Origin of the sequence: Clostridium transplantifaecale, assembly GCF_900626075.1 — a bacterium.
GTDB classification, from domain to species: Bacteria; Bacillota; Clostridia; order Lachnospirales; family Lachnospiraceae; genus Otoolea; species Otoolea transplantifaecalis.
Window position 1 is genome coordinate 1,211,099 of the sequence record NZ_UYZY01000001.1, and the last position, 57,671, is coordinate 1,268,769.

Genomic DNA, 57,671 nt, shown 5'->3' on the forward strand with positions numbered 1-57,671 from the left:
AACAGCTATAAGGTTATAGTCAATTAGCATTATACTTTTTGCACAAATAAGTATATAATATTATTAAAAATATAGCAAAAAAACACAAACAGCAAAGGAGATGTCTTATGAGAACAAGTATTGATGTACGTAATATGTGCGAAGAGCACCAGATTAAGATGATTGATTTCAAGATGATTGACATCAACGGAAGATGGCATCACGTAACGATTCCCGTTGCCCGTTTTACCGAGGATACCTTCACCTATGGAATTGGATTTGACGGTTCTAATTACGGCTTTGCTCCTATTGAAAAAAGTGATATGGTATTTATTCCGGATCCGGATACTGCCGCTGTCGATCCTTTCGCTGAAATTCCTACTCTCACCATGAGTGGTGATGTATGTGTCATTGGCAAGGATAAGAATATTCCTTTTGATCAGTACCCCAAGAATGTATGTAAGAAATCCGTGGAGTATATGAAGGAACAGGGAATAGCCGACGAGATGTTAATTGGCCCGGAATTTGAATTCTATCTTTTTGATCATGTAAGCTATCAGGTTACTCCGCAGAAGAGCTCCTATACGGTAGATACAAAACAGGCCGAGTGGAACAGCGGACGCGATGATATCCCCAACAACGGCTATGAAGTCGGATACAAAGGCGGTTATCACGCAACTGCCCCGCAGGATATCGGTTTTGACATAAGAAATAAGATGTGTCTGGCGCTGGAGGACTGGGGCGTGAAGGTGAAATACCACCATCACGAAGTCGGCGGCCCCGGCCAGATGGAGATCGAAGTCGAACTTGGCGATCTCGTTACTATGGCCGATAACACGATGATTATCAAATATGTGATTCAAAATACAGCGGCAAAAGAAGGAAAGACGGCTACTTTCATGCCGAAACCCATTTATAAAGAAGCCGGTAACGGCATGCATGTACATATGCTGCTGAAGAAAGACGGCCAGCCCATTTTCTATGATGAAAACGGCTACTCCTGTCTCAGTGAAACTGCCCATTATTTTATGGGAGGACTGCTGAAGCATATTGCTTCCCTGTGCGCCTTTACCAACCCATCCACCAACTCCTTTAAGCGTCTGGTTCCCGGATATGAGGCGCCGGTAACTATTGGATATGCAACCTCCAACCGAAGCGCCGTAATCCGTATCCCGGCTTACGCAAAGTCTCCTGATACAAAACGCTTCGAGATCAGAAACCCGGATGGCACGGCAAACCCATATTATGCCTATGCCGCCCTTCTGATGGCTGGACTGGATGGAATTAAGAATAAGATTGATCCTCATGAAAATGGCTGGGGACCGTATGACTTTAACCTGTATCATCTGACCGAGGAGGAGAAGAAAAAAATCAAAGGACTGCCGAAATCCTTGGGTGAGGCACTGGATGCGCTGGAAACCGACCATGAGTACCTGACAGCCGGAGGCGTATTCCCCGAAAGGCTGATTGAGATTTGGCTGGAGCAGAAAAGGAAAGAACTGGCGGAGATGGAGCAGATTCCGAATCCGGCGGAGTTTAAGATGTATTATGATTTGTAGGATTTGCTGTGAGTGATAATTCTCACAGACTATATAAGGTGTGGAGTAAAACAGTCGGTAGCCCGCAGGAATATAGCGTTCCCCTGTGGGCTGCCGGCTACAAAGCAGGCTATTATCAAACAGACTAACTTAAGTATACTTCTCTATGCTTTTGTAAATGAATACTTTCTAAATTATATATTATTTTTTTCTTTATCTTATGCCCATATCTGGAAGATTCTGATAAACTCATAAGTATTAGTTAACAAAGCAAATGCACCTTTATTATCAAAGTCTTAATTATTGAGGCATTTACTAATACACTTCCTAATTTCTTCCATTAACACATTTCTTTTAATCAATAAAAATAGCACCATTATAATTATAACCAAATATCTTAGTAAGGGATGCTTATATAACAGCAAAAACAATGCACTAACAAACGTAAAAATAGCTGTAATTTTGAAAAGAATAATATTATTGTAAGGTTGTTTCCCCGCACATTGTTCGCAACAAATTTTACGCATAAAAACGTAGTGAATTACCGCATATACTAAATAACACATTAAAGTTGTATATCCGGCCGCGTAGTATCCATATTTCCCAATAAAAAAGTAATTTAAAATAATATTTAGAATTGCCCCCATTACTGTTGCTATTGCAATTAACTTTGTCTTTTCATAATAAAATTCAAATTTCGCGAATAAATCATAGGCAAACATAAAATAGACACTTAAAGCAATCGGAGGAATCACCCATATTGCATCAAGATATGACTTTGGTGCAAACATTGCTACCACCTCCGGCGCAAACGCAATTAGAATAAGATTTACAGTGCCAATGAAAATAAGAGCTGGATAAGCAATATTTGAGATATCTTCTATTTCATTATCTCTGATTTTTCTATATAGCCAAGGACTGATGGTTTGCATTAGTGCTGTATTAAACAGTGTCATTATAAGCGAAATTGAGTAAGCTAGGCTGTATATACCTGCGGTTTCAGCATTTACCATGCGTTCTATCATAATTCTATCTGCACTGTTTAGAACTGTCTGTGAGAGATAATGCGGTATCAATGGAATATTAAAAGCCAATGCATGGCTCCAGTATTTTTTAGAATATAACTTTTTTCTTCTTCGGATTTGCTTTATGAACAAACCAGTATATACAACAATACCAGTTATTGCCAAACTCATTATTCGAGCAGTCGCTTTGTCCTTTAAAGTCATAACGAGAACGATGCCGGATATCGGCGCAAAAACAGAGGCTATCAGAGTTATCGTTACTAATTTCAAATATTTCAATTCGGCACGCTGTTCCGATGCCCAAAATTCAAAACTGGCCGTTGTCCATATAATTACGAGCATAGCAAGCATTTGCTCTGTATTCAATGATAACAAAGAATTCCAAAATTCGCGAGTCACCAAGTAGAATACTGTCCATACAGTTATTAATAGCAGTGTGAGTCCATTCATCGATGATGAAAAAACTTTTCGATCTGCTTCATATTTTACTAATCCTTGATTATAAACTCCCCATGACAGATTCAATGACACAAAAATTGTAATTATTCCCTGCCAAGCTGTAAAAACATTAAATCTACCATATTCCGCTGCTGACATCAGACGAGTAAAAATCGGTGTCGTTATTATAGAGATAGCTTTTTGCATGAAGGAACAGATTAAGAACCACATAGATGCTTTCATCGCAAGCGGAAAACATCTGTATTTTTCTATAATTTTTTGTACCATAAATTGATATCCTTTTCAAAAACAATCACTTTGCTGTGTCATAAATGTTTAAGAATTGTTCCAAACAATAAAGCTGCCATTTTTGATTTCCACTTAATCTGTCCATTTCAATGTCATCTCTAAATTCAATCCTTGACGGCCCTTTCCAAGTTTTGAAATATTCATCAACAGGTCGAGGCATTGGCACTTTATTAGGAACTGGAATCTCGGGATATTTTTTCGCCATCAATTCTCGAATTAGATACTTAGGTTCTCCGTTGCGCACACGGTTGAGGTCTAACTCATCAGCCATCTTAAGCCTAGCATATGGATCATAATAAGGCATTTTGGCAACTCCAAACGCATTTAAATAAGAGCTGGACGATTCAATTGAAAAAACCTCATCCATAAATTTCAAAAAATCTATCTTATCTCCGTACACTCGGTATCGCTCAAACAAGTATTGCATGCTTATCGGTTCAATAAGAGCATCTTCGGGTTTCATAAATATATAGCGCTCCATAAATTCATTAAAAGTCCAATCTTTGGCTAAAAGGCCATCCATACCACCAAAAATCAAATCGCTACTCTCTCCCACAAACATCATCTCAATACCGTCGGCCTTAGCCTGTAACGCGGCCTGTAATATCTGAGGTTCAATTGAATGTACAGGAGCACACTTTGCCTTCATTACAGGTCCAAGATAAGCAACAACTGTATCCCAAGATATATCAACATAATGAAGTTTCAACCCATAATATTTTGCATAATACTCAGCCCTACTGAGTTCTTCTCTCTGAAACTCTCCATCAAGAAAACGAAATGTATAGGCATCCGAACCGGTAAGATAAGACGCAACAATTGCAGAATCCATTCCTCCCGAAAGAAGAATGCCTTTTTTCTTATCCTTAAATTGTATAATTTGCTTTTCAATCTCATTCCCAATATCATCAGCTGTTTTTACAATAATCCTTTCTTCTTTTGGAAAAGGGATAATATTCTTGTGATGCCCTCCTTCATAAAACTCCTTATCATTATCCACAATATAACGAAAAGCTAGATACGAACTCATGCAATACTTCTTATCAACCATTATTATCTCCTAATTTACTATTATCTGTTTCTATATTTTTATTACTTTCTTCATTTATCAGGTTCTTAGAAAAATCGCTAGTCCATCCCCGAATCCCATTAAGTGTCTGTGTTATTTTTGTAGATGAAATCCCTTTGGTATATGGAAAATATATTATTTTAATGCCTTCTTCTCTAAATTCCTTCTCATATTCCTTCCATTTTTCTGTGCCATACCAGTCATCACCTACAAATAATACAGTAGCACCCAATTTTTTACACATTGTTATTTTATCCATATTATCTTGTGGGACAACTGCATCTACATACTTTATACTCCTCACAATTTCCAGTCTGTCTTCAAAAGGAATAAGTGCATGTTTTCCCTTATATGTAACCAAATCATCTGTTGTAATGCCTACAATAAGCTTATCACACATTCCCTTTGCGTTTTTTAACAAATTTAAATGACCAATATGGAATAAATCATAAACGCCAGCCGTATATCCAATAATCATATTAAGTCTCCTTTTCATAATATTGTTTATAGGAGTTTTCTAAATTCACCAATCCTTCGTGACCTCCATATCGTTCATTCTCATTTGGAAGTCTCATATAGTCTCCAAACATTTTTTCCAAAAATTTTTCTGGCTGTTTAGGACATTGCATTAAGAATCCCTCAAAGTCTCTATAACATCCCTCAGCAAAATAGTAGGTTGGAAAAGTTAGCCTATAAACACCTTCTGACCAAACATACCCCACATAGTTTGACTGGTTCATAGGTTTCTCTTTTAATAGGCTTAGCCATTTATCTGAATAATAATAATAAGGATGTACACGAATAAAAGGGTATAATAAAATCCACATAAATTTACTAATAAAGCTCCGCTTATCTCTCATCCTGTATGGAAAACGTCTCTTATCATTCACAAATCGATACCATTGAATTTTAAAACAGTATATTCTTTTGCTAATTTTCATTTCAGGTACACCTGCAAGTGGCATAACATCTATAAATACACCATGAAATGAATCCATAAAATCTCGTCCCCAATCTTCAATGTGGGCAGTTCTCTCATCTGATATTTTTATAAAGATATTTCCGTAATGCTGCCTTTCACGGGCAGTATAGACCTTATAGTATTCTGGTAATTCTTTATTCATAATAGAAACAAACTCTTCAAACCATTCTACTGGTACTGCAATATCTAAATCATCATCCCATGGTATGAACCCGTGATGCCGGATTGCTCCAAGGCATGTCCCACCAATAGAATAGTAAGGAATATCATGTTTCTTACATATAATAGCAACTTCTTTATAAATTTCAAAAATACGTTTTTGTAAATCAGTCATTGTTCTCCTAATTTCTTTCTATAAATTGATAAAATTTCGACAGATAAACAAGACAATAATATTTTTCTTTTTTATATAGATAAAAGAAAATCTGGCAGGCAAGTGGAATTCCTCTATAAGTTCCTTTTTCAAATGTTTCCGAGACCGATTTAAAATGACGAAAAATTTTTATATTAGAAATAATCTGCCTTGTTCTCTCTCTCGAGTTTAATTCGTTTCCAATACACCACTTAATTAGCATAAAATAATAGAACTGCTTTTGTTTAAGAAATGACTTATCCTCATTTTCAAATATTTGATCAAAATATGTCATTAATTCCATTACATTTTTTGATAGTTTCCTATTAAACTTGTGCACCATAGAATCCGGCGTTTGCCGATAATGATATCCGTGATTTTCATTAATGATGTACACCTTCTGACATTCTTTCAACATTAATGGATAAAAAACTGCAGCATCTTCTCCTAATGTGATATTCTGTGGTACCATCATCTGCCATTTTACCAAATACTCTCTCTTTATTATTTTACTCCATAGACTTGGATAAATTCCAAAAGAATAGAATGGACTCATGTACATCATATTTTGTTTTAACTTATCCAATTTTTTTCCAGAATAATATCCGCTTGCGTGTTGATCCGGAACTTCCAACTCATTTTTCTCATTGCTTTCGAGATACTTGCTGCAAACAACATCTAAAGAGTACTCTTGAGCAACTTTGAGCATTCTCTGAAAATATTTCTTATCTATCCAATCATCAGCATCAACAAAACCTATGTACTGTCCTTTAGCAGCTTTAATTCCAGCTATCCTTGCATTAACTACTCCGGCATTCTCCTGGCAAATATATATGATATTGCTATATTGCTTCCTATATTTCTCACAAATGTCGCCCGAATTATCACTTGATCCGTCATTAACTAATATTAACTCATAATCAGTAAGCTCTTGCGACAAGATACTTTCTATACATTGGCTAAGAAATTGTGAGGCATTATATATTGGAACAATAATGCTCAGGCAGTTTGTATAATTAGGTAAATAAACGCTCCCACACATAAATCCTCCATACACATAATTACAATTTATTTGTAATTTTTTTTGTTATAGCTCATACTCGAACAAAGAGCTAAATTAAACCAGTAGTATTGTGCATTTTGTGCCGATATAATTAAAGTAGCAAAAAGCATTCCCACCATAATCGACTTTATAAAAGATTGTTTGTTTTTTACAGCCTTGATTAAAATTTTATATGCTGGATAACAAAATAATAAAAAACCGACACAACCGAATTCAACTAAAATTTCTATAAAAGTATTATGTGCCATCATTGGTAAAGGAGCCCCATAATCTAATGAATAAGTAATCATGGCATTTTGTCCCGCACCGAACCAGACATGATCCAAAAATATTTCCAAACCTGCTTTCCATAAGCGAAGCCTAAGATGATTACTATCATCTTTCAAGGAGTTAACCATGTTAAATCTTGAAGCCATATCATTTGGTAGTAAAATAAAAATCACTATAGATGCAGCGACCATAACAGCTATTGCTTTTTTTAAAATGTCAATTCTGCCAATTTTACACAAAAACAAAGTTGATATAGATATTACTACTCCTAAAAATGCCGCCCTTGAACCAGTCAAGAGAATTCCCAAACAAACTACCAAAAATTCTAAAGCACCTTTTCTAGACTTATGAACAAGATAATTATAAAAAGAATAAATTGCGGGGAATAAAAGATACGCTGCCATAAAATTTGGATCTTTATTATGTCCTAGCACATTCAGGGTAAATCTATTTGTATACGTTACGACATTTACTCTTTCTATCAAAATTAAAAATGTTGTTGCCATTCCCATATATGTATACATCTTGATGATAAATGCAATCTCCTTTTCATTCATTCTTGCATCTACAAGGACAATAAAAAAGATTGTTGCAATCATATAGCATAACATTAAAAGTAAAACACGAGACCTTTGAATATATATAATACCCTCAAAAATATTTAATGCCATCCATAACAATAATGGCCAAAATTCACTAATGATTTTTGACTTTATACTAAGTCCTCTTACTCCTCCTTTTTCAGAGAAACGCAATAAAACATAAATGATCCAGAACGGAATCGCAAAAGTAACAGAATCCCAACCTGTAAAATTGATAAAAAATGTAAATAATTGAATTCCCAAAAAACGAGTTGAAAAGCGAATTTTTCTATCATCAATATTCATCTCAACACTTTTTTGTCTCATGATTGTCCCCTATTTTCAAAAAAATATATTTGTTCTCCAACAGTTTGGTTGCATATTCTATATTATACATATCAGGAATCTGAGCACTCCAATATTTTTGTTTAGATAATTCTAAATTTATCTTATATGCCCACTTTTTTTCTTCTCCTTTAACTATGGAAATAAAAGTAGATAATTTTGACACATCAATCTCAGAAGAAATTCTATCAGAAAAAAAACATGGCAATCCAGAAGCTTGTGCTTCCAGCCCAACCATTGGAAATCCTTCAAAAAAACTTGGTAATAGAAAGGCATCCATAGCCTGATACCAAATACTTGCATTACTTTGTGTCCCTGCAAAATAGACATTTTTCTCTAATTTTCTCCTATATACTTCTTTTTGAAACTCACTATAAACTTCACCGGCGCCTACAGTAAGTAATTTATAGTTATCTGAGAAACCTAGTAATTCTACAAGTACTTTAATTAGAAACAATGTATTTTTTTCATCTCCGAATCTTCCCACAAATCCTATTACTCGGTCGTCCGGCTTGAAGCCACATCTTTCTCGAATTTTTTTTCTAATACATTTATTCGGCATAAATGATTCCGTCTTAATTGCGTTAGCAATTACATTTTTATTCTCAAAGGCGTCCGACCACATCCATTTACCGGCCCGTTCCCCACACGCCCACTTTTCTACATTCATTCTTCTTAAGATCGTAACATTTATACAATGTAATATCTTTCTTACCACGCCTCTGGGAGTTGAACTGGAGTGGCAATGTGCAATTACCTTCTCTTTTTTGTGGTACAATGCAACTAAAATAGGCATTAAATTAGCCGCCGACTGCATATGTATATGAACTATGTCATAATCATTGTCATCTAATATGCAACACATTTTTTTTGCTGCTTTCATTGGATGCCTTTTATAATTAGGTAATCTGTATATTTTTCCTCCCAGTGCACTTATTTCATCCTCAAAGGCTATACCTGCACCATAGATATCCAGAAAATCAAACTGAAATTTACTTTTATCGATATGGCGGTAATAATTCATAACTAAACTTTCGACACCACCAAAATTTATACTAAAACCAACATGTAATATTTTAATCATATATTTTCTCGTACGATTCTTTTTTTGCATTTCTTTCATCCATTTTTTAGTCACCCAGTTCAATCTCTCAATATTTTAGTATATATAATTTTACGTAGGCCATTTGGTACAATTGCAACTAAAAATTGAACTGCCAATGTATAAATATAATCAACTTTAGAAATATATCCAGTTTGATAAATTGCTCTCCTCCCCGAATAGTACTTTCTAAAGTAATCCCATCCCCCTCTACGTTCAAACATATCCTCTCCCGTTCTCACATAGACAAGATAATCATCAACATTAGCACAGACTGCATCGTTCTTCATCATATTTACCCAGAGCAGACTATCTTCCATGAGTAAAGCATGTCGATAGTTACCCGCTTTTAACACTGCTACTTTTTTAAACATAACCGTCATGTGATTAAAGCTATCTCGACGTTTCTGATATTGTTTAATAGCTCTGTCATCAAGAGGGACCCGTCTTAATGACAGCACATTATCTGGTGTTGAATCAAATTCTTTTATATGACTTCCACAGATATCTAAATCAGGGTTATTTCTGAACATATTTATTTGTTTTTCAAACCGCTCCGGCACACAGATATCATCTGTGTCCATTCTTGCTATCAACTCATATTTGCATGCAATTACACCATGTGATAATGCTAACCCCAAACCAAGATTTTTTTTCAGGAGAACTATTTTTATTAATGAAGGAAATTTAGCCACATAATCATTAATTGCTTTTTGCAGTTCCTCAGTAATAGGACCATCTTCAACAATTACTATTTCATTAGGCATTAATGTTTGATTTAAAACACTTTCCATACATTGTCTAAAATATTCTTCCTTTTCTTTTATGTAAACAGACATTAAAACGCTAAACTCGTAATTCATATTTCCCCCATATTACTTCATGACCGCTATTACTGTTTTTACTAAAATATGCAATTCTTCAAATAAGGAAAAAGTTTCAATCATACATAGATTCCACCTCATCTTCTCCCTCAACACATCCTCCACATACGCCTCATCCACGCTCTTCCCTTCCGCCGTCTTTTCCACCAAAATCCTATCCTCATCCTTAAACTCAATACTGGCCTCCGAAGTCACCCCCGCAGGTAAAAGCAATGTCGCATACATCTCTTTCGTATACTTTTTCACATATTTCGCCACTTCCGGGCGGGTTCCAACAAAGGTCATCTCACCTTTCCAGACATTGATAAGCTGTGGGATTTCATCCAGGCGGCAGCCGCGGAGCTTTTGCCCGACTTTTGTAATCCGTGAATCGCCTCCTACGGTTACCAGGCTCCCTATTTTGTCGGCATTTTGAACCATAGTTCGGAATTTATAGATTCGAAAGGTTCTGCCGTATTGGGTGATCCGCTCCTGACGGTAAAAAACCGGTCCCGGAGAATCGAGACGAATCCAAATAGACAGAATAAGAAAGAGAGGCGATAAAAGCACCAGTAATAGACTGGACATTACAAAATCAAAAGTTCGTTTAACCATCAGGCTGATTTTGCGATGCCTAAGAATTTCATAATATGGCCTGACTTCCTCTGTCCGCATAAAATGGGGAAGTTTATTCCAACTGCAGAGCATTTTCCCTTCTCCTTCCAGCTTTTCCTTTGCTGATTCGCATATTATTGATGCATATCTAAGTGGGAAGCTTCATTCCCTCTTTGCCGTCGTTCATCTCTATTTTCTGCCGCTCATTCATCTGTTTCCTGCCGCATCCAATACCAGATAACACCGTTTAAAGATCTCCGCCACATAATCCACCTGCTCATCCGTCAGACAAGTATGGAGCGGTAATGTAATTTCATTTTCAAACTGCCTGTAGGCATTGGGATAATCTGCAATATCAAATCCCAGCTTCTTATACGCCGTATGCATTGGCAGTGGTTTATAATGAACATTGGCAGCCACACCGGCCTCCGCCATATCAATGATTAACTGATTCCTGAATTCCAGGCTCTTTCCGGTCAGGCGGACAAGACAGAGATGACGGCTGGAATGAAATTCATTACCATTCGCATCAACACCGTCGTGGGAAATAAGCTCCACCGGCAGCCCGTCAAAACTTTTTTTGTACCTGTATAATATTTCTTTTCTCCGCTCTAAAAGCTCCGGATACCGCTTCATCTGAGCCAGGCCAATCCCTGCCATAATATCGGTCATATTGCATTTATAGGCAGGCATGACAATGTCATATTCCCAGGCCCCCAGTTTTGTCTTTGCTAAAGCATCTTTACTCTGTCCGTGAAGAGACAGCAGCATAAACTGATGGTAAATCCACTCGTCATCAGTACCTGGAATCGCTTTCCAAACCAATGCGCCGCCTTCGGCAGTCGTCAGATTTTTCACAGCATGAAAAGAGAAGCTTGTAAAATCAGCTACTTCTCCACACATTTTTCCATTCCTGGATGCACCGAATGCGTGCGCCGAATCGGCCATCACAATTACGCGGCCAAATTTCTCCTGAATCTCATTAGCGGGATGAAACAAGGCTCTTTTTTCTTCCACAATCTGAAAAATCCGGGTATAATCACAGAGCACCCCTGCTATGTCTACGGGTATAAACACCTTGGTTTTTTCAGTGATCGCACTCGATAGTTTATCGTAATCCATCTCATAGGAATCCGGTTCCGTGTCCACCAAAACCAGTTTAGCGCCCACATGGCAAGCCACGCTGGCACTGGCAGTATATGTATAAGCGCTGGTGATTACCTCGTCCCCTGGCCCCACTCCGAGAAAGTGAAGCGCCAGTTCCATACAGGCCGTAGCTGAGTTCAGGCAAACCGCTTTCGGAGCATGGACGAAAGCGGCAATCTGCCTTTCAAATTCTTTCGTCTTCGGCCCTGTGGTAATCCATCCTGACTTCAGTGCATCGATAACCTCATTTATCTCCTCGTCTGTGATATCCGGCGGTGAAAATGGTACCTTCAGCATAATATTTCTCCTCCCTTGCATTGCTGTAACAATTGATTACTATCATTTTGGGATAGAACAAAGAATCCCGATTGCGTAATTTTTGCGCTGCCGTTCGGTTACTTCAGCAACTGTCTGACTCTGCGCGGCATATGCATCCTTGCGGAGCGTTTTTTGATTCATAGGACGCAATTTGCTATGAATCAAAAAAAGGACCTTATCAGCCCTTTCTTCTATAACTATATCTATTTATAATCAATCTTTATTGCTTCTGTTCTTGTTCTCCAGATGTCTTTCTCTTTCCACCTTAACCCCAATCTCAATCCGTCTCATCTCGTCTAAAAACGGAATCTCTATCACAACGATCCGTTTCCTCAGCCTTTTTTTCACGACCTTTTCGAGATTATCTTTTAAAACGCCTCCTGCCGCAACAATCTCACCTTCTTCATTCACCCATATCGGCGAACGGCGAATGATGTATTCCGGATCATTCCCAATCAGCTTTCGAAGCAGTTTTTCCTCTTCTTCCCGAACCGTCCTGAATACCCCATCGGCGCCCAAAAGCTTTGTCAGTTTGGGAATTTGCTTCAGATCATAAAAAAACTTATCAGGCGTATTGGTTTCGACGAATACATAAGAAGGGAACAGCGGCTCTATATGCGGACGAAAACTGCCCTCTATCCGCCAGACGTATTCACGTCTGATTACAAAACATGTTACATAGCTTTTGTCATCGCTTCCCTCATACTTTTCTCCGAGCACTTTCTCGATCACACTAACCAGCTCCATTTCTTTTCCAGTTAATGTCTGAATTACATACCACATTCTATTAACCTCATTTGGGTATGCTTCGCCATTCCGGAATTAATTTCCGAACTGTGATCAAATCGGTAATGCAGGGTGTCAATTTCAATACCACTTGACACCCTGCCTCCGCTTTATGCTCCATCTTCGTCCTTCCATGACATAGATCACAGAAGCACCCCAATTTCTTTCCTGCTATTTTTAATAATAATAACACTGCCTGATTGCCATTATCCGGCCTGATCCTGTTCCAATCTCACGCCGAATAGAACCGCCTGTCTCCGATTAAACAACTCGAGCTCTACAATAGCAAACCGCTTGTGTAAGTTTAATTTCACAATTTGATTCCGATAGTGTTCCAGAATCCCATCAGCCCGGACAATCTGGTTCTCACTGTCCAATGTAATCCGGGTCACCCCCATGGCATGCTGCAGTTCCTCTCCGCATACATCCTCCAGGAAGCACATATCTTTTTCTTCCACCGGCGTGAGTATATCCTGCTTTGTACCAGCCGTACTGGTAATAAACTGAGGAAATTGTCTGGCTTTTTTCAGTTCTTTTGCAAGTTTCTCTGCATGCTCCGTCTGTATAAACAAATATCCCGGAAACATAACATCTTCTAAAAGATGCAAAATCCCACCGGAACGGAACACCTTTACTTTTTTGGGAACGCCGCAGCGTATCCAAAAAGCATGGCTGACTGACCGCTCCAAAAGTTCGGCAGCCTCCTGCTCTTTTCCCGGCACCGTATATAATACATACCATCGTTCCATAAGCAGTCCTCCGTCGCTTAACTGTTAGTTAAGCGACAACTTTTTCAGCCTCATTCAGCCCTCTTTCTTTTTTACAATGTTTTTTATCTTCGTATTGTGATAAATTAAAATGGAAGTATTTGAAAACCCAGTTAGAAGTTTGGATCATTTCCAGAAAAATTGTTAAAAAATAAGATAATCTTAGGATTTATTGCCAATTCTTTTCTTTTCTGACAGTTGACCATGGTCAAAAAGGATGTTATAATTTACAGGAACTTAAGACTTGGTCAAAAAATGTCGCTTAACTAACAGTTAAGCGACAACTTTTTTAATTCTAATGATAAGAGTAAGCAGCATATGCTATATCACCTATCGCATTTAACTCGAATCAAAACAGCCGGCGCCCCCGCAAAGGATATCACATCCCTGGAAGGCTGCCGGCTATTTTCTTACTTAAGAGCAGTTTCATTTTCCACCTAAAGTCGTATATGTCATTAAGCTCCATCTATCATTTTCTTAAACTAGTTCTCTAAACCTCAAAACTCTCCGACTTAAAATTACTATAAAACCTCCCTTTATCCACAGTAAAGCGCAGCACGCAATAATCCGGATCCGTCACGCCTTCCGGATAATACATCGTGTCGCCCTCCCGCCAGATCATCTCCTTGCTTTCGCTGTCCTCCAGCACTTCGGCCGTGCCGATGAGCATAACCCCTCTGAAAAACCGCCTGTCGCAGAAATAGACACAGGCTTTTGGATTGGCCCTGTACTGGGAAACTCTCATTGAAGAAGTGTTGGTGGTAAAATAGAATGTTTTAATGCCTTCTCTCTTCCTCGGCGGCAACATGGCCTTCATATTGGGAAAGCCATCTCCATCGACAGAGCCGATAAAGGCCACTCCCTGCTTGTCTATCAGATTTCCGATTGTCGTTTCAACGTCTCTCATGTGTATCCCTCCTCTGCCTCCATTATATCGGTTCCTTCCGGCCAGGTAAAGTACACACTTTTTTGTAACTACGTAACTACAAAAGCCCCTTTTCCTTCAAAAGCTCCGTCTTATTGTCTTCCACCATGATTTCAATACCGACACTCTGCATAATGGAAACGGCTTCAAAGATCTTCTTCCCGCGGTCCGTTAAGTAATAATCTACTCTGAGCGGATACCCCTCATATGATGTTTTCCCAACCACGCCGCAGTCACCCAGCTCATTTAAATGCTGAAGCAGCATTTTCTGGCTGATTCCCTTTATCTCCCTTTTCAGTTCGGATAAAGAACTGGTTCCCTTGCTGAGCTGCCACAGAATGATTGGTTTCCACTTGCCTTTAATCATATCGTGGGTCAGTTCCAGCGGACATGTATAATCGTTTCGCATTTTCATTTACGACATCTCCTTCGGTATCCGGTATTTTCATTTATGACATCTCGTTCGGTATCCAGTATCTGATATCCGGTATCTGATTTCATATGCCGATTGTTTCCGTATCGGGCTTATCCTGCCCTCTTCCCGGCTAAAACATATTTCCAACCGCCCATTCATACAATATAAAAACAAAATTGGGGAACCGATATGCAGATTATCACACCGGCTGTGCTTCATAACACTCTTTACTTCAACGACATACCAGTCCTGGTATACAATATAAAATACCCTGTTTTTACATCAACCTGCAATCAGGATGCCGTTCGTTCCATCAATCAGTTTTACAGCTCACTTGCAAAAGAGAAGGAAAATCACTGTAAAACAGTGCTCTATCCTCAGGCCGTCGAATCGGCCCGGTATATTCAAAAAAATGTTCCTCCATTTCACAGCTATGAATACGATATGGTTTACAAAGTAACCTTCAATTCCCGCTGCATCACCAGTCTCTATGTGGATCAGTACACATTCATGGGAGGCGCCCACGGTTCAACCGTCCGGACATCCGATACCTGGAATCTCTCAACCGGCAAGCGTATCTCACTTCAGGATATTTATCCCCATGAACCCCTTTACAGGCAAAAAATCCGGCTCAGGATTCAATATCAGATCGCAGGACTGCTTAAAGACAACCCTGCCTCTTTTTTCGACGATTATCCGAAACTGCTGTTAAACACATTCAATCCTGACAGCTTTTATCTGTCACCGGATGGAGTCATGATCTATTTCCAGCAGTATGATATTGCCCCATATGCCAGCGGACTGCCGGAATTTTTACTGCCTTGCCCCGCTGCCGGCCGCGCCGGTAATCCGCTGGCGGTAAAGCAATTTTCAAACACGCTCTAGTAATATTTTACTGCCACCGTCTTCCCCAGTCGCCTCATCACATCCTGAATCTGATCCACCAGCTTCTGCCGCACTCCCAGCTGGAACGGCAGTTCCGTATTCTGGTAGGCTCCATTCACGGCTTTTCCTACAAAAAGGTGCAGATCCGTACAGCTCTCAATCAACAGTTTTGCCAGCATCGAGGCTCCGTTGGGTTTATCCAGTTCCATAAAAAATTCTTCGTCTATCTCATCATCCCTTGTATACTGCTCCAGAAATTTGAGAACGCGGTTCAGGGTCACCACGCCTTCGGTCACAAGGTCGATTCCCTCTATATAGGCTGTCGGAGGGATATTCGGATCGATTTCCCCAACCGATACATCAATCCTCTTCTCCAGCACGCGGGCCACAATATTGGCGCTGGTTCCGCCGCATACTACTTTGATTGCGCTGCCGTCGGCCATGAAGTCTTCTACCATCGCTTCATCATCTTCCTGGTTGGCCGCCGGCCCCGTCATCAGGTGAATCAGCTTCTTCTCACCAATTCTCAGCACGGCCACCGTCGTATCATCGCCCGGCCGGTACTGGTAAAGGTCATTGCAGGCCTGGCTGACCGCCGCCGCCAGATGCATCGCGGAGATTGTTTTTCCGTATTCCCTGAGGGCATACTCCGCCACGCTGTCCCAGTTCCAACCGAAGTTCAGCAGTTCCCCAACGCCCGCATTGATGGCGCCGTCGCTGATCAGGACAAAGGCGTCCCCCATCTGCACGTTAAAATGATACTCATTGATCCGCCTGTTCTCAATCATCCGGTAATTCTCCGGTATCTTCATGATTTTTCCGTTGCGGATAAAAATACAGCCCGGATTGTCGAATTCCACCAGGTAGGCGGAGCCGTCGTCATAAACCTGCAGGATGCTGAACGTCGCATACGCCATCTGCCTGACTTTACAGACCGGCAGTGTCTCCGCGATGGTCTCCACGCATTCCTCCAGTAAAATCCCTCTCAGGAACATGGTTCCCAGAATTTTAGAGGTCATCGTCGCCAGAATGTTGGCCTTCACGCCGCTTCCCATGCCGTCGGCCAGGATCAGGATGTGGGAATCTTCCGTGTGGAGAATCTCCACCTTATCGCCGCAGAGTTCCTCCTCGTTCTTATTCAGGCTTTTGTACGCAATATCGACCTTAATTCCCATTTTTTATCCCCTGCCTTCCGTCTCGGATACAGAGGCCGCGCCCCGTCTCTTCTTTTTTCTGCCGGATGCCTGTTCTTCCTCCCCGTCCTCCAACAGGGAATCGCACAGATCCAGCAGCGTGATTTTCGTCTCCGCCGCCGTCTCTCCCAACAGTCCGGCAATCTCCTGGGCAACCGTCATCTGTTTCCTGATTACCTCGTGAGCCAGCTCCACCGTGTTCAGTTTCTTCTCATAATATTTTTTAGCCTGGTATTCCTGCTCCGTGATATCGATGATAGTTGCAAGAACCACATCCTTTTTCTCCACATATACGATATTGATCAGGGCCGACAGGTTATACTCGGGATAATCCACCTTCTTGCCCCGGATACTCTGATGGGTCGAATATACCCACTGGAAATCCGTGGGATCAATAAACTCAAACAAATACATCTGGATTGCCTCGGCTCTGGTCTTGCCAAAATACCGTTCCCCCACCGCGGAGTATTCCATTATCTTCATATCCCCATCCACGATCATGACAAGGTTGGGGGATGTGTCCATCACAAGGTTTGCCAGGGATTCAGCCCTGTCATGCATGTAAGGGATACACATGTTAAGCTCCGCCTTCTTCTGGAAAACGGCGATTGCCTTCTCCCGGCAGGTAGAATAACCGCAGGCTCCGCAGTTCAGCTCATCCTCCGGCGTCTTCTTGCCTGTCTTTGCAAGGATTTCCCGGATCTGTTCCTCCGTCGGCATCAGGTCGTTTGTGGAGCGGTCGCGGTACTGCTTTTTAAGGCCCACGCCTTCACTCATGCCGCGCAGCATCCCTCCGTCGGCAGGTTCCCTGGAAATCCGCTCCTCCATATCAATCTTCACCCTGAACCGGGAAACCTCTCTGTAAAGAGGTGCCGATCCGTTGATGCAGCCGCCCGTGCACATGTTCATCTCGATAAAACTGCCGCGGATCTCTCCGGCCATCATGCTGTCGCAGAATTCGATACAGTTTTTCGTTCCGTGAATGTGAAGCTTTCTGTAGCTGTCCGTCTGGTTTCCCGTGGACAGGACAGAACTGATTACTCCGCCCGTTACCGGATAGAGCTGGTTTACCTTCGGCTCCAGGTGTGCGAATGGAATATCCTCGCAGTTGGCCGGCGATATCTGTTCGTCCTGCAGCCATTTTTTAACATCATTGAAATTTAAAACGGCATCGATACTCGCGGCATTTCTCGGATCCGTGGATTCTTTCTTCTTTGCAATGCAGGGACCGACAAATACCACCTTCGTATCCACGCCGTACTCCTTCTTAAGCATACGTCCGTGTGCCACCATCGGAGATACGACGGGAGCCATATAGGGCACCAGCTTCGGGTAATATATTTCAATCAGATCATTGACACTAGGACAGCACGTCGTGATAATGTTGTCCATCTGCCCCTCCTCAAGAAGGCTGGTGTACTCCGCCGTTACGGCGGCCGCTCCTTCCGCAGTCTCCCTCACATCAAAAAAACCCAGTTTCCTGAATGCCTCATGAATTTGGCCCAACGCCGCATCCTGAAAAAAGCCCATATAGGCGGGAGCCAGGGAAACCACCACCCGGTGCCCCTGCCTGATATAATACTTAACTGTATCGAGATCGCTGGCCATCGTCTTAGCAGACTGCGGACAGACATGAAGGCAGTGGCCGCAGAGAACGCACTTATCCTCTATGACCTCTGCCCTTCCATCTTTAATCATGACTGCTTTCACATCACAGTAACGGACGCACTTATAACAGTGCATACATTTACTTTCTTTAAAATCAATAATCCTCATCAGATGTAACCTCCATATGAGTCTATTATCTCATATCAGGCGGTTTTATCAAAGAACTTTTTCTTCAAAAATGTCTAAAACATCGTTTTTTTTGTCACTGTATGCGGCGGTTAAAACCATGACGCGGCATACCAGAATAATGACTGCGCAGAAAACCTGCCAGCCGTTCGAACTCACAAAAAGACTCAGCCAGTATCCGGTGAGGGCGGCCCCCATCACCAGCGTATAGCCTCTTTTCAGGCCCAGAAGTGACGGCCTGTTTTCCACGTAAACTTCCATCAGCACAAAACACACAATATATTCAAGAATACAGGGAATCAGATACCAGGCCTCCGAATCGGGCAGGATACTGAAAATCGACATAAAACCAATGATTCCAGACACGAAAACTAAAGCCGCAGCGAGCACATGGTAGATCTTCATCTGCTTTTCGGACAGCGGAAAAACGGCGTCTCCTTTCTCCAAATCCAGGATCCCAAAATATAGGATCGCAAAACCGAAACAGGCCGGAAGAAGCACCATACCGAACATGTTGATATGGAGTGAGGCTAAGATAATTCCCCAGAATATTTTTTTACTCCTGGATGCCATTTAAAACACTCCTCTCTGATTGAGATATTTCCATATATTAATAAAATTCCCACCGGCCGGCTGCAGAACGGCGTGAACGTAAAGAAGTGTCTGTTTCACCCGTCCCTCCAGTTCCAGGATCACGACGGATGAAAGAAGGCCGGACGGAGTGTTATATGCGTTCTCCCCGTTCCATTGGCTCTGAAGCGTCAGCGTATCTCCTTCTTTCAGTTTAATAAATCCTTCCCTTTCCTGATCCGGCTCCACCGCCAGTTTTCTTCCGTTAACCGTGATACTGAATGTGCCGAATGATTCGTCCGGAGACAGCACCTGCTTTATATTCAGCGTTGCATCTCCCTTCATCCGCACCACCATCTCATCCTTCCCGTCGGAACTGGAAGAGGAGGAGACCACTTCTCCCATCTCGGTATCCATCGGTCCGGGGGCCAGAACCATGTTTCCCAGGCCGATTTCAGCCTCGCTTCCGTCTGTGTAAACCACTTTTCCCCTTGTAAGCACCCTATATCCGTCAAAATCCTCCTGCACGGAGACAGGAATCCGGCCACTCACTGTATGTACAACATATTGGTTCTGCACCTTCGGAGTCTCGCTGAATTCTCTCATTACTTCTTGTTGTCCCAGTTCAGGGAATTCCACCGACTGAAGCCGCCTGTTATCGCCTCTTCCCGTAATATAGCAGAGCGTAATATCGGCGTACCATCCCGGTGCTTCTTCATCTTCTTCATAAAAAGCGGTCACCGCCGTGTTCTGCTCCACAAAAACCGGCTCAGCCAGTCTGAATCTATATTTAAAACATACACCAAAAATCAGGCATACCGTTACCATTAAAATACATACTGCCGCTATAATCCTGTCCGTTTTCTTTTGAATCTCTTCTTTTTCCTTCACTCACTTACCCACCTGATAACTTTTATTCTAATCTATTAATGATAGTGTTTCTTTCGCTTTCCAGCTGCCGGCCCGTAAAATGCCTCTTCTCGGACGGTTATGACTTATTATACAATAGAAACATTTACCAATCTTTGCAATTTTCTTACAATTCCATGTATTTTCTTTTTGTTCTAAGGAGGGGGCAGGCCTGTCGAATCTGCATCCTGCAAAACAAAAAAGCAGCCCGGAGAGAGACAAAAGAACCCTTTTCCTGTTCTTTCGTCCCCTTCCGGACTGCTATCATGATGTCAAAATCAGCCAGAATTTCAACTTTCTCTGTCTACAGCCGGTTCATTCTTCCCGTCTCCAGCAGTTCCTTCACTTCACCCGACTCGACGCCCAGGGCTACCGCCATCTCCTCCTCAAAGGTCTTCTCCACCAGAGTCATCATCTGGGCATCCTTGGACGGCAGTTTCTTTCCTTCCCGGCCTCTGCGTTCTTTTCTCTGATACAGCTCTTTGGCAATTCTGACCAGGTTCAGATAATCCTGTGAATAATAGGCATCCTTGTATTCCTGTGCCCGCTGCCTCTCGTCTTTAATCAACAGCGGCTCAATATCCTTGATACGGCCAGCCAGATCCAGGGCCTCTTTCCTCGAAAGCACCGGTCTGAGAACTCCTTCCGTCTTTTCAATAGGGACATAAATCTTTTCCGCCTGATCTCTCACAGGGGTAAGGATGTAATACTCTCTCTTCGTCCCTGTCAAATTCATCTCAGCCACATCCTCCAACACACAGACCTTGCCGCTCCAATGAACCATATAATCGCCTTTATTCATTCTATCCCTCCTGAACTCACACCACACTGTCAACTGCTGCCGACGCCGCAAAACACGCTCTTCCTAGTCTCTGCTGTCAATGCAAAACGATGAAAAGCACGCTCTGCGAACCTTTCATCGTTGACAACAACATAAAATAAAACCGTACATTCCTGCTTCGTCAATTTGGGCATATTCTTGCCACTCTATAATAATCATACCATTTTTCACACATTAATGTAAGCTTTATTTTTATTTTCGGCATATTGCGCATAAAACACAGAATTAAAAGACGAAATAAGCAGTAAAAATCACCATACTGGCCGCTTTGAATGGTAATAACTGGAAGTTGCACAATTTTCGGTTCAGATTCGGCCCGTTCGCTGTAAAAAACTGCCGCAGAGATTTTCCTCTACGGCAGTTCCTTTTGGCGGTAAAACCGATGGGACATGCATTTTACCGACCATACTCATATCCCCATATTTACTGTTTAAAAAACGGTTGATTCAAATGATTGGCGGGACATACAGTCCCTCCCGCAGCCCTTAATCTCTCTCAGCTGCCTCTGCGGCTCTTGCCTCCACTTCCTTCTTCTGTACATCGCCAGGAGCCTGCTCATAGCGGCTGAACTCGTAGGAGTAGGTGCCGATACCGCCTGTCATGGAACGGAGATCCGTATTATATCCGAACAGTTCAGACATCGGGATATCCGCTTCGATAATCTGTTTGCCGTGGTGATCGGAGTTCATTCCAAGAACACGGCCTCTTCTGCGGTTTAAATCGCCCATAACGTCACCGGTGAATTTATCCGGTACAATGACCTTCAGGGATGCGATCGGCTCGAGAAGAACCGGGTTGGCTTCCATAAATGCCTTCTTGAACGCCAGTGTGGCGGCCATCTTGAATGCCATCTCCGAAGAGTCGACCGGGTGGTAAGAACCGTCCGTCAGGGTAGCCTTAAGGCCTACTACCGGATAACCGGCAAGCGGTCCCTTCACGACGCATTCCTGTACGCCTTTCTCTACTGCAGGGAAGTAGTTTCTCGGAACGGCGCCGCCGAATACTTTCTCTTCAAATACGTACGGTTTCTCTAAATCGCCGGACGGTTCAAATTCCATCTTAACATCACCGTACTGGCCGTGTCCGCCGGACTGTTTCTTATACTTGCCCTGAGCCTCCACTTTCTTTCTCAGTGTCTCACGGAATGCAAATCTCGGTTTGGTGAGGACGATATCAACTTTATATCTTGCAAGCAGTTTGCTTACAACGATTTCCAGCTGCTGATCCCCGATACCGTAGAGTAAGCTCTGGCGGTTCTCGGCGTCGTTGACTGCTTTCAGCGTTAAATCTTCCTCCATCAGCCTTGCGAGAGCTGAGGAAATCTTATCCTCGTCACCCTTTGTCTTGGCTGAGTAAGCCATATATGTATACGGTGTGGAAATTTTCGGTTTGTGGTAAACGATCGGTGCGGTGCGGACTGCAATCGTATCGCCCGTCTGTGTCACGCTCAGTTTCGCCACAGCGCCGATATCTCCTGCCTTTAACTCAGGCACTTCGATGACATCCTTGCCTCTTAACAGGTAAATCTTCTGAACCTTCTCCTCCGCGTCCTTGTTCACGTTGTAAATCACGCTGTCGGGCTTCAGGGAACCGGTACAAATCTTCATCAGTGAATATTTGCCGATAAACGGGTCGGCAATAGTCTTGAATACCCTGGCCGACAGGGATACATCGTCGTTATATTTAGCTGTAAAGCGCTCGCCGGTGGATACATCCACGCCGACGCACTCAAATTTATCGGGTGACGGGAAATACTTGTCGATAGCCTGAAGCAGATGGCTGAATCCCTGTGCGTTGATGCCGGAACCCATCTGAACCGGTACGATATTTCCTTCTATAACATGTTCTCTGAGCGCTGAGGAAATCTCTTCCTGGGTGAATTCTTCGCCGGAGAAATAACGTTCCATATACTCCTCGCTGGTCTCGGCTACGGCCTCGATCAGGGCGTCTCTGACAATTCCCAGGTTCTTCTGCGTATACTCAGGAATCTCGCATTCTTCGTAATCACTTAAATTGGTAAATCTTCTGCCCTTCATCTTTACAACATTGACAAAACCTACAAACTTCTCGTTCTCACGGATCGGCACCTGGAACGGGGCAATCTTTCTTCCGAAGCGCTTCTCAAGTTTCAGGATCAGTTCACGGAAGCTGGCCTGATCATCATCCATGTTCGTTACAAATATAATTCTCGGCAGATTGTACTCCTCACAGAGCTCCCATGCCTTCTCCGTTCCTACTTCAATACCTGCCTTGCAGTTCACAACGATAATCGCCGCGTCCGCAACGCTGATTGCTTCCTCAACCTCTCCAACAAAATCAAAATAACCGGGAGTGTCTAAGAGGTTAATTTTAATCGGACCATCTTCTCCTTCATACTCTAACGGAATCATGGTTGTGGAAATAGAGAACTGTCTTTTGATTTCTTCTTTATCATAATCACTGATAGTGGAGCCTTCCGGAACCTTACCCATTCTCTTTGTAACACCTGTAACAAGAGCCAGGGCTTCTGCTACTGTTGTCTTTCCGGCGCCGCCATGACCTAATAAAACAACATTACGGATTTGTTTTGTCCCATACACGTTCATATAAAAATTCCTCCCGTAGATAAATTTTAGTCCATGTTGATATTGTACAAGAAAAGAGAGAAAATTTCAAGCAAAATTCACATTTTATACAAATTTTATGCCAATTTGACACAAGAGAATTGAAAATCTTCAGGTTTTATCATATTTTGGCGTCTGATTTTCACCGTCCACGTTAAACTGTCGAAGTTTAACGCAATAAATCGTTGACAACTTCTCTTTTATGCAATACAATAGGCAATAACGCAGAAAACCCGCATAAATAAAAGGATCCATCACAACCCAAATTAAGAAAGCGAGACAAAAAATGATTATTATAATGAAGCCGCACGCTTCGGAGGAAGCAGTCAGAAAAGTAACCGGAATGATTGAGTCAAAGGGACTGACGGCTCATCTTTCCAAGGGTGATCAGGTAACCATCATCGGAGTTGTAGGCGATAAGACGAGGCTCACAGGCTCCAACATTGAAATATCGGACGGCGTAGATAAGGTGGTGAACGTCACCGAATCTTATAAACTGGCCAATAAGAAATTCCATCCGGATCCCTCCGTCATAAAAGTGCAGAACACGGAGATTGGACCGAAAACACTCACCGTCATGGCCGGCCCATGCGCGATTGAGAGCAGCAGCCAGCTGATGGAAACGGCCTTTGCCGTGAAAAAGGCCGGCGCCACCTTCCTCCGCGGAGGCGCCTACAAACCAAGAACCTCCCCCTACTCGTTCCAGGGACTTGAGACGGAGGGCCTTAAATATATGAAGGAAGCCAGGGAGGCCACCGGACTTTCCGTTATCTGTGAAGTCACCAGCAGCCACGCGATTGAATCGGCCGTGCAGTATGTGGATATGCTCCAGATTGGCGCCAGAAATATGCAGAACTTCGAACTGCTTAAAGAAGCGGGAAAAACTTCTCTTCCTATCTTACTGAAACGCGGTTTATCTGCTACAATAGATGAGTGGCTGAATGCAGCCGAATACATTATGTCTGAGGGCAACGAAAATGTGGTTCTCTGCGAGCGTGGAATCCGTACCTACGAGACATCCACGAGAAATACACTGGACTTAAGCGCGGTGCCGGTCCTGAGGCAGAGGACACACCTTCCGATTATTGTGGACCCGAGCCATGCGACAGGCGTCAGAGCCTATGTGGAGCCGCTCTCCAAGGCAGCAATTGCCGCCGGAGCGGACGGACTGATGATTGAAGCCCATCCCTGCCCTGAAAAGGCGCTTTCCGATGGCCCGCAGTCTCTCACCTTTGAAGAATTTGACGACCTGATGAAACGTCTCAGGCCGTATGCAGAGCTTTCAGACAGGACATTCTAAACGATAAATACATATGCGGAGGATTTTCTATGACAGATTTGACAGTTGCGTTTATCGGACTCGGCCTGATCGGCGGTTCTATCGCCAAGGGGCTGAAGCGCGGAGCGCCAGATACGAAGATTATGGCATACATGCGCACCAGGGAAAAACTGGAGCAGGCGAAACGGGATGGAATTGTGGACGTGATTCTGGACGGTGTGGATGAACACCTCATGGAATGCGATATCATTTTTCTGTGTACCCCTGTTGAATATAATGCCGATTACCTGAACCGGATCCGTCCCTTCATAAAAGAGGGAGCCATTGTCACTGACGTCGGAAGCACCAAGACCAATATTCACGAAACAGTCACCGCTCTCGGCATGGAGGAGTGTTTTGTCGGCGGCCATCCGATGGCCGGTTCCGAAAAGACCGGTTATGAAAGCGCCACTGATCACCTTCTGGAAAATGCCTACTATATTATTACGCCTGCCGGAAAAACTCCGCCTTCCTTCGTGGAACGGATGACTGAGGTTGCCGCGGCAATCGGCGCCATTCCCCTGGTGCTGGATTTCAGGGAGCACGACTTTATTGTGGCCGCCATCAGCCACCTGCCCCATCTGATCGCCTCCAGCCTTGTCAACCTGGTTCATGACTGTGATACTGAAAACCAGACGATGAAGCTTCTGGCCGCCGGCGGTTTTAAGGACATCACGCGTATTGCCTCCTCCTCCCCGGTCATGTGGGAGCAGATCTGCATGACCAACGATGCCAATATTTCGGTCATCCTGAGGCGCTATATCGAATCGCTCAACCAGATTCTCGGTGAGGTGGAATCTAAAAAATCGGGTGCCATTTATCAGCTTTTTGAGTCCTCCAGAGACTACAGGAACTCATTTGCCGATAATTCAAAAGGCTCCATTACACCGGACTATTCTTTCTCCGTGGATGTAGTGGATGAGCCGGGCGCCATCTCCATCATCTCCGCCATCTTAGCAGGCCAGGGGATTAATATTATGAATATCGGAATCAACCATAACCGGGAACACGGAGAAGGCGCGCTGCGCATTTCCTTCTATGAGGAGGCCTCCATGACCGACGCATGGAACCGGCTGAAAAGTTATAATTATACGCTTTATCCCGGCTGACGGCAAAGCGCTGTCTTCGCCGGACTTATTACGTGTTTTGGCGATGGACGGCTGCCGCCAGTCATATAGGAAGAAATGAATACGAAACGAGGTTTAACATTATGATATTCTCCAAAGTCCGCCGTTTAGCGGGGGAACTGACCGTACCGGGTGACAAATCCATTTCCCACAGAAGCATTATGTTCGGCTCACTTGCCGACGGGCTGACGGAAGTCCGCGGTTTTCTTCAGGGAGCGGACTGCCTGTCCACAATATCCTGTTTTACTAAAATGGGAATTACCATTGAGAACAACGGCGATACCGTCCTGATACATGGAAAAGGCCCGAAAGGCCTCACCGCCCCGGCCGGGGTTCTGGACTGCGGGAACAGCGGCACCACCACCCGGCTGATCTCCGGAATTCTGGCCGCCCAGGATTTCAATGTAACGCTGACCGGAGACGAGTCCATCTGCAAACGTCCCATGAAACGCATTATGGAACCGCTTTCCATGATGGGCGCCCATATTGAAAGCAAATATAATAACGGCTGTGCGCCTCTTGAAATTACGGGGAGCCGGCTTCACGGAACCCACTATTTATCTCCCGTCGCCTCCGCCCAGGTAAAATCCGCCGTCTTGCTGGCCGGACTGTATGCGGACGGGGAGACGCGCGTCACGGAGCCGTATGTCTCAAGGAACCATACGGAGCTTCTTCTCTCCGCTTATGGGGCCGATGTCCATACGGAGGGTACGACGGCCATATTAAGGCCCGGCAATCCCCTGGAAGGACTAAAGCTTACCGTTCCAGGCGATATCTCGTCGGCCGCCTTTTTCATTGCCGCCGCTCTGATTATCCCGGACTCTGAGATTCTGATCCGTAATGTCGGCGTTAATCCGACCCGTGACGGCATGCTTCATGTATGCAGGATGATGAACGGAAACGTCACGCTTCTGAACGAAACAAACGAATCGGGTGAACCCACCGCAGATCTGCTCATCCGGTCCTCTGCGCTGAAAGGCACCGTCATTGAAGGGAGCATTATCCCAACCCTGATTGATGAGCTTCCGATGATCGCAGCCATGGCGTGTTTTGCAGAAGGAACCACTCTGATCCGCGATGCGGCGGAGTTGAAGGTAAAAGAGTCCAACCGGATTGCCGTCATGACGGAGAACCTAAGAGCCATGGGAGCTGATGTGGAAGAAACCGATGACGGCATGATCATCCGCGGCGGCCGTCCTCTCCATGGGGCTGTCATCGACAGTAAAAAAGATCACCGCATAGCGATGACCTTTGCCGTAACGGCGCTGGCTGCCGAGGGGGAAACAGAGATTCTGGATGCCGACTGCGTAAATATATCCTATCCGGGGTTTTACTCCGACCTGCACCGCCTGTTCAGGAAATAACAATTCCTGCTCTCGGTTAATCAGTCCAGTCACCTGAAGGAGGTTTTTGAATGTGGTTTATCTTTGCTCTCCTATCTTCCGTCTTTGCCGCCCTGACCTCCATATTAGCTAAGGTCGGTATAGAAGGCATCAGCTCCAATCTGGCCACCGCCATCCGCACCGTGGTTGTTGTCTTTATGGCATGGGGTATGGTTTTCATCACAAATACACAGGGCGGAATAGCCTCCATCAGCCGGAAGAGCTGGATTTTCCTGATTCTGTCCGGCCTGGCTACCGGCGCCTCCTGGATGTGTTATTACAAAGCCCTTCAGCTTGGAGAGGCCTCGAAGGTTGTCCCGATCGACAAATTCAGTACGGTAATCACGGTCCTGCTCGCCTTTCTTTTTCTCCATGAGCAGATATCCGCAAAAACCGTAATCGGCCTGATTCTGATAACTGCAGGTACGTTTACAATGATACTTTAATTACAAAATAATCTGTAAAAGAAAGAGTTCTGCGCCCGTTTTGGGAACAGAACTCTTTTGCCATGGCACAGACGCAAGAACCATCTTATCCTATTTTGCAGCCGTCACGGCCTTCTTTTTTCACTTCATAGAGGAGAATATCTGCTTTCTGGTATAATACCTCAAAATCAGTTTCATCCTTTCTTACCACCACACCAATGCTGGCCGTAATTCCGGATGATTCCGGCACGATTACAATCTTCCTGAATTCATTTCTGATCGTTTCCGCTTTTTCCTGCAATTCCTCTTCCGTCCTTACGCCCGGCATATAGGCGATAAATTCATCACCGCCCAGACGGCCGTAAATATCTTTTACAAATATAGACTTCATGCATGTGCCCACCTGGGTCAGCACGTCGTCTCCGACGGAATGGCCATAATGGTCGTTGATCTCTTTAAAATGATCTATATCCATAATCAGCAGCGCCCCGCCTGTCTTCTCTTTGAGCAGCGCTTCGGAAATCACTTCACGTACCGTGGATGAATTGTAAATACCTGTCATTCCGTCATTCTGCGCTTTCTTCAAAAGGCGTTCTTTTTCGATTTTTTCCTTCTGAATATCCCAGACCCGGCCGATTGAGTACACGGCCCGCCCCGAATCGTCCTTTACCACTTTGGAGGTGACACGGTACCACCGCTCCGGCTCCCTGGCCGATATAATCTGAACGTCCCTCGTCCCCTCTTCTTCCTGCATAATCCAGTGATACAGTGTATTTTCGCCTGAAATACCCCGTTTTTCAAGAAGCTCTACCCCATACTTGCTGAAATCGCCAATCACCTCGTCTACGCCAAGCTTACGCACTCCGTCACCGGAGAATCTCAGCACGTCGTCCCGGAAATCGTATTCATAGACACTCTCCCCAACAACTTCCGAAAGCTGCCGGTAACGCCTGTATTCCAGCGCCATTTTCCGATCCATTTCATACCGGTTGCGGATATTACGCAGCAGTCCCAATCCGATGGCCGCCACAAGGACAAGCGCGATGGCCGTAAACGCACCGGGATTTCCCCTGACATAATCGATAAAAGAGAGCTGCTCCCGGTTGATGGAACTTTCATAAAATATCCTTTCCTTTTCGGAATCAGGCATATATGAGATCACCTTATTCAGTATATTATGGAGTACCCGGTCCGAATCCCTAACGACACCGAGACAGATTGGCTGGCTGCCGCTTTCTGTCATGACAATCGCCGTAATATTTTTGTACGCGGTCTTATTGATGCAGTACTGAAATGAGTAGTTGTTAATATGGCAGTAATCCGCCTCCCCCTCATTGACCGCCTCCATCGCCTCCTCCGGCGAATAATAGAGTTTGACTTGGCCCGCCTCCGGCTCCACAGAACCAAACGCATCATAGACTGCCGCTGTTTTTCCTTTCAGCTCTCCCGGATCCACTCCCTTATGCACAATCAGGATTTGTGAAACATTCATGTACGGCAGAGTCTGGGTAATTCCGAATTCCTCGGTAACAAGTGTACTGCCGGGAACAGCCAAAATCAAGTCCACCTCTTTATCCAGGACCATCCTGCGGTACTCATCCGTATCTTTTATTCCGATGTACTCAAACCGGAGTCCTGTCTCTTTCGAGATATAATTCAGGAAATCAACCGCGATTCCCTGCGCTTCACCCGTCTTGGGATTGACGCTCTGTATCGGAACCTTCCCATCCAGAACCACAACTTTTAACGTGCCTGCCTGCTCCAGATAAGCTTTCTCCCTGGTTTCATAGAGCAGATATTCTGATTTTGCATTAAAATATTTCCGGTGGAGTCTGGGTATCAGAGTCGGATCGGTCTCTTCAAGCTCCAGCATTCCGGCATTCAGTTCTTTTAAAAGTTCTGTATTTCCTTTTGTCACCGCCATATAAAAAGGAGTGGATGAAAACCTGGCTACCGCTCTGTACCCTTCGAGCGTTCCAACCTCAGGTTCCAGGATGACATCCGCTTTCTTTTCCTGCACCATCTTTACCGCCTCGTGGCCATCAATACAGCTTATTATTTCATAATTCTGGCAGATCGAATTCAGGTACCGCTCCATGGCGTCCTGCTGCTTTCCGCCACTGCCGACCACGGCCACTCTTAGGATTTCCCTCTCCGTAAAGCTTTCGGGTGTCATATCCAAATTACTGTCCGGCACCGCAAGGACAATTCCCGTCTCCCCATATGCACTCCCCGGATAGTCAAATATCTCCCCAAGAGCCTCATTATAATTCATGCCTCCCATCAGATCAATCTCTCCCTTTTGGAGCATGTCCAGCATAACGGGAAGGGACTCATTCAAAGAACCCTCAATCTCTATAAATTCATATTTCCACTGAGTATACTGTGCCAGTTCCTGAAGATAATCATACGTATAACCCGAATATTGCCCCTTCTCATCTTTCATTGTAAAACCATACTGGATCGGATAACCCACCCGTACGACACGTCTCTCTTTTGCCTCGGACGGTATGGTCATGCATAGAAGCATCCATATGACGGCAATCCCCATCAAAAAGCCTTTTCCCGCTTTAGCTGATTTCATAGTTCTCCCTCACAGCCCCTGATAACGGGCTCCTTTGTTACAACAATGACCTGTATATTTCCCCGGATATCTTTATATCACATATACACTTTCACATGATAAAAAGCCCCGCCAATAAGGCAGAGCTCCAGATACAGCCACAATTTCCCGGCTGAAAGCAGTCCTATTCTTGCAACTGGCTGCCTCCGTAAGGCCCTGTAGTTTTGCGTCACTGCTTTACAGCAGTTTTGCCTTTATACAATTAGATAGATTGTATCATGGGATGTTTAAAAAGTCTATTGGAATTATGTCATAAAATGGGGATTTGGTTGAGAAATGAGGACGCCGCCGTTAGGCCAGGGGCCGGGGTGGTGAGGGGGATCGATGAGTCTTTCGTCCCGGTGAAAGGTTATCGTGGGCGGGGAATCCGGGCAGAAAAAGTTCCTGCGGGAAACGCTTGCGCTCGTTGGAGTACATAACGGTCACTAACCTCGAAAATACCTCGGTAAGTGCCGATGAACTCCCAGGTTCCCTCCGGAATCTTTTTCTCCCTCCTTCCCCACAGGAAGGTTATGGCCGGGACGAAAGACTCAGCCAAGACGGCTGCCCGGCCCCTGGCCTGCGGCGCCTGATCTGTCCTACTTCTTCAATGGGGGAGGCGCTTGTCGCTACCACTACGTTTCCCCGGATGCTGGAAAACTGCATCCTGTTCACTATGAGACTATGTACACTTATAATTTTATAATCTTAGAGTGTTTATTCTGATACTCTTTTTATGCAGCCTGGGATGTCGCCAGAATGTAAAATAGTTACGACTATATCGCGGCCGCGACAATACCACCTTCACACTTGACGAAAGAGACAATCAGCCCCTGAAGCCGGCGGACGGGGCAATACCCTCGCTGAGTCTTCAGTCCCGTCGACAACCTGCCCGGGGAAGGAAGGAGAAAACTTTCCGAAGGGAGACCTTGGAATCCGCCGGTGCTTGATGAGGTATTTTCGAATCTAGCAGCCGCTGCGCATTCCACAAGCGGGAGCGAGTCCCCGTAGGAATTTTTTCTCCTGGATTCCCCCTCACCACAACTTACAAACCGGGACTGAAGACTCATACACACCCTCCCACTCCCCCGTCCGCCATCTTACAGAAGCGTCCTCGCATCTCAACTAATCCCCACCTGGCACATGCTCATGGCCTTCAGCGCATTTTCATGGCTCTCCGGCGTCACACCCGCGCAGCAGCCGGCCCTGACGCTCACCGGTGTATTGGGAACGGCCGCTTTGATTAGAAGCGCATTGGAAATAACGCAGATATCCGTACAGAGTCCCACCAGTTCAACCGACTCGTAGTTCCCCTCTTTCACATATTCGGCCAGCCCGATGCAGCCGAACGTCGGCTTTTCAAATCGTTTTCCTTCATATTCATTCAGCTGGCTGCATAGTTCCCGGCCTTTTGTTCCCTTGATGCAATGCGCAACCGGCAGGTTTTTCCCCTCCAGTGTGTCCAGGTAGCCGCCGTCATGAGTGTCCAATGTAAAGACAACCTCCTGGCCCTCATCGCGGTATTGCTCAATCAGGGCTTTGACGCCCGATACAATCGCCTGGGCCTCTTCCGTCCCCAGAGAACCGTCTACAAAATCATTCTGCATGTCAATTACTGCCAGCAATTTTTTCATTATTACCGCCCCTTTCCTTGTCCGCTCTGTCTGTTTTCTTATATTTTTAAAATTATATCACAATTTTTCTGCAAACGCTATTGACAAATCCCCGGAAAAGTATTAGGATAAATGAAAATAAAAACCGTTGAAAAAGAGGAGTAAGTTATCTTACAACATCACAGAGAGCCGTGTCATGGTGGAAGCACGGTATGAAGTTGATAGCCGAATGGACTTTTGAGGGCAGCCCTGAATAACAGTATGGGCTGACGGAAACCGCAACCGTTATCTGGCGGCATATATGTTAGTATATGATTGAGTGGACTTGAAGTCAAAGTCAATTTGGGTGGTACCGCGGATTTATCAATTCGTCCCAGATGCAGTTTTCTGCGTCTGGGATTTTTTATATTGTTAAAAAGCTCTCCGGGCAGAACCGAACTGCACCGGACAGAACCGGGAACCGCTCCCTCAGAGAAACGGAATTTATTTGCAAAAATCATAAAAACAGTAAATGGAGGAAAGAATTATGAAAAAGAAAGTATTTGCATCATTATTAATCGGCGCTATGGCAGCATCCATGTTATCCGGCTGTTCTTCAGGAAATACGGCAGAGACGACAAAGGCGCCTGAGACAGAGACCGTTTCAGCAGCAGAATCCACAGAGGAGGCCAAAACTTCCGAAGCCGCTTCCGAGGCCGGGCAGGCCGGAGATCTTGCAGATGGAAAATATACAATCGGTATCGGCCAGTTTGCCGTTCACGGTTCACTCGACAACTGCCGTGAAGGTTTCATCCAGGGACTTGCGGAAGAAGGTTTTGTGGAAGGTGAGAACCTGACCATCCTCTATGAGAACGCCAATGCCGACGGCGGAACATCCAGCCAGATTATTACCAACTTTATTTCCAAAAAAGCTGATTTAATCTGCGGCATTGCAACTCCAATCGCACAGAGCGCCTACAGTGCGGCCAGAAAAACGGGAACTCCGGTTATCTATACGGCAGTAACCGACCCGGTTATGGCTGAGCTTGCTAACGCAGACGGCACACCGGTCGGCGAAGTAACGGGAACCAGCGACAAGCTTCCTGTAACGGAACAGCTTCAGATGATCCGTGAGATTCTCCCGGATGCAAAAAAGATTGGTATCATGTACAGCACAAGCGAGGTTAACTCCCTCTCCACGATTGAAGAATATAAAGCAGCCGCTCCGGAATACGGATTTGAAATTGTTGAAAGCGGCGTTTCCTCCACAGCAGACGTTCCGCTGGCAGTTGATCAGCTGGTTCAGAAGGTTGACTGTATCAACAATCTGACGGATAATACGGTAGTAAGCGCTCTTCAGGTTGTCCTGGATGCGGCTAACAAAAAAGGCATTCCGGTATTCGGAAGTGAAGTAGAACAGGTTAAGGTAGGCTGCCTTGCATCCGAAGGACTTGACTATGTTGCTCTTGGAAGACAGACAGGACAGATGGCTGCCAAAGTGTTAAAGGGTGAAGCAAAAGCCAGCGAAATGAATTTTGAAATCATTAAGGGCGCTTCTTTCTACGGCAACACAAAAGTTGCGGAAAACCTGGGCATCACTTTACCGGAAAGTCTGACCGCAGATGCAGCGGAAATGTTTGACGAAATCACACAATAACTATTAAGAAGAAATTTGGAGGTTTGCCATGTCTATCATACTTGGCGTTTTGAATGAAGGTTTAATCTATGCACTGATGGCTTTGGGCGTTTATATCACCTACACCATCCTCGACTTTCCGGATCTTTCGGTAGACAGTACGTTCCCTATGGGAGCGGCTGTCACCGCCACTCTGATACTTGCCGGACTGCCGCCGTTTCTCACTCTCTTTATCGCATTTGCGGCAGGCGCCCTGGCCGGAATGGTTACAGGACTGATCCACGTCAAACTGAAGGTGCGTGACCTTCTTTCAGGAATTATCGTCATGACGGCGCTGTATTCCCTGAATTTAAGAATCACAGGCGACAAGGCAAACCTGCCGATTTTCAGTAAAGATACGATTTTTGACAATGAGTTTGTTTACGGCCTCCCGTCACCGCTCGGTGAATTCAGCACTGTAATCATCCTTCTCCTGATTGTCGTTGTAGTCAAGGTGCTTCTCGACATGTATATGAAAACACGCTCCGGCTATCTTCTGCGGGCCGTAGGCGACAATGAAACTTTGGTCACCTCTTTAGCCAAGGATAAGGGATCTGTTAAAATCCTGGGCCTTGCGCTGGCAAACGGCCTGGCCGCCCTCTCGGGCGCAGTGTACTGCCAGCAGAAGGGATTCTTTGAAATTTCCGTCGGTACCGGCACCATTGTTATGGGCCTTGCAAGCGTTATCATCGGAACCAAGGTATTTGCCAGATTCGGGAAACTTAAAGCTACGACAGCCGTTATCCTGGGAACCATCGTATATAAAGGCTGCGTTTCCATGGCTATGGCCCTCGGGCTTAAAACACTGTACTTAAAGCTCATCACGTCCATATTCTTCCTTGTGATCCTCGTAGTCAGTGAGAATGGAAAGAAGAAGGTGAAATAAATGCTGGAATTAAAACACATTGATAAATATTATAACCATGGGACAGTCAATGAGATGTGCCTGTTTGAAGATTTTAATCTGACCATTGATGAACACGACTTTGTATCTGTCGTCGGGAGCAACGGTTCCGGCAAGACGACACTTTTAAATATCATCTGCGGCAGCATTCCGGTCGACAGCGGACGGATTATCATAAACGGCAAAGACATCAGCCGCATGCCTGAATTCAAACGCCAGCGCACCATCGGCCGCGTTTACCAGAATCCAGCCATGGGGACCTGCCCCAATATGACTATCCTGGAAAATATGGCCCTGGCGGACACAAAAGGCAAACCATTCAACTTAAAGCGCGGCACCGACAAACAAAGAATCGATTATTACCGTGAAACCCTGAGCTCCCTCGGCCTGGGCCTTGAAGATAAGCTGGAAGTGAAGGTCGGCGTACTCTCCGGCGGACAGAGGCAGGCAATGGCGCTTCTGATGTCCACCATGACACCGATCGAATTTCTGATCCTGGATGAGCACACCGCTGCCCTGGATCCGAAAACGGCCGAAATTATCATGGAACTGACCGGCAAGATTGTCCGCGAAAAAAAGCTGACCACCATCATGGTCACCCACAATCTCCGCTATGCCGTTGAATACGGCAACCGCCTCCTGATGATGCATCAGGGCCATGCTATTCTCGATCAGAAGGGCGAAGATAAAAAGGCAACGAAGGTGGAGGATTTGCTCGACCGATTTAACGAGATCAGTATTGAATGCGGCAACTAAAATGGGCATGCAAATGCATAACCGGTGAACTTATATCTTCTTTAAACAGTTTAACACGGAAGGACAGACACAATTAAATGTCTGTCCTTCCGTATTTTTTAAGCTCCGTTTTCCGCAATCACAGCCGCCAGTCCCTCTATATTTTCATACAGTATTCCGAGCATCTTCGGTTCCAGCCTGGTTACAGCCTCCGCTAGTTTCCTGTCCAGAAAACTCATTTTCTCCGGTCTCAGATCTCCGCCGAAATTTACCGTTTTCTCTGCATGTTCCAGCAGCTTGGATGGAAAATTATGTTTGAATAAGTCGTCCGACTCTCCGGGTGTTGTGCAGCAGATGAAAAGTGCTGTCTTTTTGTGAGCAGTGTCTTAAGATTCCTGTTGCAAAAGGATTTTACCTTTTTTTGTATTTTCCCACATAGATAGAACCGTAAAATGTAGCTCACCCTCGGAAACCCTTGTAAACTCTGGCTCTAACGCCATACAAAAATGTGTATTGTGTTGCCTTTTTCTTGATTTTCGTATAGCTCCGAGCCGCCAGTTCCGGCTATCTCTATTTTACCGCCACTTCTGATTTCGGGCAAATACCCATATCGCATTGTAAGTTATGCCTGCAGTGTATTGCTGCCGCCTGCATTCAGTATAAACTTTGAAGTTAACTCTAAGTCAGTACTTTTCTGTTATCCAAATAGATTTTTTATAAAATCGGAGGTGGAACGGAATGCTTTATACCGTTGGCGAAATGGCGAAGAAACTGAATGTGTCCCCATCAACACTGCGTTATTACGATAAAGAAGGTTTGCTGCCCTTTGTGGAACGCTCCGTGGGCGGCATACGAATGTTTAAGAAATCCGACTTTGAATGGCTTTCTATCATTGAATGCCTAAAGCAAACAGGTATGCCGATTAAAGAGATTAAATCTTTCATTGACTGGTGTATTGAAGGTGATTCTACGATTCAGCAGCATTTGGAACTGATTGAACAGCAGAGGGATATCATGATGAAAATGATCAGTGAGATGGAAGAAACATTAAAGATGTTGGATTATAAAAAATGGTATTATGAAACGGCTAAGTCAGCCAGTACCTGCTCTATCCATCAGAAACTTCAAAAGAAGGACATCCCAACTGAATTTTGGGCTATGCGGGAAAAAGCCAAAGGACTCCTTTTATAAAGTAAACGGCATTGCCGACAGCACAATAAAGTAGAGAAATAACTGCTAAGAGTTATCTCCCTCTCGTTGAACCGTACATGAGGGTCTCGTATACGGCTCTGCAACTTATATTCCAATATCTCTTAGATAATAGTTTAAAGGGTTGAGCAGACCAACTCCGCCCTTTATTTTTGTTTTACCCCTGCCCTGAGCGCAGATACTTTATTAGTTTTTTCTGCCTTGGAAGATAAAACTAAGACAGGAACAGGCTTTGTTTGTCGGATAGCCTGCAGCAATCCAACGCCATCTGCTTCCGACAAAATAATATCCATGATAACCAGACAAAAATGTTGTTTCGTAAACAGTTCAAAGCCCTCCTGTACAGACGTCACATAATAAGCATCTGTCGTATCACTCTGAAGCGCATATTTAATTTCCTTGCAAACTGCTAAATCTTCATCTATAATCAGCACTTTCTTTTTCATCTTACGCCTCCGGAAACAAATGCTCTTTGCCATTTATTTTTAGAACATCGGCCAATGATTAATTTCCATTAAGCAATCGCCAGTAAATGTGTGCATCAATATCTTTGTAAACATTAAATATAACTTTTTTAATAGAAGTTTTTGTTTGCATAAAATTCTTGACCGTTTGCACTGCAATTTCTGCCGCTTTCTGATTCGGAAAATGAAATTCTCCGGTAGATATGCAACAAAATGCAATACTGTCCAATCCATGTTCTGCCGCCAGTTTCAGGCAGGAAGAATAACACGAGGCCAACAAGTCACAATCCCTGTTCGTCAATACTCCTGATATAACCGGCCCAACGGTATGCAGAACATACTTACATGGCAAATTAAATGCCCTTGTGATTTTTGCCGCCCCGGTCGCTTCATCATGCCCCTGCTTTTTTATTATCTTGTCACAGGCCAGACGAAGCTGAATTCCGCTGAAACTGTGAATACAATTATCAATGCACTTGTGGTTTGGGACATAACATCCAGTCATACCGCTATTGGCAGCGTTAACAATGGCATCACATCTCAGAGTAGTAATGTCCCCTTGCCACAAATAAATTCCTGCTTGGATTTCTTCTAAACTATCCAAATCTGTAATGCCTTTTTCAGTGATTTCCATCTGCAAATATTCATCCTGTATCTGTAGAAACTGTGCATTGACAGGTTTGGGACGCCTCACATTCATCAATGCCCGCAACAGGATTTTTTGTTCTTCAGGTTCTTCAGGTATTTTAACCTGTATATATTTTGATTCTTCCCCTAACAACTCATGTATCAAAAAGATTCTTCTTTCCTCCTGCGTCATATCCGTCACTCTTTTCTTTCTGCCAGTTCCACGAGATATTGCCCTGTAATGCTATTAACATTTTGAGAAATCTCTGTTGGGGTACCAGTTGCAATAATCCGTCCTCCGGCTTCCCCTCCACCCGGCCCCATATCAATCACATAATCTGCATTGGCAATCATATCAAGGTCATGCTCGATAACGATTACCGTTGCGCCATTATCAACGAGGCTTTGGAATACACGGATTAGCACCCGTATATCCAATGGGTGAAGCCCGATGGTGGGTTCATCAAAAATGAAAACCGCATCCTCCTGCAGCTTTCCCATTTCAGAAGCAATTTTCAACCGCTGCGCTTCTCCGCCGGATAAAGAGGGAGTCGCCTCTCCAAGCGTAAGGTAGCCAAGTCCTAAATCGCAAAGCACCTGTAAACGCTCCCGAACCTTTTTGACATCGGACATTTTATCAAGTGCCTGCTCCACCGTACAGGCCATCAATTCCGGCAGAGAAATTCCCTGATCATCGGCAGTGGCCTTCTTCGGAATATAGCGGATTTTCTTTGCTTCTTTTGCATAACGCAATCCACCACAGTCCGGACAGATGATTTCCACATCGGGAAGAAACTGAATATCCATTGTAATCTGACCTGTGCCGTCACAGGCTGGGCAATGTAAAGAGCCTGTGTTGTAAGAAAAGTCCCCGGTCTTTTTCCCCAGTTCTTTTGCGGTGGAAGTGGCTGCGAAAATACGGCGCAGGTCATCCAGAACGCCGCTATATGTTGCAACCGTGGAACGTATATTTGTTCCGATGGGGGTGGCGTCGATTACATTTACCCTTTTTATTCCGTCTGCCTGTAACGCCTTAATATGCTTTGGAAACGGCTGATGATTGATTTCTGCTTGTAAAGCGGGAACAAGGCTTTCTAAAACAAGGGTAGTCTTTCCGGAGCCGGATACGCCGGTTACGGCAACCAAACGGCCTTTGGGTATTTTTAATTCAAGAGAATGTACGGTATGCAATGGATTGGTAGAAAGGGAAATACAGCCATTCTCAAACATGAGCGTTTCCATTGCTTTTTTCCGGACAGCAACGGGTTCTTCTCCCGAAAGAAATTTTCCAATCAGGGATTGCGGATTCCGTGCGGTTTCAGCAATTGTTCCGACAGATACAATACTGCCGCCAAATTCTCCGGCTCCAGCTCCCATTTCGACCAGCCAATCCGCCGCCTTTAATACCCGGACATCATGTTCTACAAGAACCACTGAATTTCCGTGGGCAATCAAGTCATGGATAACCGCCAAAAGCCCGTCCACATTTGACGGGTGCAATCCAATCGAAGGTTCATCCAGAACATAAAGAATACCTGTCGTTTGGTTTCTCACGGCTCTGGCAAGCTGTACCCGCTGGCGTTCTCCAGTGGAAAGTGTTGAGCTTGCACGGTCGAGTGTCAGGTATCCAAGTCCGAGATCAAGCAGCCTTTTTGCCGTATTCAAAAATTGGGTGACAACACTTACCGCCATTTCCCGCAAGATCTCCGGCATTGCATCAGGAATGGTCTGTACCCACCTTACGGCTTCTTCTAAAGTCATGGCGGTCGCCGTGGGCAAATCCACACCGCATAAAAGAGTGGATCGGGCCTGCTTATTTAAGCGAGTCCCTCCACAATCCGGACAGACATCCTGTTTCAAAAACTTTTCTACCCGCTTCATACCTTTCTCATCTTTGACTTTTGCCAGAGCGTTTTCCACCGTATAAACGGCATTAAAGTAAGTAAAATCCATCTCGCCTGCCTGATTGCTGTTTTTTGCCTTGTACAATATATGCTTTTTTTCAGCAGGGCCATGAAAGACGATCTCCCGTTCCCGTTCGGTCAATTCAGAAAATGGGACATCGGTACGAACACCCATCGCCCTGCATACATCCGTCATTAGAGACCACATTAACGAATTCCAAGGCGCCACCGCCCCCTCATCTATTGACAGTGATTCGTCAGGTACTAACACAGTTTCGTCCACAGTCTGCCGGGTTCCGGTTCCTGTGCAATGAGGACAGGCTCCATCGCTGTTAAAGGAAAAGGATTCCGCGCTTGGCGGGTCGAATTTGACTCCGCAAATAGGACAAACGATCTGCCTGCCCCTTGCTGCATCGGCGGTCGGCTCTATCAAATGCCCATTAGGACAGCAATGGCTACCAAGCCGGGAATACATGAGGCGCAGACTGTTTGAAAGTTCCGTCATCGTTCCAAAGGTACTCCGCACCCCCGGCATTGCCGGTCTTTGGTGCAAGGCGAGAGCTGCGGGAACATTTTCGATGTAGTCTATTTTTGCTTCGGCAGCCTGTGTCATACGTCTGCGGGTATAAGCAGATAGGGCTTCCAGATAACGGCGCGAACCTTCCGCATATAGAACGCCCAGGGCAAGGGAGGATTTACCAGAGCCGGACACACCGGCAACTGCCACCAGTTTTCCGAGCGGAATGTCAATATCTATATTTTTGAGATTGTGGACACGCGCGCCTCTTACCGTAATGGTAGACGGCATACCGTTATATTCTGTCAGACTATTATCCATATTTTTCGCCTCCTGCTAACGCTGTAATTCATCAAGTACCGAATCAATGCTTTCGTTTATACAGATAGATTTTGATCGTATTTCTTTTGGGACAACAGCCTGCCCCTGATTGATGCAGGCATAGATGGCGTTTGGCCACGCAAGCGTCATACGCCAGAAAGGATATTTAATAATTACCGGTGTATTCATGCCCACTCCGATTTCCAAAAACAATACCTTTCGTTTGGAATGGGTTTGAAGATAATCCGCATAACCTGCCGACGCTTTATGCCAGCCCTCATCTTCTACAAAGGTATCATCCCCACGCAGATTCATCGTCATTGGCCTGCCGCATATCGGGCAGGTTGGTACAAGCTCTTTCGGAATTTTCAGGTTCCAGCCCGATTTTTCAGTAATTTTGTACTCGCCATTTTCTGTTCTTAGAAAGCCTTGTGTTTCTAACATTTTCAGAACAATATTTTTATTGTTGTAAGTTTTTTGATGGCAGGGTTTTGAGCATTGAAAGAGTCCGTAATCCCCCTGCGTATAAAAAAGCCGCTGCTTATCAAAACCTGCCCGCTGAAAACAGTGATCTACATTGGTAGACAATACAAAATAGTCTTTATCCTGTACCACACGCAATAGCTTCTGATAAACAGGAACAGGCGGCATGATATAACGGTTAATGTAAATCAGGCGGCTGAAATATCCCCAATATTCCTCCAGCGTTTGAAAGGAATAAAAAACACCTGAATACATATCGTGAAAGCCGTATTCCTTCTCAAAATCTGCAAAATAAGTTTTGAACCGTTTGCCTGCATAAGTAAAGCCTGCTGCGGTGGAAACTCCGGAGCCTGCACCGATGATAATGGAATCTGCATACCGAAGTTGGATTGCTAATTCCTCAACTTTAGACCTCATAGTGAAAGCCCTCATGATTATACGCCTTGCCAAGCGTAAACCAACGGCCAAGTCTTTCCCCAATTATAAAATAATCATTGCTGAAATTGTCCCAACAAACGGGGTACAGCTTGTCAAAATCAAGAGTTTTTCCATTCGCATTTAGCACGCTCTCGTCAATGGATACATTTTTGACTGTTCCAAGCACTCTGACCGAGATATCATCTTCTCCCGGATCAATGCGCAGAAGTTCACACTCCATTGTGACAGGCAGTTCCGCAAAATAGGGAGCATCCACTAACCCGTTCTTTATAACTGTAAAACCAGTGCGCTCCACCTTATCCGGCACTTTCCTGCCGGAGACCGTTCCGAGATAATCACATTTATCTAAACATTCCCGTGTAACGCAGGAAACTGTAAATGCCTTTCTTTTCATAATATTATCCGTGGTTTTTCTACTTTTGTAAAGGTTAAGCTCCACAACTTCCCAAGTGGCGGTAACGCACCAAGTGGCCACCATCGCATTCGGCGTTCCATCTTCGTTATACGTTCCAATCAGAAGCATAGGGGTCGGTGATATGCCTGCTCTTTGTCCAAAATTGATTCTTCCCATATTCTAATCCTCCATAAATCACATGATGTTTCACGCTGATTCCTCCGTTCTGAGTCCAATATAAAAGCGGTATCCCTCCACTAGTTACAGGGAGGGATACCGCTTTGCACTTTATTTCTCCTGTGCGGGAGCAACTTTTGCATAACCGTCCCATGCAAACAGAGCTTCTTTGCTGTCATCTGCAACCATCTTGTCAATCCGGCAGATAAACATATTATGGTCGCCGACCTCTATGGCCTGCTCCAAAGAAACTGCAAAAGCAATCCGGCTGTCCTCCGGGAATTCAATATCGGTTCCGTCCATGTTCTGGAGTGCAATCGGGTTTTCTTCCAGCTTGTTTTTGTCACCGCCGTTAGAGGAACCATAAGCCATGACAGCATCTTTTAAGCTGGTTCCGGGAGCAGCCAGAACAGCTTTGCCGGTACGCTTGATGTTGACGCTGCTGTTAGCTGTGGGCCGCATTGCAAACGCCAGCATCGGCGGGTTAAAAGATGCGTACATGAAGAAAGATACCGGAGCCATGTTCAGGGAGCCGTCCTCCTTCTTCGTGCAAACCAGCATCAGCGGGTCGGGAGATGTAATTGCAGTTGCCTGCCCAATGTTAATTTCTTTCATAAAAACCATCCTTTCTTGAACTATTGTGTTTGCAGAATCATCGACTTGACTTCTTCTGATAATCTAAATATACTTGGTTTATAAAAAGTTTCAAGTACGCAGATTATTCTGACTTAGTATTGTGTACCATACCATCAAAGAAAGAGAGGTTCCTTTTATGGAAAAAGATTTATCTTATGAGGAATATACAGAAAAGGTAAAGCAGGGGATTTTGACGGACGCAGGAAACTGCCCTGTAACACCGCTGCTTTTAATGTTGCAGGGAAAATGGAAATTCCAGATTATTTATGAGCTGTGTATCAAAGACCCTATCCGCTTTGGTGAATTAAGAAAAGCAATTGAGGGGATTACAAATACCATGCTGACAACGTCCCTGCGCGAATTGGAGGCTGATGGACTGGTTACCCGCATACAATTCAATGAGATTCCGCCTCATGTGGAATATTCATTGTCCGAAAAAGGGAAGGCACTATTGCCAATTTTTTATGAGATTACAAAGTGGGGATTTAATTACATCCCTTAGTTATTTTTATCAATACTCAAAGCCTAATAGCTTTTCATTTAAAATATTCTTACCGATATAACAGCGCACTGTCACTCATTAACCAAGTATTACAAAAAAATAATCAACTATTGTAACTGTATATATGCCTATTTTACGCTTTTCTAAACCGTTAGATTGAGTAGTTCAAGGAGGTATCAAACTGGATTCCACCCCCGTCCATGGAAAAATACATACAGGGGCTGTCCTGAAAACGTAATTCAGCGATAGCCCCTTTAGTATAAAATAGGAAACTGCCAATTAATAAGCCCCTGTCATTGCTCCGTCCAGAAGCACCGTCAGTCCAAAAATATAGGTATTGGCTTCACTGCACAGGAAAGCTGCCAGTCTGCCATATTCATCCGTCGTACCGTAACGGCCCATCGGAAAACTCTTAAGATCCATTTTTTCATAATCAGAAACCGATATGCCTGCTTTTTCCGCCCGCATTGCATTCAGGCTCTCAATTCGGGCAGTTCCGATGCGGCCGGGCCCGATTACATTTACAAGAATATTATCCTTTCCAAGTTCTTTGGCCAACGTCTTGCTCATACCGACCACTCCCATCCGCATCGTATTGGATAAAATCAGATTATCCAGGCAGTCTTTCACTGACGATGAGGTGGAGTTTACGATCCTTCCGCCGCCCAAACGCCTCATGGACGGCAGGCAGGCGCGGATTGCACGGATGTACGAGAGCAGGCACATATTAAAAGCTCCCTCCCAGGCCGCGTCATCAAAAGAATCAAAGGGGCCAGGTTTGGGACCGGGGCACATATTGACCAGCGCATAGATATCCCCCAGCTTCTCAACCGTATAATTTACCAGCTTTTCGATGTCCTCCGCCTGGTTGACGTCACATAAAAATGTCTCCGGTCGATTCCCTGTCTCTGCTTCGATTTCCGCCTGTGCCGCATATAACTGATCCTTAAACGGCTCCGCCGTGCAGAGCATTACCTTAGCTCCTTCACGCGCCACCTCAGTGGCAATTCCTTTTCCCAGACCGGCAGCAGACGCCATACACAAAACCACTTTATCCTTTAAACCAAAAGTTAAAAGAGCATCATACCGTTTTTGTTTTACTAAAATAGTCCAGCGTCAGCCTGCGCAGAGTTTTACTCAAAAGAACCATGCCGCTGACATTTACTACAATTAACAGCATATTTGATATATCCACCCATGGCAGTGCGGCATCGACGCCAATGGTGCCTCCGATAAAGCAACAGATTAACAGCGCCAACTGGGCCACATATCTTACGCCTTTTCCAAACATATCTTCACTGACCATTCCCTGCATCGTGGTCAAAGCAAGTACAGGAGACGTGGCAAACCAAATCAAGCCGATGGATGCAATTAACCTGCCCGCTATCCCAATTGTTCCAAATGCATTTATGGCCAGCATGCTTCCCGGATCGCCGGATGTCCACACGCCGGTACAAAGAATCACCAGCGCGGTAAATGAGCACACAATAATCGTATCTACAAATACCTCAAAAATCCCCCACATTCCCTGTTCCACCGGATCATCCACATCTGCCTGGGAATGCAGGATGCTGGCTCCGCCGTTTCCGGCGTCGCTGGAGTAGGCGCCTCTGGCACAGCCGTTTTTAATGGCTGCAGAAAGGGCCGCGCCTGCAAAACCTCCAGTAGCAGCCGTACCGGTAAAAGCATTTGATAAGATGCTTGCCAATGCGGGAATTAAATTTCCAATGTTGGCCAGGATAACGATAAGCCCGGTTCCAACATAAAGAATTGCCATAAAAGGCACCATTTTCTCTGTTATTCTCACCAAAAGCTTCAAGCCGCCGCCTAAAATAAGAATTATTACCATTACGCAGATAATTACGGTGCTTACGATGCTGGGAACCCCCAGCGTACTCGCTGCGCTGGCAACACTGCCAGTATGGGTGCCGCAGGCAATGGCTAATCCAAACACACAGCAAAAGGACCATATAATACCAAGCGGTTTCCATACCTGCCCAAGATAATGGGAGGCGCCTCCTTTCCATCTACCGTCCTCTCCCTTTATACGGGTATGCACTCCGAGAACTGCCTCACAGTATTTCAGGCACATTGCAACAAAGCCAACGACCCACATCCAGAAAACAGCTCCCGGGCCGCCCAACGCAATGGCGCTTCCCACACCGACAATGTTTCCCGTGCCAATTGTGTTGGCCAGACAGGCGGTCACTGCCTGGTAGCCAGACACCTTATTTTTGTCTTTATCTTTGTCACCCCGTATGGTTGCGATAATTGTTTTTTTCATGGCAAAGCCAAAGTGTTTGATTTGTACAAAGTCACAGGCAATCGTGAGCCAGATTCCGCCCCCTATAAGAATAAGTAAAACCGGCAACCCCCACATCCAGTTTTTAAAGTTCATGATTGCATTATAAATCGCCATTTTTTAATACCCCTCCCTGATTTTCTCTTTCTTATCCATCATCTCTTGAAAAATTTGACGGATTTTCGTATTGGTCTTCTCTTCGCAGGCGAACTTTCCTCCCCACTCCGGATGCCATTGTATACCTAAAAACGGATATTCACGATGTACCACTGCCTCAATAATACAGTCATGACTCCCCTCCTGCAAGGTATAATTCTCTGCCATCTTTATGTACTTCTGTGCATCTTCCTCCTTTCTGCACCATAGTTGAACTGCCTGCAAGCACTTGGGAAGAAACCGGATTGCCTGATGATGGACGCTGTTGCACCGCACCACAGGCCCGTATGCTTCATACAGTATGGTTCCTGGAATGTTGTACATATCATGGAACCTGGGATTAACCGGATCGTAGGCGTGAGCTTTTTCACAGGATATATGCTGGATCAAGGAGGCGCCAAAATACACGCTGACAATCTGATGACCGCGGCAAATACCCAGCAGCGGTTTATTCAATTCCACCGCCCTTGCAACCATAGCCAGCTGTAGTCTGTCCAAATCCTCGTCTATCACCTTACATCCCGTATTTTTTTCACCCCAATAATCGGGGTTTACATCCGGTAAGCCTCCCGGAATCACAACTCCGTCAGCCTCCTCCACCTCTCCTGGATTCAGACTGTACCAGACCTTTTCCCCACCCTGTGAAAAAAAGCTGCAGGTGTCCAATGTGGGGGTAAAGTCTGCCCCCTGTTCCTGATCTCCCGGACCGGCAATCAGGATCTTCCTTTTTTTCGCTTGCATTTCCTTGCTCCTTTCTTTTTCAGTCAAACTCACACCAAAATTTGGTATATCCTTTTTGCTGGGCTTAATTAATATAAAAGCAAGATCCGTGCCAAATAAAAAACAGCTTAAAATGCTCTAGAATATAGCGTAAACCTTATTTATTTTCTTAAAGTACGTGACATTAATAGGATAAAATAGTATTATATCCATATAATGAGTCAAAGGAGTGTCGCAAATGCTGCCCAAAAAAATAATAATCTATTTTCCTCATGAAAAAATGCCCGCCGTAAAAAACACCCTGTTTCAAAATCTGGAGACCGTCTTTAGTTCAAGTATTCAACTTCAATCTGTTTACTCCGGCGATTTGGCCCCTGACGAACTTCTGCGTGCAGATTTATTTTTAGTTCTTATCATGGATGGAGTCAATGATCTAAAAGGCCATGTATCCAATCTAAATGATGCTGTGGCTATTACCCGTTCTCTGCGTAAATCGGTGCTCCCTCAAATTATCAGTATTCCTGAAGGCTCCGACGTGCTGGTAGTCAACCGGAATTACTCGCTTGTTATGGAATTTGCCAACGATCTTCTGGAATTGGGCCTGACAAATATCAACTGGATTCCATATAAGAAAGAAGAGGAGGAAGCAGGGCTTTACCACTCCGTTTCCTGGGCCATCTGTCCGAATGAACGCGGCTATGTCCCTTCCTATATTCCTCATGTCATTGATATTGGAGAACGCTGCATCGATACCTACACCATGATCCGCATTGCTTCCAAGCTTCATCTCCACAGCGAGGAAATTGAAAGCCGGTTAATTCAGTACGCGCAGTCCCTGGCGGAACCGGAAAGCAGCATTGCCAACCAATATTTTGATAATTATTTGAAAACAGCACTGCTGCAAAATTACGTTCATTACAATTCCGAAGGTCTTTTACTTTGTGACCCCACATATCGCTGCCTCTATCTCAATGAGTATGTAAAGTCTCTGCTTCCCTGCGGTTCCTATCAGGACAGGGAGTTACTGCAGCAGATGATACCGCAGATTTGTCAGGAAGATTTTTATAGCGGGATGGCGGACATTGCCGATGAACATTTTCTTATCATTAAAAAACCGGTATGGATTGATCAGGTATTGGCCGGTTATTGCATTACCTTTCAAACAGAAAAATGTATTCATGATTTAAACGCTGATGTAAATGCTGAATTATCCAACAATAATTTAACTGCCAGACACCGTTTTGAGGATATCTGCCACCATTCCTTTCAAATGTCCTCTGTTATTCAACGGGCGCGGCAAGCCGCTTCTACCGATTACCCGGTTCTTATTCAGGGGGAAAGCGGCACCGGAAAAGAGCTTTTTGCACAGTCCATTCATAATGAGAGTCCAAGACGCAGCAATCCATTTATTGCCATCAACTGTGCCGCTATTCCCCAGAGTCTTCTGGAAAGTGAACTGTTTGGTTATGAAGGCGGCGCTTTTACCGGCGCAAGGCGGCAGGGAAAGGCCGGTCTTTTTGAACGGGCCGGCGGCGGTACTCTTTTTCTGGATGAAATTGGAGATATGCCGGCTGCTTTACAGGCATCTCTGCTGCGGGCCATCCAGGAAAAGCAAATCATGAGGGTAGGCGGGGAAAAACTGATCTCCGTGGATGTGCGCCTTATTGGCGCCACAAATAAAGATTTGTTTGAAGAAGTAGAAAAAAAACATTTTCGAGCAGATCTCTACTATCGTCTGAATACAATACCTCTGACGATACCTCCCCTGCGTCAGAGAGCCGGCGATATTCCCCTGCTCCTGCGGAAATTTTTAGGTCAAAGCTGGACCTTTTTATCTTCTTCTCAGATTGAATATCTCTCCCGGCAGCCATGGCCGGGAAATGTACGTCAATTAGAAAATTTCACACATTACTACCAAACGACCCACTCTTTGGACGGTTTTTTTCATCCCGGTGAGGTGTTGACACCGAAAAAAATGCCGGCTAATGCCGATGGCTCTCATCATTATATACGGCAAAGAATTCTTTTCCACATAGCGCAGGCAACCGCCCCAGGTCATGGGATAGGACGCGCTGCCATCCTAGAACGCCTTCATGGCGAGAATATCAACTGCAGTGATGCTTCTCTGCGGCAGTTCCTGATGGAATTACAGGATAAAGGACTAATCACCATTGCCCGTGGCAGGACGGGCTGCCGCGTGACAGAAGCCGGACGCAGTGAATAACCAACATATAAAATGGGAGTCAGGACAGATGAATCTGGTTGAATACAGGCTCAGGCTCTCAGCAGCATAAACGAAAAATGGGGCTATCGCTGAATTACGTTTTCAGGACAGCCTCATTGCCTCATATAGCACTACTCCTTCTTTTCTTTTGACTTTTTCTTTGCTTTCTTTTCGAGTGCTTTTATTGTATCTAAGTATGCTTCCTCGACCGGCGAAACTGCAAAAACCTGATCTTTCCGGTACTCCTCAGTTTTTTTTATTACTTGTGCATGGCTGATTGAACCGGAGCCCATTAATAATTTTTCTCCGGCAGATGCAAGAATGGAATCCAGATGCTTAACATAGTCTCCATAGTAAATCCTTTGATCAGGTATTCTTTCAGACGCTCAGAAGCCCATTTACGGAAATTCGTTGCAACAGCTGATTTTACACGATATCCAAGTGATATTATCATATCCAAATTATAAAACGGAAGGTTTACGGCCAACTTCTCCATTACCTTCCATTCGAACCTGTCGGAAATTCCGACAAGTTGAATTCTCATCTAATTCCCCTTCATCATAGATATTCCTTATATGCTCAACAACATTCGAACGGGATGTGTGAAATAATTCGGCCATTTGCTGCTGTGTAAGCCATACTGTTTCATCCTCCATTCTTAAATCCCAAACGAGGACTTTCCTATAAAGTAAAAAACTGGGTTCCAGGTCCTCCCCAGTTACCAGTTGCAATCCTAATCTATGTCGACGCTATACACATTTTACCTTTCTATCTGTGTATGCAGTTCCTATTTCCCTCACTTTTCAAACGCTATGCACATAATACACATAAAAAACCATACTCCAGTTTAGAACCGCCTATGACAATCCAGTCATACTTCCGTAAATCTGCCTCTCCCATGTTTTTTAAATCCATCATATCCGTGCCCGGGCCGAGCCTGACCTTCAGATAATCTGCACAGTCCCGTGTACAGCCATATTTACCCGCAAATAATATCAGTGTTTTCATAATGCCTCCCTTACCTTATGCGGCCGAATAACACCGCTATCGTCAGCGGCTGATTCCTTCTGTCAAAAGTTCCACAAAATCTTCTGCAAACTGGCTAAAATCTTCGAGCAGATAAAGCCGGTTTTCAACGGCGCTTATGACAAACCCCAGAAGCGCGCTAACAATCATCCATCCCATACCGCGGATACCGGGCCTGAATACTTCTTCTTCAATTCCTTTTAAAAGGAGCCGGTCCAGCATATTGATTCCCCCGTTGGCCGGAGTTGAGCCTTTATTATCGTTTGCGAAAATTACGTTCATTCCGCTGTAGATAATCGCTTTGGCTACCTCCGGTTTACTGGTGAGACATCTTATAAAATCAGCCAGAATCATCCGGAGCTGCTGCGTCACAGGAGCGCTTTTGTCCGCCTCCAGACAGGCGGCCGCGCTGCTCTCTGCTTCACGGCAGAAGCCGTCAGCCATATCGGTAATAATCTGTGCTTTATCCTTGTAATAGAGATAAATTGCCGTCGGGGAATATTCGATTTTTGCCGCTATTTTTCTGATTGATAAATTCTCGTAACCCTCCTGGTTAATGATTTCAACGGCGGCGTCCATGATCTTCTTCCTCATCTCCGCCTTCTCACCGTCACGCCGTTCCCTGATTCCCATAATCCGCCTCGTTTAACAGTGTTAATTTAATTTACAATGTAATCATAACCAGTTATTATGAATTTGTCAATCACGATATCATTTATCTTATCTCCCCTCTTCTTTAAATAATGGAAACTAAAGTGCTTATAATCTAGTAACGGGCAAAAATTTAAGAGAGGAAAAGGGTTGTGGCCTTTTCCTCTCTTTTACCGTACGTGTATTTTATAGTGTGTTCCTAATTTTCTGTATGGATAAATACAGGGGTTTCCATCAATATCCAAGCTGGCAAAGGACATTGCCAGGCTCATCAATAATTATCAAATCCGCCTTACTATCCATATAATGTTCCGCCTTATGGATCATAATAAGATGCTTCCCGCTAAAATACCGGATATAATGGGAAAATACATCTGAATTCAATGTTGTTCCCAAAAGAAGCAGTACCTCCGCCTTGCCGATCTCCTCCGTCGTTCTCGTCATGATGCGGCTGTCCACCATCTCGCCGAACAGTGAGACAAGGGGACGAATCACGGAGTTGCATATCCTGCAGTGAGGCACGCCCTTCTCACCCATAATGTCCTCTACCGAGTAATATTCCCCGCAATGAGGACAGCGGTTCATATAAATCGTGCCGTGCAGGTCGATGACGTTCTCACAGCCGCCTCTCTTCTCCTGCTCAAAGATATTGGACGTGATGATGCACTGCAGGTGTCCCGCTCTCTCCATGGCAGCCATAATATGACTGGACGGACTTGGCTCCGGTATTTTCTCCAGAATTTCTTTTTTATAGAACTCGAAAAACTTAGCCGGACGTGTGTTGTAATAAGCGCTTGTAAAAATCTCCTCCGGTGAGGCTCCGTAAACACACTCAATCTCATAAGCCCGCTCCGGTTTCTTGATACCGATAAATCCGCTCTCCTCCATCATGCCGGAACCGCAAAGCGCCACCGTATAATTGCTTCTCCCCAAAATCTCCCGTAAATACACGATTTTACTGTCCATATACTCCCTCCCTGTTTCATTACCCCCGTAATATAATTCTATTATAACTATTCAGAATCTTTATAAAAATCACCATCCGATTCAGTTATTTATATTATACTAAAAACAGAAAAAGGTTACAAGCAAAAGTGCGGGGAATTGAGAAATGAGAACGCCGCCGGAACGGCCGGGGGCGGAATGGTGAGAGGAGGTTGTGAGTCTTCAGTCCCGCCAACATTCTGCCTGGGGAAGGAAGGAGAAAACTTTCCGAAGGGGACCTTGGAATCCGCCGGTGCTTAGCGAGGTTCTTTCGAGCTTAGCATCCGCTGCGCATTCCACAAGCGGGAGCGAGTCCCCGTAGGAATTTTTTCTCCTGGATTCCCCCTCACGACTACTTACCAACCGGGACTGAAGACTCATATACTCTCTTCCACTCCCCGACCGCCATCTTACAGGGGCGTCCTCACATCTCAACTAATCCCCCTGCAGTTGGAAACATCTAGCCGTATGTGTTTCCCCTATTTTAGTATCCCCCGGCTTTTCCGTCCGGCAGCGTTCACAGCGTTTTGGACATCTGGGATAGAAGGAACAGCCTGTAAATCCCGCGGGAACGCCTTCCCCGATATCGGCTACGGCCTTTTCCTGTGTTTCCGGGTCACCGTCCACTATGGAGGCCAGGAGCAGTTCTGTGTACGGGTGGGCCGGAGTGCGGTAAACCTCACCGGCCAGGCCGGATTCGACTATCTCTCCTCTGTATAATACCACCACACGGCGGCAGATCCTGCGTACAATATTGAGGTCGTGGGTGATAAACAGAATCGTCATCTTTTTTTCTTCATGGAGCCTTAAAATCAGCTTCAGAATCTGGGACTGGACCGTCACGTCCAGGGCCGATACCGGTTCGTCCGCAATGATCAGTCTGGAATCCATCATAAGCGCCGTTCCGATGCTGATTCTCTGTCTCTGGCCTCCCGACAGCTCTCTGGGTCTCCTGTCGGCAAAAGAAGGATCAAGACCCACGTCTACCAGCATGTCGGCCACCATCTGCCTGCGTTTATTCCGGTCCGTAATTCCGCGCAGCTTCAGCGGTTCCTCCAGGATCCAGCCGATTTTCCTCGCAGGGTTCAGGGAACTGAAGGGATCCTGGAATACCATCTGCGGCCTTAAATTATCTTTCATCTGAACGGTTCCCGTATAATTATCATGGAGGCCGAGTATTGTCTTGCACAGTGTGGACTTACCGCAGCCGCTCTCCCCCACGATGCCGAGTATCTCGCCGTCGTACGCCGTCATGTTCACGTCGTGGATCACATGTTTCTTTCCCTTTTTCCGTAAAAATCCTTCTCCCCTTGTGTCGTAATATACATTCAGGTTCTCAAGGCGGAGAATTTCTCTTTCGTCTTCCTCCCATGAATGTCCTTCCGGTATCGATGATACCAGACGCTTTGTATACTCATGTTTCGGATTTTTCAGAACTTCTTTCGTTATCCCTTCCTCCACAACCTTTCCCTGATAGACGACTACCACGCGGTCGCAGATTTCTTTTACCACATTTAAGTCGTGTGAGATAAAGAGAATGGAGGTATGGTTCTCATTGTGTATCTTCTTTAGCAGCCTGAGAATCTGGGCCTGGACAATGACATCCAGGGCGGTCGTCGGCTCGTCGGCGATAATGAGATCCGGGGAACAGACCGTAGCCTGTGCCAGCATGACCCTCTGACGCATTCCGCCCGAGAGTTCGTGAGGATATCTGCCGCAGAGATTTTCGGCGTCGGTGAGTCCCACCTCGACAAGCGCTTCCACCACCTTCCTGTGTATCTCTTTGTCCGAAAGTGAGGTGTGCAGACGCAGGCTCTCTCCCACCTGCTTTTCTATCTTCATAACAGGGTTTAAGGAGGTCATTGGTTCCTGAAACACCATAGCCATCCTGCTGCCCTGAAGTTTTCTCTTTTCTTCGTCTTTCATGGTAAGCAGATCCGTGCCTTTAAAAAGGATCTGCCCTCCCGTCACTACTGCGTCTTTAGGGAGAAGTCCCATCAGAGCCAGGGCGCTCATGGATTTGCCGGAACCCGACTCTCCCACGACACCCAGGATTTCCCCTTCCCGGATTTCAAAGCTGATGCTCTTTACCGCCGGTGAGGTGATTCCTCCCTCCGGAAAGCCGATGGCCAGATCTTTTATTTCCACGATTGGTTTCATGGCTGTCCTCCTATTCCTGAAGGGTTCTCAGGCCTTCGCTGACCATGCTGAATCCCAAAATAATCAAAATGATGGTGACGCCCGGAAAAATCGCGTACCAGGGTGCATTAAAGATATAGGACTGCGCCTCCGACAGCATACGCCCGAGACTTGGTTCCGGAGGCTGGATGCCGAGGCCAAGATAGCTCATGCTGGCCTCCGCCAGCACCGCATTGTTAAAGCCAATGGCAGCGGCGGTCAGGATGCTGACACCTGCATTAGGAAGAATATGCAGGAAAATAATGCGGAAATTTCCCGCTCCCATAATACGCGCGCTCTTGACAAAATCCAGTTCACGGCAGCGTATCACCTCGCTCCGCACGATGCGTGCAAAACTGGGAATGAACAGAATGCCGAGGGCCAGGATGATGTTGTATCTTCCCGGGCCCATAAGGCTGATGACGATCAGGGCCAGCAGGATACTGGGAAATGAAAGCAGCATGTCGTTGACGCGCATGACGACATCATCAATCCAGCCCCCGAAATAGCCTGTTACGGCTCCCACCAGCGTACCGAAAACGCCTCCAATCAGCACGGTGCAGACCGCTACAAAAAAGGTGCTGCCGCTTCCGTTCATGACACGGCTTAAAATGTCCCTTCCAAAATTGTCGGTTCCCATCGGATGGGATAATGAGGGAGCCAGGTTCACGGAAAGAGAGTCCATAGCCGTCGTACCGTAGGGCGTCCAGAACTGGCCCATCACGGCCAGTACCAGAAAGAATACGGTAATGGCAGTCCCTATAATCAGATTGTAATTTCTTTTCTTCATAATCGTACCTTCCGCCTTCTTCTACGACGTTTTAACGCGCGGATCTAAGAACTGGTATAACGTGTCCACGATAAAGTTAATGATGACAACGACAGCCGTTATGTAAAGCACAATGGCCTGCACAACCGGATAATCCCTGTTTGATATGGAGGTGATAAGCAGCCTTCCGATTCCGGGCACGCTGAATACCTGCTCCACGATAATACTGCCAGCCAGGATTTCCGCAATCACCATTGCAAGAAATGTGATGACCGGGATCAGGGCATTTTTCAGTATGTGGCCGTAGAGAACCCCTGTTTTTGTATTTCCCTTGCTGAACGCGGTCCTGACGTAGTCCTTATTCATCTCCGAGAGCACGGAACCCCGGAGGAATTTAACCACCATGGCGATTTTAGGGAGCGCAATCGCCAGGGCTGGGAAAAACAGATATTTGACCGACTCCGTAAAATTTTCCGATGGCAGCGTAAATTGGCCCGGCTGGAAGAAATGGAGGATCAGCCCGAATACATAGGTGAGTATCATTCCCAGAAAAAACGGCGGAACCGCCATCATAATCTGGGTGAGCTGGTTGGTCAGGACGTCGCTCCACTCTCCTGCATGGCGTGCGCCCGCAATCCCAAGCGGCACGGAAAATACAAGGATGATGATGAGCGAAATGACCGACAGAAGAACGGTCACCGGCAGACGGTCTTTTAACAGGGAACTGACGCTGGTTCCTTCATAGCGGTAGGAATCACCGAAATCTCCCGCGGCAACGCCGCCAATCCATCTGATATAGCGCTCGGGCAGTGGATCATTTAACCCCATCTCTTCCCGCAGCGCCTCTACCTGGACCGGGGACGCATCTTTTCCCAGTCTCGACAGAGCGGCATCTCCCGGAATGATCGAAAAAGCAGCAAACGTCAGAAAGGAGATTAACAACAATGTGATAATGAGAGTTATCAGTTTTTTAATAAAGAATTTCATAATTCCCTCCTGGCATTTACTGCTTTTGTATTTATTCTGTTTTATTTAACATTCTTTTATTCTGTAATCTTTGATTCTGCAGTCTTTCTTTTTTATTTCTTAGTTTCTTAACCTGTCCTGCATCCTCTTATTCTGCTACCTGATACAGAAGGGACATGTCCTCCGCCGATGTCGGGTAGAAGGTATAGCCGCCGAATTTCTTGTTTACGGCTACCAGGTTTGCCGGGTCTTCAATATAGACCGCCGCCGCGTCCTGGGCCAGAATCATCTGGGCTTCTTTATATTTTGCAATCTTTTCGGCATCATTGACCGCCTCGTATGCCTCTTTAAAGGCATGGTCAAAATCTGCGTTGGAATAGTGCATAAAGTTTTTGCCGTCGTCGGAAACGTATCTCTGCAGCATTTTACCCGGGGCGAGGGTTCCGTCAAAACCGATTACCGTTGCCTCAAATTCACCGTTCTTATAAACTTCTTCCAGCCAGGTGCTCCACTCTACCTGCTTGATCGTGGCCTTGATTCCCGCCTGTGACAATTCATCCACAATAATCTGCGCCGTATCCACATGCTGGGAATAGGAGCTGGGAACCGTGATTTCCAGTGCGAAACCGTCCGGATATCCGGCCTCGGCAAGCAGTTCCCTGGCCTTCTCCACATCGTAGGTGTAAACAGTCTCGGCCTGCGGCTCATAATATTTTGTCATGTTCGGTATCATATTGGAACCGATAATCCGGCTCTTTCCGCCAAACAGGAAATTGTTGATTGCGTTTCTGTCCACCGCATAGCAGAGCGCCTGACGCACTTTTGCATTCGAAAGCGGTTCATACGCACTGTTTAAGTACATTCCATGAACCAGGTTCATGCTGCCTTCCACAAGGTTGTAATCGCTGCCGAGCGACTGGGCCTGGGCTGTGGTCAGATATTTTAATATATCGATAGTGCCGGCCTGAAGCTCCATGAATGCGGTATCCACATCCGGTGTGAACTTAAATTCCACCTTGTCAAGGCTTGGCACTCCCTCTTTCCAGTATCCGTCGTATTTCTCCAGGATCAGGTTTTGTCCCGGCGTATAGGATACAAATTTAAAAGGTCCCGTGCCGATTGGGTTTCCTGCCGGATCCTCATTGGAGGCAGGAATCACTGCAAGTGTAAGTTCTGTTAAAAACTCGGAATCGCCCTCTTTCAGAACCACCTCAATTGTCTTATCATCCTTTATAACCACATCCGAAAGCATAGAAAAAGCGGAGGATTCGCCCTGAATCTCCGCATATCGATCAATGGAATATTTGACATCTTCAACCGTTACCGGTGTTCCGTCATGGAACGTGATACCGTCTCTCAATGTGAAAGTAAATGTCTTTGCATCATCTGAGATAGCATACTCACTGGCAACTGCCGGCACAATACTGCCGTCTGAAGCGGGCTTAACAAGCCCTTCGTACAAATTGAAAACCACGTCTCTAGTTCCTGCGTCCGTCTCTGGGTGGGGGTCAAGACTAGCCAGGTCCTGTGTCATGCCAAACACAACACTTCCGCCTGGTACTGGTGTTCCTTCTGAAAGAGTATTACTGGTTCCGTCTACGGAAGACTCCTGTTGCTTCGTCTCTCCCGCCGAGGTGCCTCCCGCATTCTTATCGCCTCCGCATGCGCTGAGTGCAACAGATACCAGAAGTGCCATTACGCCTGTAAGCAGGTGTTTCTTTTTCATCTCTCTTACCTCTTGAATTCGTAATATTCTCTCATTATTAAATTGTCCCTATCATTGTATCAGGTTTTATAAAAAATGCAACTTTTTTATGGGAATTTTGTGACTTTTTTAGTTAGGATGCGAGGACGCCTCTGTAAGATGGCAGATAGCAGCGGCCGTCCCGGTGGTAATTTTATTTCCCGGCCTTCCAACCGACAGGAAAGAGTCCGGCTCACCGGACTCTCGCGCCGAACGCGGCCGCATAGCGGCAGTTCTTCCTTCGGTGACTACAAAGCGGAGACTTTGCCGGCGCTCCGGCCCTGCCCCTCCGGAGTAAAGCTGTCGAATATGAATACATCAAAATATTTTCTGTGGTTTTCCAGTTCCTTCTGGCTCTTGATGGTCCAGGCGGCCATTTTGCACTTATAAAACTTTCGCAGCATAGCTACCGGGAATGTCTTTGTAAACCGGCAGTTATAGGCAATAAAATCCGGTTTGCAAAAACCGTTTAACAGGCAGTTGGTGAGAATTCCTTCCACATACCAGGGCGTATTAAGGCCTTCTCTCCTGTGGTTTGTCGCCAGTTGGCCTCTTACCACCTCGGGGCGGTGATGTTTAAACCACCACAGGGCGAGCGGGCTGAACGATTCGATGCAGTATGTACCATGGTAATAATCCAGCTGGGATGCGACTATCTCACACGTCTCCCTGTATTTTCGCTCCACTTTGATTTCGATAATGAGCGGAACTCTTCCCGCCACCATGCGGAGCACGTCCCTAAACGCCGGTACTGTCTCACCGGACCCAAACAGCGGGTACGACTTCAGCTCCTCAAAGGTGCAGTCCTCGACTTTTCTGTCAATTCCGGCCGCCCT

At 45.2% G+C, this 57,671-nt stretch carries 53 protein-coding genes, 1 riboswitch and 1 other annotated feature (1 of these 55 cut by a window edge); of the genes, 12 read left to right on the forward strand and 41 right to left on the reverse strand.

Translation table 11 applies throughout. The annotated features are described in order from the left end of the window. Positions 1-107 precede the first annotated feature (107 nt). Positions 108-1,538 carry a type I glutamate--ammonia ligase gene (gene glnA / locus EJL91_RS05170; protein ID WP_125140863.1) on the forward strand — a complete coding sequence of 477 codons (1,431 nt, stop codon included), beginning with the start codon at positions 108-110 and terminating at the stop codon, positions 1,536-1,538. Positions 1,539-1,813: 275 nt separating this feature from the next. Here the strand turns inward: glnA and EJL91_RS05175 are convergent, their stop codons facing one another. The 14 genes from EJL91_RS05175 to EJL91_RS05240 form a co-directional block, all read right to left on the reverse strand. After that, positions 1,814-3,268: a lipopolysaccharide biosynthesis protein gene (locus tag EJL91_RS05175; RefSeq protein WP_125140864.1), complete on the reverse strand. Its 1,455-nt coding sequence runs from the start codon at positions 3,266-3,268 to the stop codon at positions 1,814-1,816. Positions 3,269-3,293: 25 nt separating this feature from the next. Further along, complete coding sequence (locus EJL91_RS05180; RefSeq protein ID WP_125140865.1) at positions 3,294-4,340, reverse strand: asparagine synthase-related protein; 1,047 nt, start codon at positions 4,338-4,340, stop codon at positions 3,294-3,296. Continuing rightward, on the reverse strand, positions 4,333-4,836 hold the full coding sequence (locus EJL91_RS05185; protein WP_125140866.1) for an FAD synthase family protein: 504 nt from the start codon (positions 4,834-4,836) through the stop codon (positions 4,333-4,335). Before EJL91_RS05185 ends, EJL91_RS05180 begins: the two co-directional genes overlap by 8 nt. A 1-nt stretch (position 4,837) precedes the next feature. Next, positions 4,838-5,674: a LicD family protein gene (locus EJL91_RS05190; protein ID WP_125140867.1), complete on the reverse strand. Its 837-nt coding sequence runs from the start codon at positions 5,672-5,674 to the stop codon at positions 4,838-4,840. 7 nt (positions 5,675-5,681) lie between these two features. Then, positions 5,682-6,734 (reverse strand): glycosyltransferase, encoded by a 1,053-nt coding sequence (locus EJL91_RS05195; protein ID WP_125140868.1) that lies wholly within the window; start codon positions 6,732-6,734, stop codon positions 5,682-5,684. 26 nt (positions 6,735-6,760) lie between these two features. Continuing rightward, the gene (locus EJL91_RS05200; RefSeq protein ID WP_125140869.1) at positions 6,761-7,933 is read right to left on the reverse strand and encodes an O-antigen ligase family protein; all 1,173 of its coding nucleotides are present in this window, start codon (positions 7,931-7,933) and stop codon (positions 6,761-6,763) included. Further along, positions 7,914-9,089, reverse strand: coding sequence for a glycosyltransferase (locus tag EJL91_RS05205; RefSeq protein ID WP_125140870.1), 1,176 nt, complete (start codon positions 9,087-9,089; stop codon positions 7,914-7,916). Before EJL91_RS05205 ends, EJL91_RS05200 begins: the two co-directional genes overlap by 20 nt. A 5-nt stretch (positions 9,090-9,094) precedes the next feature. Next, complete coding sequence (locus EJL91_RS05210; RefSeq protein WP_125140871.1) at positions 9,095-9,916, reverse strand: glycosyltransferase; 822 nt, start codon at positions 9,914-9,916, stop codon at positions 9,095-9,097. A 12-nt stretch (positions 9,917-9,928) separates the two neighbouring features. Next, complete coding sequence (locus EJL91_RS05215) at positions 9,929-10,624, reverse strand: sugar transferase (RefSeq protein WP_125140872.1); 696 nt, start codon at positions 10,622-10,624, stop codon at positions 9,929-9,931. Between the two features lie 114 nt (positions 10,625-10,738). Beyond that, on the reverse strand, positions 10,739-11,974 hold the full coding sequence (locus EJL91_RS05220) for a DegT/DnrJ/EryC1/StrS family aminotransferase (protein ID WP_125140873.1): 1,236 nt from the start codon (positions 11,972-11,974) through the stop codon (positions 10,739-10,741). A 234-nt stretch (positions 11,975-12,208) separates the two neighbouring features. After that, the gene (locus EJL91_RS05225) at positions 12,209-12,778 is read right to left on the reverse strand and encodes a transcription termination/antitermination NusG family protein (RefSeq protein WP_125140874.1); all 570 of its coding nucleotides are present in this window, start codon (positions 12,776-12,778) and stop codon (positions 12,209-12,211) included. A 209-nt stretch (positions 12,779-12,987) separates the two neighbouring features. Continuing rightward, on the reverse strand, positions 12,988-13,530 hold the full coding sequence (locus tag EJL91_RS05230) for a transcription termination/antitermination NusG family protein (RefSeq protein ID WP_125140875.1): 543 nt from the start codon (positions 13,528-13,530) through the stop codon (positions 12,988-12,990). 508 nt (positions 13,531-14,038) lie between these two features. Next, positions 14,039-14,455: a pyridoxamine 5'-phosphate oxidase family protein gene (locus EJL91_RS05235; protein WP_125140876.1), complete on the reverse strand. Its 417-nt coding sequence runs from the start codon at positions 14,453-14,455 to the stop codon at positions 14,039-14,041. Between the two features lie 76 nt (positions 14,456-14,531). After that, on the reverse strand, positions 14,532-14,888 hold the full coding sequence (locus EJL91_RS05240; protein WP_125140877.1) for a winged helix-turn-helix transcriptional regulator: 357 nt from the start codon (positions 14,886-14,888) through the stop codon (positions 14,532-14,534). 189 nt (positions 14,889-15,077) lie between these two features. Between EJL91_RS05240 and EJL91_RS05245 the strand changes: the two genes are divergently transcribed. Next, entirely contained in the window at positions 15,078-15,773 is a 696-nt protein-coding gene (locus tag EJL91_RS05245) for a DUF3298 and DUF4163 domain-containing protein (protein ID WP_125140878.1), read from the forward strand. On the opposite strand, the gene EJL91_RS05250 is transcribed toward EJL91_RS05245, so the two are convergent. The 6 genes from EJL91_RS05250 to EJL91_RS05275 form a co-directional block, all read right to left on the reverse strand. Next, a complete protein-coding gene (locus EJL91_RS05250) occupies positions 15,770-16,948 on the reverse strand; it encodes a SpoIIE family protein phosphatase (protein WP_125140879.1) in 1,179 nt (392 codons plus the stop codon). The genes EJL91_RS05245 and EJL91_RS05250 overlap by 4 nt on opposite strands. Positions 16,949-16,951: 3 nt before the next feature. After that, entirely contained in the window at positions 16,952-18,742 is a 1,791-nt protein-coding gene (locus EJL91_RS05255) for a [Fe-Fe] hydrogenase large subunit C-terminal domain-containing protein (RefSeq protein WP_125140880.1), read from the reverse strand. A 48-nt stretch (positions 18,743-18,790) separates the two neighbouring features. Continuing rightward, a complete protein-coding gene (locus EJL91_RS05260) occupies positions 18,791-19,333 on the reverse strand; it encodes a hypothetical protein (protein ID WP_243125232.1) in 543 nt (180 codons plus the stop codon). After that, positions 19,334-20,221: a hypothetical protein gene (locus tag EJL91_RS05265; protein ID WP_243125233.1), complete on the reverse strand. Its 888-nt coding sequence runs from the start codon at positions 20,219-20,221 to the stop codon at positions 19,334-19,336. Between the two features lie 322 nt (positions 20,222-20,543). Then, positions 20,544-21,041: a CarD family transcriptional regulator gene (locus EJL91_RS05270; RefSeq protein WP_125140881.1), complete on the reverse strand. Its 498-nt coding sequence runs from the start codon at positions 21,039-21,041 to the stop codon at positions 20,544-20,546. Between the two features lie 524 nt (positions 21,042-21,565). Further along, positions 21,566-23,665, reverse strand: coding sequence for an elongation factor G (locus tag EJL91_RS05275; protein ID WP_125140882.1), 2,100 nt, complete (start codon positions 23,663-23,665; stop codon positions 21,566-21,568). A 304-nt stretch (positions 23,666-23,969) separates the two neighbouring features. Here EJL91_RS05275 and aroF point away from each other — a divergent pair, with 304 nt between their 5' ends. The 4 genes from aroF (at position 23,970) to EJL91_RS05295 (ending at position 27,956) form a co-directional block, all read left to right on the forward strand. Beyond that, on the forward strand, positions 23,970-24,983 hold the full coding sequence (gene aroF, locus EJL91_RS05280; protein ID WP_125140883.1) for a 3-deoxy-7-phosphoheptulonate synthase: 1,014 nt from the start codon (positions 23,970-23,972) through the stop codon (positions 24,981-24,983). 29 nt (positions 24,984-25,012) lie between these two features. Next, positions 25,013-26,110, forward strand: a complete 1,098-nt coding sequence (locus tag EJL91_RS05285; RefSeq protein WP_125140884.1) for a prephenate dehydrogenase — start codon at positions 25,013-25,015, stop codon at positions 26,108-26,110. A 101-nt stretch (positions 26,111-26,211) separates the two neighbouring features. After that, positions 26,212-27,492, forward strand: coding sequence for a 3-phosphoshikimate 1-carboxyvinyltransferase (gene aroA / locus EJL91_RS05290; protein WP_125140885.1), 1,281 nt, complete (start codon positions 26,212-26,214; stop codon positions 27,490-27,492). A gap of 50 nt (positions 27,493-27,542) precedes the next feature. Then, entirely contained in the window at positions 27,543-27,956 is a 414-nt protein-coding gene (locus EJL91_RS05295) for an EamA family transporter (protein WP_125140886.1), read from the forward strand. A gap of 85 nt (positions 27,957-28,041) precedes the next feature. On the opposite strand, the gene EJL91_RS05300 is transcribed toward EJL91_RS05295, so the two are convergent. Both EJL91_RS05300 and EJL91_RS05305 read right to left on the reverse strand, forming a co-directional pair. Continuing rightward, positions 28,042-30,519 (reverse strand): transporter substrate-binding domain-containing diguanylate cyclase, encoded by a 2,478-nt coding sequence (locus tag EJL91_RS05300; protein ID WP_125140887.1) that lies wholly within the window; start codon positions 30,517-30,519, stop codon positions 28,042-28,044. Between the two features lie 167 nt (positions 30,520-30,686). After that, positions 30,687-30,761, reverse strand: a riboswitch (cyclic di-GMP riboswitch). A gap of 897 nt (positions 30,762-31,658) precedes the next feature. Then, positions 31,659-32,171, reverse strand: a complete 513-nt coding sequence (locus EJL91_RS05305) for a cysteine hydrolase family protein (RefSeq protein ID WP_125140888.1) — start codon at positions 32,169-32,171, stop codon at positions 31,659-31,661. Between the two features lie 118 nt (positions 32,172-32,289). Continuing rightward, positions 32,290-32,529 (forward strand) — a binding site (T-box leader). 147 nt (positions 32,530-32,676) lie between these two features. Here EJL91_RS05305 and EJL91_RS05310 point away from each other — a divergent pair. The 4 genes from EJL91_RS05310 (at position 32,677) to EJL91_RS05325 (ending at position 36,634) form a co-directional block, all read left to right on the forward strand. Beyond that, a complete protein-coding gene (locus EJL91_RS05310; protein WP_125140889.1) occupies positions 32,677-33,786 on the forward strand; it encodes an ABC transporter substrate-binding protein in 1,110 nt (369 codons plus the stop codon). A 28-nt stretch (positions 33,787-33,814) separates the two neighbouring features. Then, positions 33,815-34,690, forward strand: coding sequence for an ABC transporter permease (locus EJL91_RS05315; RefSeq protein WP_125140890.1), 876 nt, complete (start codon positions 33,815-33,817; stop codon positions 34,688-34,690). Further along, positions 34,691-35,464: an ABC transporter ATP-binding protein gene (locus EJL91_RS05320; RefSeq protein ID WP_125140891.1), complete on the forward strand. Its 774-nt coding sequence runs from the start codon at positions 34,691-34,693 to the stop codon at positions 35,462-35,464. A gap of 717 nt (positions 35,465-36,181) precedes the next feature. Beyond that, on the forward strand, positions 36,182-36,634 hold the full coding sequence (locus EJL91_RS05325; protein ID WP_125140892.1) for a MerR family transcriptional regulator: 453 nt from the start codon (positions 36,182-36,184) through the stop codon (positions 36,632-36,634). A gap of 164 nt (positions 36,635-36,798) precedes the next feature. Here EJL91_RS05325 and EJL91_RS05330 read toward each other — a convergent pair whose 3' ends face one another. The 6 genes from EJL91_RS05330 to EJL91_RS05355 all read right to left on the reverse strand — a co-directional run bounded on the left by EJL91_RS05330 (position 36,799) and on the right by EJL91_RS05355 (position 42,592). After that, on the reverse strand, positions 36,799-37,098 hold the full coding sequence (locus EJL91_RS05330; RefSeq protein WP_164516750.1) for a response regulator: 300 nt from the start codon (positions 37,096-37,098) through the stop codon (positions 36,799-36,801). 58 nt (positions 37,099-37,156) lie between these two features. Beyond that, on the reverse strand, positions 37,157-37,936 hold the full coding sequence (locus tag EJL91_RS05335; RefSeq protein WP_125140894.1) for a protein-ADP-ribose hydrolase: 780 nt from the start codon (positions 37,934-37,936) through the stop codon (positions 37,157-37,159). Positions 37,937-37,941: 5 nt separating this feature from the next. Further along, a complete protein-coding gene (locus tag EJL91_RS05340) occupies positions 37,942-40,485 on the reverse strand; it encodes an excinuclease ABC subunit UvrA (RefSeq protein WP_243125234.1) in 2,544 nt (847 codons plus the stop codon). Between the two features lie 15 nt (positions 40,486-40,500). Next, positions 40,501-41,400 carry an SIR2 family NAD-dependent protein deacylase gene (locus EJL91_RS05345; protein ID WP_206429455.1) on the reverse strand — a complete coding sequence of 300 codons (900 nt, stop codon included), beginning with the start codon at positions 41,398-41,400 and terminating at the stop codon, positions 40,501-40,503. Next, entirely contained in the window at positions 41,375-41,977 is a 603-nt protein-coding gene (locus tag EJL91_RS05350) for a flavin reductase family protein (RefSeq protein ID WP_125140895.1), read from the reverse strand. The genes EJL91_RS05345 and EJL91_RS05350 overlap by 26 nt, the downstream gene beginning before the upstream one ends. 111 nt (positions 41,978-42,088) lie before the next feature. Then, positions 42,089-42,592 (reverse strand): flavin reductase family protein, encoded by a 504-nt coding sequence (locus tag EJL91_RS05355; protein ID WP_125140896.1) that lies wholly within the window; start codon positions 42,590-42,592, stop codon positions 42,089-42,091. Between the two features lie 157 nt (positions 42,593-42,749). Between EJL91_RS05355 and EJL91_RS05360 the strand changes: the two genes are divergently transcribed. Then, positions 42,750-43,115: a winged helix-turn-helix transcriptional regulator gene (locus tag EJL91_RS05360; protein WP_125140897.1), complete on the forward strand. Its 366-nt coding sequence runs from the start codon at positions 42,750-42,752 to the stop codon at positions 43,113-43,115. A gap of 279 nt (positions 43,116-43,394) precedes the next feature. Here the strand turns inward: EJL91_RS05360 and EJL91_RS05365 are convergent, their stop codons facing one another. Genes EJL91_RS05365 through EJL91_RS05375 form a run of 3 tightly spaced genes read right to left on the reverse strand, consistent with a single transcriptional unit; the run spans position 43,395 to position 46,314 of the window. After that, positions 43,395-44,165, reverse strand: coding sequence for an SDR family oxidoreductase (locus tag EJL91_RS05365; protein ID WP_279230030.1), 771 nt, complete (start codon positions 44,163-44,165; stop codon positions 43,395-43,397). A gap of 31 nt (positions 44,166-44,196) precedes the next feature. Continuing rightward, positions 44,197-45,534 carry an alanine/glycine:cation symporter family protein gene (locus tag EJL91_RS05370; protein WP_125140899.1) on the reverse strand — a complete coding sequence of 446 codons (1,338 nt, stop codon included), beginning with the start codon at positions 45,532-45,534 and terminating at the stop codon, positions 44,197-44,199. A 3-nt stretch (positions 45,535-45,537) separates the two neighbouring features. Continuing rightward, complete coding sequence (locus EJL91_RS05375; protein WP_125140900.1) at positions 45,538-46,314, reverse strand: gamma-glutamyl-gamma-aminobutyrate hydrolase family protein; 777 nt, start codon at positions 46,312-46,314, stop codon at positions 45,538-45,540. Between the two features lie 217 nt (positions 46,315-46,531). Between EJL91_RS05375 and EJL91_RS25095 the strand changes: the two genes are divergently transcribed. Then, entirely contained in the window at positions 46,532-48,517 is a 1,986-nt protein-coding gene (locus tag EJL91_RS25095; protein ID WP_125140901.1) for a sigma-54 interaction domain-containing protein, read from the forward strand. Between the two features lie 131 nt (positions 48,518-48,648). Here EJL91_RS25095 and EJL91_RS24850 read toward each other — a convergent pair whose 3' ends face one another. The 10 genes from EJL91_RS24850 to EJL91_RS05425 form a co-directional block, all read right to left on the reverse strand. Then, positions 48,649-48,810: a hypothetical protein gene (locus EJL91_RS24850; protein ID WP_164516751.1), complete on the reverse strand. Its 162-nt coding sequence runs from the start codon at positions 48,808-48,810 to the stop codon at positions 48,649-48,651. Continuing rightward, positions 48,810-49,061, reverse strand: a complete 252-nt coding sequence (gene rhuM / locus EJL91_RS24855) for a RhuM family protein (protein WP_243125235.1) — start codon at positions 49,059-49,061, stop codon at positions 48,810-48,812. Before rhuM ends, EJL91_RS24850 begins: the two co-directional genes overlap by 1 nt. Positions 49,062-49,327: 266 nt before the next feature. Then, complete coding sequence (locus EJL91_RS05390) at positions 49,328-49,525, reverse strand: flavodoxin domain-containing protein (protein ID WP_125140902.1); 198 nt, start codon at positions 49,523-49,525, stop codon at positions 49,328-49,330. 42 nt (positions 49,526-49,567) lie between these two features. After that, entirely contained in the window at positions 49,568-50,176 is a 609-nt protein-coding gene (locus EJL91_RS05395) for a TetR/AcrR family transcriptional regulator (RefSeq protein ID WP_125140903.1), read from the reverse strand. 252 nt (positions 50,177-50,428) lie between these two features. After that, the gene (locus tag EJL91_RS05400; RefSeq protein ID WP_125140904.1) at positions 50,429-51,160 is read right to left on the reverse strand and encodes an SIR2 family NAD-dependent protein deacylase; all 732 of its coding nucleotides are present in this window, start codon (positions 51,158-51,160) and stop codon (positions 50,429-50,431) included. A gap of 453 nt (positions 51,161-51,613) precedes the next feature. After that, positions 51,614-53,338, reverse strand: a complete 1,725-nt coding sequence (locus EJL91_RS05405) for a dipeptide ABC transporter ATP-binding protein (RefSeq protein ID WP_125140905.1) — start codon at positions 53,336-53,338, stop codon at positions 51,614-51,616. 10 nt (positions 53,339-53,348) lie between these two features. Then, a complete protein-coding gene (locus EJL91_RS05410; RefSeq protein WP_125140906.1) occupies positions 53,349-54,146 on the reverse strand; it encodes an ABC transporter permease in 798 nt (265 codons plus the stop codon). 21 nt (positions 54,147-54,167) lie between these two features. Continuing rightward, positions 54,168-55,112, reverse strand: a complete 945-nt coding sequence (locus tag EJL91_RS05415) for an ABC transporter permease (protein ID WP_125140907.1) — start codon at positions 55,110-55,112, stop codon at positions 54,168-54,170. A 127-nt stretch (positions 55,113-55,239) separates the two neighbouring features. After that, a complete protein-coding gene (locus EJL91_RS05420) occupies positions 55,240-56,817 on the reverse strand; it encodes an ABC transporter substrate-binding protein (RefSeq protein ID WP_125140908.1) in 1,578 nt (525 codons plus the stop codon). A 266-nt stretch (positions 56,818-57,083) separates the two neighbouring features. Continuing rightward, a protein-coding gene (locus tag EJL91_RS05425; protein WP_341466950.1) for a glycerophosphodiester phosphodiesterase family protein crosses the window boundary here: on the reverse strand, positions 57,084-57,671 show its 3' portion. It continues 270 nt past the right edge of the window; 588 of the gene's 858 nt are visible here — the last part of the coding sequence; the start codon falls outside the window, past its right edge — the gene reads right to left on this strand; the stop codon is at positions 57,084-57,086.

Bases quoted from the DNA above. Each gene is read 5' to 3' on its own strand.
- EJL91_RS05255 (WP_125140880.1), bottom strand. From the start codon at position 18,742: ATGAGGATTATTGATTTTAAAGAAAGTAAATGTATGCACTGTTATAAG.
- EJL91_RS05230 (WP_125140875.1), bottom strand. From the start codon at position 13,530: ATGGAACGATGGTATGTATTATATACGGTGCCGGGAAAAGAGCAGGAG.
- aroA (WP_125140885.1), top strand. From the start codon at position 26,212: ATGATATTCTCCAAAGTCCGCCGTTTAGCGGGGGAACTGACCGTACCG.
- EJL91_RS05325 (WP_125140892.1), top strand. From the start codon at position 36,182: ATGCTTTATACCGTTGGCGAAATGGCGAAGAAACTGAATGTGTCCCCA.
- EJL91_RS25095 (WP_125140901.1), top strand. From the start codon at position 46,532: ATGCTGCCCAAAAAAATAATAATCTATTTTCCTCATGAAAAAATGCCC.
- EJL91_RS05275 (WP_125140882.1), bottom strand. From the start codon at position 23,665: ATGAACGTGTATGGGACAAAACAAATCCGTAATGTTGTTTTATTAGGT.
- EJL91_RS05305 (WP_125140888.1), bottom strand. From the start codon at position 32,171: ATGAAAAAATTGCTGGCAGTAATTGACATGCAGAATGATTTTGTAGAC.
- EJL91_RS05175 (WP_125140864.1), bottom strand. From the start codon at position 3,268: ATGGTACAAAAAATTATAGAAAAATACAGATGTTTTCCGCTTGCGATG.
- EJL91_RS05200 (WP_125140869.1), bottom strand. From the start codon at position 7,933: ATGAGACAAAAAAGTGTTGAGATGAATATTGATGATAGAAAAATTCGC.
- EJL91_RS05180 (WP_125140865.1), bottom strand. From the start codon at position 4,340: ATGGTTGATAAGAAGTATTGCATGAGTTCGTATCTAGCTTTTCGTTAT.
- rhuM (WP_243125235.1), bottom strand. From the start codon at position 49,061: ATGAGAATTCAACTTGTCGGAATTTCCGACAGGTTCGAATGGAAGGTA.
- EJL91_RS05410 (WP_125140906.1), bottom strand. From the start codon at position 54,146: ATGAAGAAAAGAAATTACAATCTGATTATAGGGACTGCCATTACCGTA.
- EJL91_RS05415 (WP_125140907.1), bottom strand. From the start codon at position 55,112: ATGAAATTCTTTATTAAAAAACTGATAACTCTCATTATCACATTGTTG.
- EJL91_RS05215 (WP_125140872.1), bottom strand. From the start codon at position 10,624: ATGCTCTGCAGTTGGAATAAACTTCCCCATTTTATGCGGACAGAGGAA.
- EJL91_RS05240 (WP_125140877.1), bottom strand. From the start codon at position 14,888: ATGAAAATGCGAAACGATTATACATGTCCGCTGGAACTGACCCACGAT.
- EJL91_RS05300 (WP_125140887.1), bottom strand. From the start codon at position 30,519: ATGAAATCAGCTAAAGCGGGAAAAGGCTTTTTGATGGGGATTGCCGTC.
- EJL91_RS05195 (WP_125140868.1), bottom strand. From the start codon at position 6,734: ATGTGTGGGAGCGTTTATTTACCTAATTATACAAACTGCCTGAGCATT.
- EJL91_RS05350 (WP_125140895.1), bottom strand. From the start codon at position 41,977: ATGGGAAGAATCAATTTTGGACAAAGAGCAGGCATATCACCGACCCCT.
- aroF (WP_125140883.1), top strand. From the start codon at position 23,970: ATGATTATTATAATGAAGCCGCACGCTTCGGAGGAAGCAGTCAGAAAA.
- EJL91_RS05235 (WP_125140876.1), bottom strand. From the start codon at position 14,455: ATGAGAGACGTTGAAACGACAATCGGAAATCTGATAGACAAGCAGGGA.
- EJL91_RS05295 (WP_125140886.1), top strand. From the start codon at position 27,543: ATGTGGTTTATCTTTGCTCTCCTATCTTCCGTCTTTGCCGCCCTGACC.
- EJL91_RS05260 (WP_243125232.1), bottom strand. From the start codon at position 19,333: ATGGCATCCAGGAGTAAAAAAATATTCTGGGGAATTATCTTAGCCTCA.
- EJL91_RS05340 (WP_243125234.1), bottom strand. From the start codon at position 40,485: ATGGATAATAGTCTGACAGAATATAACGGTATGCCGTCTACCATTACG.
- EJL91_RS05390 (WP_125140902.1), bottom strand. From the start codon at position 49,525: ATGAAAACACTGATATTATTTGCGGGTAAATATGGCTGTACACGGGAC.
- EJL91_RS24850 (WP_164516751.1), bottom strand. From the start codon at position 48,810: ATGGGCTCCGGTTCAATCAGCCATGCACAAGTAATAAAAAAAACTGAG.
- EJL91_RS05310 (WP_125140889.1), top strand. From the start codon at position 32,677: ATGAAAAAGAAAGTATTTGCATCATTATTAATCGGCGCTATGGCAGCA.
- EJL91_RS05270 (WP_125140881.1), bottom strand. From the start codon at position 21,041: ATGAATAAAGGCGATTATATGGTTCATTGGAGCGGCAAGGTCTGTGTG.
- EJL91_RS05345 (WP_206429455.1), bottom strand. From the start codon at position 41,400: ATGAGGGCTTTCACTATGAGGTCTAAAGTTGAGGAATTAGCAATCCAA.
- EJL91_RS05285 (WP_125140884.1), top strand. From the start codon at position 25,013: ATGACAGATTTGACAGTTGCGTTTATCGGACTCGGCCTGATCGGCGGT.
- EJL91_RS05395 (WP_125140903.1), bottom strand. From the start codon at position 50,176: ATGGGAATCAGGGAACGGCGTGACGGTGAGAAGGCGGAGATGAGGAAG.
- EJL91_RS05245 (WP_125140878.1), top strand. From the start codon at position 15,078: ATGCAGATTATCACACCGGCTGTGCTTCATAACACTCTTTACTTCAAC.
- EJL91_RS05185 (WP_125140866.1), bottom strand. From the start codon at position 4,836: ATGATTATTGGATATACGGCTGGCGTTTATGATTTATTCCATATTGGT.
- EJL91_RS05335 (WP_125140894.1), bottom strand. From the start codon at position 37,936: ATGACGCAGGAGGAAAGAAGAATCTTTTTGATACATGAGTTGTTAGGG.
- EJL91_RS05315 (WP_125140890.1), top strand. From the start codon at position 33,815: ATGTCTATCATACTTGGCGTTTTGAATGAAGGTTTAATCTATGCACTG.
- EJL91_RS05330 (WP_164516750.1), bottom strand. From the start codon at position 37,098: ATGAAAAAGAAAGTGCTGATTATAGATGAAGATTTAGCAGTTTGCAAG.
- EJL91_RS05370 (WP_125140899.1), bottom strand. From the start codon at position 45,534: ATGGCGATTTATAATGCAATCATGAACTTTAAAAACTGGATGTGGGGG.
- EJL91_RS05360 (WP_125140897.1), top strand. From the start codon at position 42,750: ATGGAAAAAGATTTATCTTATGAGGAATATACAGAAAAGGTAAAGCAG.
- EJL91_RS05320 (WP_125140891.1), top strand. From the start codon at position 34,691: ATGCTGGAATTAAAACACATTGATAAATATTATAACCATGGGACAGTC.
- EJL91_RS05210 (WP_125140871.1), bottom strand. From the start codon at position 9,916: ATGAATTACGAGTTTAGCGTTTTAATGTCTGTTTACATAAAAGAAAAG.
- EJL91_RS05375 (WP_125140900.1), bottom strand. From the start codon at position 46,314: ATGCAAGCGAAAAAAAGGAAGATCCTGATTGCCGGTCCGGGAGATCAG.
- EJL91_RS05225 (WP_125140874.1), bottom strand. From the start codon at position 12,778: ATGTGGTATGTAATTCAGACATTAACTGGAAAAGAAATGGAGCTGGTT.
- EJL91_RS05220 (WP_125140873.1), bottom strand. From the start codon at position 11,974: ATGCTGAAGGTACCATTTTCACCGCCGGATATCACAGACGAGGAGATA.
- EJL91_RS05400 (WP_125140904.1), bottom strand. From the start codon at position 51,160: ATGGACAGTAAAATCGTGTATTTACGGGAGATTTTGGGGAGAAGCAAT.
- EJL91_RS05405 (WP_125140905.1), bottom strand. From the start codon at position 53,338: ATGAAACCAATCGTGGAAATAAAAGATCTGGCCATCGGCTTTCCGGAG.
- glnA (WP_125140863.1), top strand. From the start codon at position 108: ATGAGAACAAGTATTGATGTACGTAATATGTGCGAAGAGCACCAGATT.
- EJL91_RS05355 (WP_125140896.1), bottom strand. From the start codon at position 42,592: ATGAAAGAAATTAACATTGGGCAGGCAACTGCAATTACATCTCCCGAC.
- EJL91_RS05420 (WP_125140908.1), bottom strand. From the start codon at position 56,817: ATGAAAAAGAAACACCTGCTTACAGGCGTAATGGCACTTCTGGTATCT.
- EJL91_RS05250 (WP_125140879.1), bottom strand. From the start codon at position 16,948: ATGGGAATTAAGGTCGATATTGCGTACAAAAGCCTGAATAAGAACGAG.
- EJL91_RS05190 (WP_125140867.1), bottom strand. From the start codon at position 5,674: ATGACTGATTTACAAAAACGTATTTTTGAAATTTATAAAGAAGTTGCT.